The following is a 57,671-nucleotide window of genomic DNA, read 5'->3' as shown; positions in this document are numbered from 1 at the left end:
GGATTAACCGGTTGGATTGGAAAAGGAGAGCGGTGTTAGATCGGGAAGTGGAGTATATGAAAGGACTAATTTCGCTCAGGAAAAATCATGCTGTTTTTAGGTTAAGCACACCCGAGGAAATTGAGGAGCATTTACAATTCATTGATGCTCCGCCAAATGCGGTTGCATTTACTTTGAAACATAATGATTACAAAATTGCAGTGATTCATAATGCAAATTGGGACGGGATAACCATTTCTCTTCCCCACGAAGGTGATTGGTCCGTTTTAGTGGATGGTCAGCGGGCGGGCCTGGAAGAAATAAAAAGGGTTAAAGGGAGTCAGATTACCGTTGCCCCTTTAAGTTCGTTTGTACTGAAAACAAATTCTAACGGATGATAATAAAGTCGAAGTGAGTGAATACTATGTCTCACTTTGACTTTATTTCATTTTCTGATATGAAAATTATTGGTCAAATGAAGTCTTCCATTATTTTCTTTCGCAAGTTTGAGAAAAAATGTGCGGGGGTAGAAAATACTTAATGATGAATTTTATCGTTTTTTAAGAGGGGAGCCGATTATTTTGCCAGAGAAAGTACAGATAAAAATCAATGGTGTAGAGGCCAGCCTGGAAGGTAATCAAACAATTTTACAAATGCTGACGGATAGCTCGATTGAAATCCCGAATGTTTGTTACCATCCTAGCCTGGGTCCTATCGAAACATGTGATACATGTTTAGTGAGCGTTAATGGAGAACTTGTAAGGTCTTGTTCCACCAAGATCAAGGCTGGGGATGTAATCGATACAGTTTCACCAGATGTAAAAGAAGCACAGGTCATGGCGATGGACAAGATATTGTATAACCATGAGCTTTATTGTACGGTTTGCGATTATAATAATGGCACTTGTGAAATCCACAATACGGTTAAGGAAATGAGGGTAAATCATCAAAGTGTTCCTTTTGATCAGAAACCATATGAAGTGGATCGGTCAAATCCATTTTATCGATATGATCCGGATCAATGCATCCTTTGCGGCCGTTGTGTTGAAGCATGTCAAGATGTACAGGTCACTGAAACATTGACCATTGATTGGGAAGCTAAACGTCCACGAGTCATTTGGGACAATAATGTTCCAATCAACGAATCATCATGTGTGTCATGTGGACACTGTTCCACTGTTTGTCCGTGTAATGCAATGATGGAAAAAGGAATGGAAGGGGAAGCTGGATTTTTAACCGGCATCGCTAAACAAACTCTTCGACCTATGATAGAAATCACGAAAAATGTGGAAACGGGATATGGTTCGATTCTAGCGATTTCAGATATGGAATCAGCCATGAGGGATGCAAGGATCAAGAAGACAAAAACGGTTTGTACATACTGCGGGGTAGGATGCAGCTTTGACGTTTGGACCAAAGATCGTAAAATCCTAAAAATCGAACCGCAAGTGGAGGCACCTGCAAATGGAATTTCGACTTGTGTAAAAGGGAAATTCGGATGGGATTTCGTGAATAGTGAAGAAAGACTCACAAAACCTTTAATTAGAGAAGGAGATGCGTTCAAGGAAGTTGAATGGGATGAAGCCCTTGAATTGATTTCCCGTAAATTCACCGAAATCAAAGAGTATCACGGACCGGATTCAATGGCTTTCATAACGTCTTCCAAATGCACCAATGAAGAGTCCTATTTAATGCAAAAGCTGGCAAGGGGAATCATTGGCACCAATAATGTGGATAACTGTTCCCGGTATTGTCAAACGCCGGCTACTTTGGGATTATTCAGAACGGTTGGATATGGCGGGGATACAGGAGGGATAAAAGATATCGAAAAGTCCGAACTTGTATTAATCATAGGCTCCAATACAGCCGAATCCCACCCCGTTTTGGCTACCAGAATCAAACGTTCCCATAAAATAGGTAAACAGAAGCTGATCGTGGCGGACATCAGAAAGCATGAAATGGCTGAACGTTCCGATCTCTTCATCCAGCCTGCTCCGGGGTCGGATATCATTTGGCTGTCCGCCGTGACTAAATATATCGTCGACAAAGGTTGGACTGATAAAAACTTCATCAAAAATCGCGTAAATGGGATGGAGGAATACATCAAGTCTTTAGAACCTTACACAATGGAATATGCGGAAAAAGTAACAGGTGTAGCTAAAGAAGATTTAATTACGCTTGCAGAAGCCATTCATGAAGCGGGAAGTGTTGCATCGCTTTGGGCCATGGGCGTTACCCAGCATGGCGGAGGAAGCGATACGAGTACTGCAATTTCCAATTTATTGCTCATAACAGGCAACTACGGTAAACCTGGAACAGGTACTTATCCTTTACGCGGACATAATAATGTCCAAGGAGCCAGCGACTTTGGCAGTATGCCGGATCGCTTGCCAGGTTACGAAAAAGTAACGGACAAAAACGTTCGCGCGAAATATGAAAACATCTGGGGTGCAAAAATACCAGAAAACCCAGGCCTTAATAATCATGAAATGGTCGAAGGGATTCATGCAGGTACCATCAAAGCAATGTACTTAAAAGGAGAAGATATGGGTCTGGTCGATTCCAATATCAATCATGTTCATGAAGCATTTGAAAAACTGGACTTCTTTGTGGTACAAGATATCTTCTTATCAAGAACGGCAGAATTCGCGGATGTCGTCCTCCCAGCAAGCCCAAGCTTTGAAAAAGAAGGTACCTTCACGAATACCGAACGCCGTATTCAACGTCTATATCAAGTCTTTGAACCGTTGGGTGACTCAAAGCCCGATTGGCAAATCATTATGAATGTAGCTAATTCGTTAGGAGCAGGTTGGAATTATGAGCACCCAAGTGAAATCATGGACGAAGCAGCTAAACTATCTCCATTATATGCTGGAGTAAGTTATGAACGCTTGGAAGGATATAAAAGTCTTCAATGGCCAGTGGCACCAGATGGTAAAGATACGCCGCTTTTATTCACGGAAGCTTTTCCTTTCCCAGATGGAAAAGCAAGGTTATTTCCAGTCGAATGGACCAGACCGATTGACTTTGGGGATGAGTTTGATATCCATGTGAATAATGGCCGATTGTTGGAACATTTCCACGAAGGAAACATGACTTATAAATCAAAAGGCATCACTTACAAAACGCCAAAAGTATTCCTTGAAGTATCCAGGGAATTGGCAAAAGATAGAGGGCTTGAGGATGGCACTCTTGTTCGGCTTACTTCACCTTATGGAAATGCGAAAGTGCAATGCCTGGTTACAGATCGTGTTAAAGGTAAAGAGGTTTATCTGCCAATGAACGATTCAGGTGACGGGGCAATCAACCAATTGACAAGCAGCCATTCAGATAAAGATACTGATACCCCTGCCTATAAGGAAGTTCAGGCAAAAATGGAAGTGCTCAGGGTCAAAGGAGATAATCCATTGCCGAGCTTCAACCATCGTAATGGTAATCCACAACCACAGATAGGTGTACAAGTACAAAAAAAATGGGCCCGCGAAGATTATATATTCCCCGGTGACCTCTTGAAAATCAAAAAGGAGGAGAGGAACCGTGGCTAAAGCGACAAAAGTGATCAATCGAATCACCTTAAGCGATGAAGAAAGAAGAAGAATTGAACTCGAGGATATAGAGCGTACCCTTTTGGAAAATAAAGAAGTGATTAAAGAAACGTTTGAAGTTATGAAAGGCATGCAGGATCGTGGGATATTATCAATGGTTAACAGTTTGTTGAAGGAAGGGGACAAAGTGCTGAACATTCTTGTCAAAACAGCAGACACCCCAGAAACGGCAAATGCGCTAAAAAATCTCCTTCTCATACTTGGCACTTTAGGATCACTTAATGTTCAGCAGCTTGAACCGCTTATCCTTAAAGTCAATTCAGGGATTGCCCGTGTGGCCGAAGCGGGTAAAACTCCTGATAAGCCAAGCTATCTAGCGCTGATGCGTTCCTTGAATGACCAAGAAGTCAAACAAGCCATGACATTTCTGATGACCTTCCTTAAAGGAATGGGGGAAGATACAAGCGGTTTAGAAAGAACCACCCAACTACCAGAGAATCAGCAATTGCATAAAGCAAATGAAACAGCAGACATAGAACGGCCGACCACAAGAAAATCATACGGATCAAGTATACCCAGTAAAGGCGGAAGAGAAAAAAAACGATATACCAGCTGGTTTTGGATCGCTGCAGGAGTTTCACTCGTAACCATTCCGCTAACTTTTTCGAGAAGAAAGAAATAAGGACCTTGTTCGTTTTTCTCCGGAATATTGAAATGTTAGTAAAGGTGACGAATTCTCAATAAAATATTTAAGCCGATGATTCCCTTATACGGAATCATCGGCTTTTTTCGCAAGATAAGTAATAAATTTCTCACTAGCCTTTTATATTTTTATTAGACACAAATAATAAAGTCAATCATCAGTGAAACGAACATATACAGATACTTAATCAAAAAGGGTTGAAAGTGAGAATAGGACTCCTCATTCTTTTTTTAAAGTTTGGTTAATACCGAAGTCGTACCAGTAAGGCTTTTTAGTATACTTGTTATTTTAAATCCTTATCATTATGGAACCTAATGCTTGTAGAAATCCGTTGCGTACCATAAAATGGGGGTATCAAATTGATCAAGGGGTGTATAAATGAAGCTAAAATTAATGACCATCACTTTAGGGATCTGTTCTTCATTAATACTTTCAGGTTGTTCAAGGGAAGAGGAAAGTGTTGTTCAAAAAGAAAACAGTCATGAAGGACATTCAGAGCATTCGGTATCCGGTGACCTTCAGGAGGAGACCAGCAGCAAGGAGATAGCACCGGATTTCTTAGCTGATAAACCTGAGGATATGAAGACAATCTATTTAGCTGTTGCGCAAAACAAAAATTTACTTGAAAAAATACCTTGTTACTGCGGTTGTGGAGAGTCAGCTAACCATAAAAATAATTACGATTGTTTTATCCATGAAAATAAAAAAAATGGTGAAGTCGTTTGGGATGACCACGGGACGAAATGCGGAGTTTGCTTAGAAATAGCTGCACAATCCATATTGGACTTGAATGACGGTATGAGCATCAAAGAGATCCGGAATAAAATCGATGAGAAATATAAAAGTGGATATGCTAAACCAACCCCGACCCCTGAAGTGTAAAAGGAAAGAGAATGAAATCCTAGCGTGAATATGATAGTTGGAAAAATGGTTTTTGCCCGATATTCATTCGGAAAAAGGCCATTTTTTTATTTTGGGAGGGAGGGATGGTTGCTTACATATATAATATTGATTGCAATGGGGAATACTTCCAATAAACATAAAATCGTAAAGGAGCTATCCCCTTGACATTAATCCGCCTTGGTTATGTAGCCATGAGTAATCATGTTCCAAACTGTTCACCATCCCAAACGATGACTTTTGCTCAGTTTTCGAAAATTAAGGACAGAGATGCCGCGATAAGGAAGCTCGAACGTATTTCAATTTCCAATCTTCATAATTGCTGGCGTTTGCTGATTCATAACGAAGCTAATAATATTCAGTTCTTTAGGCTTTCTTCAAAACTAATCCCTTTAGCCAATCATCCAGAAATTCCAGAATGGGATTACATCGATCCGATTTCAGAAGAACTGGCTAAATTAAAAACATTCATTACAAACCACCCAAAAATAAGGATAGATTTTCACCCAGATCATTTCGTTATCTTGAATAGTACAAATATCGATATTCTGAAGACATCTTTAAAAACATTAAGGATGCATCATACGTTATTAAAAAAAATGGGAGTCGATCCCGAGCACCGCTGTGTTCTCCATGTTGGGGGCGGTTATGGGGAGCATGTTCAGGCATTAGAGCAATTCATCCATAATTGGGGTTTGATTCCTGAATCGATTCAAAGAATGGTCATTCTTGAAAATGATGATACTACCTTTACTTTGTCGGAAACCCTTTATTTATGTGAGAAATTAGGAATTCCGATGGTTTTTGATTACCACCATTACCTCGCATATCAGTTACCAAGTGAAGATTGGAAAGAGCATTGGAACCGTATATTAAATACCTGGAGTATTTCGAAGCTACCTCCTAAAATGCATATTTCAAGTCCAAGGTCCGATAAGGAATTTCGAGCACACGCTGACTTTGTGGATATAGGAATGTTCATGGAATTTTTGCACCAAATAAAGGGAAGCTTACCACAGCTGGATTGCATGATTGAAGCAAAACAAAAGGATGGAGCACTTTTCCAATTGATGGATGAGCTAAAAAGTTACAAAGAAATAGAAATCATAGATAATGCCAGTTTTTATATTCATTAATTGGTCGGAGGTATATTTGACAAAGGGAAGTAACTAAGATTCTCTTTATCAAAAATTACTGTTTACATAACATAATTATTGTAAATAAAAATGAATCTAACTACAAATGAGGAAAAGAAATCCCGGGACCGATTTTATTTGTTCTCACAGAAAAAAAATTGTAATGAATGCCAGACATTTCTTAGCAGGGTAAATCGGCTTTTTTAAAATGGCGTTTCCCTTATATTAATATAGAAAAGAGACAATATTAAAAAAAGAAAAACAGTCTTGTTTAATATCGTATATTTTCATAAAAAATTATAATAAAAGTCAAAAAGCGAGCTTCATATTTCTATTTTAAAGCTGTTGTTTTAATTCCTTAGAGTCAAGAGTCGATTGCGGATTAAAAACGCTATATGAGGCTGTAGAAGCGGTTAATGGAGGTTGGTAGATTTCAAGCGATATTCGGGTTCTTTTATAAGAATATTCCGAATGTAACAAAGGACCTCTATTGATACATTCAAAAACGCGTTATATCAAGGTTTATCAGGGTATCAAAATTTATAAAACTTGCCTTTTTTTCACCTGTTCACGTACAATGAAAGAAGGGGAAAGGGGAATGAGCCATTCATGCAAGCAACCTCTCAAAGAATAAAGAATGTCCAGCCGATACGCCGGTTGGATCACATAGAAAAGATGAAAAAGTCATTATTAAAATATTGCAGCTACAGGGATTATATGATGTTTACAATCGGGATAAACATCGGATTACGTATAGGGGATCTTTTACAATTGCGGGTTAAAGATATTCTCGAGGGTACGCATATAGTCATTGTTGAGCAAAAAACTGATAAAATTAAGAGATTCTTGGTCAATCCTCAACTACGGAAGGAAGTAAGGAAATATGTCCGGAAATCGAACCTGAAGAATGAACAGTATTTATTTCCGAGTCGAAAAGGAAATGGACCGATCACTAGGGTACAGGCTTATCGGGTGCTGAACAAAGCAGCTGAAATGGCAGACATTCCGGATGTCGGTACACATACCCTTCGGAAAACTTTCGGCTATTTGCATTATCAAAAATTCAAGGATATTGCTTTACTGCAGCAAATCCTTAATCATTCCAATCCAAAAGATACGATGATTTACATAGGACTCACACAAGATTTAATGGACGAAACATTGATGGATTTCTATTATTAACAGAACGGACGAAGACAACTCTTGTATTTCTCATTATTAATTATTGATATTTCAGTCTTGTAATAGGGAATTATTCCAATGCAACATTATTAAGATAGATCTGTATGCTCAGAGGTAACTGGTATTACTGGTAATTGGATAGGATCTTAACACAATCGAATGATATCAACAAAAAAAGACTAGAATATAGTCTTTTTTTGTTGATATCATCCAGTAGTGATTATGTAAAAAATCCAATTTCTTTTCAAACATTATATTAGAAACATTTAGACTTCTGAAAATCTGTCATACTTTTTTGAATAAGTAATGTTACAAAAGTTATCAAGAATGAAAAGGGGGTCAAACAACAAGTTACTATAATTATATTATGGTAACTAAAATTAGCGGTTTATCCTCCTGTCCAAAAAAGGATTCCACCATATGAACTTCACCCCAATTGTTAGAGAACATGTAATAATCGGGGTGAAGTAGAAAATGCTTGCAAGGAATTTGGGTTATTAGTTTGGTTAAAAGGTACTGTTATTCGTTAAATGATCTAGCTCCAAAGGTAAAAAAGCATACTCCCCGTCCTTAATAATCTCACATTTACGAACGGGAATCGGTTGTTTAAAAATAGGCCCATCTATTACTGTTGTATGAAACTCTCCACCTTCTCCACAGGGGTCAATGCCTCGAGCTTCAAGTTCCTTCACGTATTCATGGGTTAAAGTTCGCCCTAAATCATCTTCTCGCATTCCCAATGATAAATTGACGGTTACAATGATCGTTACGAACCCTAGATTCATGAATTCATCGACAGCTTCACGATGGTTCATTTCCCATAAAGGCATTCCAAGCTTCAACCCGGCATTCTTCGTAACCTTATCATGCCAACAGCCATGAGCGGGCATATCCAAGTCTCCAGTTACTAACACTTCTGCTCCTTGATTTTTAGCATTTTCTAAAAGGCGCATAAATACTTTTTCGTAATCAGTCCAACTGGCAGCTGCTGCATATAAGGGCAATCCTATTGATTCAGCTTGGGCATGTATGAGTTCCTGAGGCATTCCATGGGATCTGGAACGTTTTCCTTCTTCCTCCAGCATGACGATCAGTCCTACAGGCTCACCAATCTTTATTGCTTTATATAGAGCTAAGACACTATCCTTTCCACCGCTAAAAGAAGCTATGAACTTATGCCCGTGAGCACTATTTTTCCAATCTTTTAATTCCGCCATTCATATTTTCCCCTTTATTCTAATGACTTTTTTGCCAATTTCATATTTTATAGATGAATTTTCATAACTATATTTGTTTGATTTTATCACGGTTATAGCTTGCAGATAAAATATTAATGTCGGACGGGACAAGATAAGTCATATTGCTAAAGGAGAATCATCTCAAATCCCTAGTGAACAAAGGTGAAATAAAAAGGCATGAGTCCCTGTGGGTGAAGGGGTTCAGGCCTTTAAGACCAGCTAAATAAAGAATCTACTTTTATTACTCATTTCACATAATAGATGCTTTTATCACTTGTAAATTGCAATATATTTTTCCATTTTTCCAGCAGGATAGTACTTTTCAAAATCCAGACTATATTTCTTTTTCTTCTACCAACTGCCATACCTTTTACCAAGATTCCTCCACGGATTGTTCATCTTGAAAACATTTAAACACCACATATTCCTGATCTGGAATGACCAATTTTTCATTCGATGGTGACTATAGCTAAAGTATGATTGCCACGATAGTTACTTTCGTACTGTTGGTATATCCCATATTTCAAATCATTTTCAATATCATGATCATTTGCTTTGCTCCATAGGGATCCGATTTTATCGAAAATTTCCTTATCCGAGAAATTATTAGTCCTTGTTTCGCCAATTATATAGACTTCTTTACTAAATTAATAACAACTCCCTTTTTTGTATAAATTAGGATTTAGTAACAATGATATCATATTGATATATTTTAGGTTTTGTCATTAGTTCCTTGTTTAGAATTTCTGAAATTTAATGGTCTTGGAACAAATACTAAGTTGTTTAATAAAAAAATATAAACGGGTGCCAGAAATTATAAAAGGTCTGTAGAGGATTGTCTTCTAAAGTTTTGTATCCATTATTTTTATAATTGGATACAATATATTTAATTTTCAGTATTGTAATCGCTTTATATAGTTGTTATAGTTAAAATTGTATCCAATATCGAAAGGTGGACGCTGGATTGGATAATGCTAATTCTGGAAGAGATAAATCAACAATCGTTAAAAATGTAACAAAAAGTCTTAGGAAAGCGATTTTGAATGGGACTTTGAAAAAGGGAGAGCGACTCATCCAAGAGGAGTGGGCAGATCGCCTGGAAGTTAGCAGGATGCCCATCCGTGAGGCCCTAACACAGCTTCAACTGGAAGGGTTGGTGGAAATGGTTCCCCATAAAGGAGCAATCGTCACACCGATTACCCGGGATGATATTGAAGAAATTTATCATACTAGGTCTCTGCTTGAAGGCCTTGCAGTAGAAAAATCACTTCCTTACTTAACAAAGGAGGACAAAGAAAAACTAAAGGGAATTTTGATTGAAATGGAAGGAATTCAATTATCTGATGAAACCAATGAGCATTATATCCTTTTGAATGCGGCTTTTCATGAAACCCTCCGAAAAGGATGCCCATGGCCAAGGGTTCAAAAAATGGTAGAAACGCTGGGGATCTCCCCCATTGCGCCGAATTTGCTGATTGATTATTACCCAGAAACGCAACGGGAACACCGGATGATATATGAAGCGGCACTAAGAGGGGATCCTGCAGAACTAAGGGCAGCAGTAGAATTTCACATCTTACGGACTAAGAACAATTTAATTACGTATATGGAGTTGCTGAATACTAAAAATCATCAATAAAAGGAGTGTTAATTGTGTATGATTTCGCAATTGTTGGCGGAGGAATTGTAGGATTATCGACAGGAATGGCACTTTACCAGCGTTTTCCTAATGCTAAAGTGGTAGTCATTGAAAAAGAGGCTGTTGTTGCAGATCATCAAACGGGACATAACAGCGGCGTCATTCATTCAGGAATTTATTATAAACCGGGCAGTTTCAAGGCACGGTTTGCCCGTAAAGGAAGCAAATCAATGACGGAATTCTGCCGGACGCATGGAATTGAACATGATATTTGCGGAAAGGTCATTGTTGCAACAAAGCCAGAAGAGTTGCCCCTTTTAGATGATTTATATTCCCGCGGTTTGCAAAATGAACTGGCAATACAAAGAATCGGTGTGGATGAGTTAAAGGAAATCGAACCACATGTCAATGGGCTTGGTGCGATTCGCGTCCCGCAAGCCGGCATCGTCAATTATCGTCAGGTAAGTGAAAAGATGGCGGATATTATCCGGGGCAACGGCGGTGAAATTAAGCTGAAAACAAAGGTCGAGAAAATTAACGAGGATTTTGATGATGTCATCATCGATACGAACAACGGTTCAATTAAAGCAAAAATGGTCATTAATTGCGCAGGGTTGCACAGTGATCGCATCGCAGCAGCAGCTGGGTATAAAACTGATATGAAAATTGTCCCGTTTCGCGGTGAGTATTTTAAACTGAAGCCTGAAAAACGCTTCCTTGTCAATCATTTGATTTATCCGGTACCTAACCCGAAGTTTCCATTTTTGGGGGTTCATTTTACTCGGATGATTAGCGGTGAAGTAGATGCCGGTCCAAACGCTGTACTAAGTTTCAAACGGGAAGGTTATAAGAAAACGGACTTCAATGCGAAAGATTTAACTGAAGTTTTAAGATATAAAGGTTTTTGGAAGCTGGCCAGTAAATTCATGAAGGAAGGTATGGAGGAATATGTCCGCTCTTTTAGTAAAAAGCAATTTACGAAAAGCCTGCAGGAGTTGATTCCTGAAATTCAAGAAGATGATTTAATCCCTGCACCTGCTGGAGTACGGGCCCAGGCGTTACAGGATGATGGTAATATGGTGGATGATTTTCATATTATAATGGGGAAACGGACCATCCATGTATGTAATTCACCGTCACCTGCAGCAACAGCCTCGATTGAAATCGGAAAAGAGGTTGTTAACCGCATTCCGGAACAAACACACTTATTGGAAGCTGTATTAACAAAATAAAATTCGTTATAGAGAGAGGAAGGCGCCTCATGTTCAATGGTAAAACAATTTTCATTGCAGGTCATGCACGTTTACCTCAAGGGATGGCAGCGAAAAGTGTCTTTGAAACACTGACCATTACTGCAGAAGTCGATGCTAAATATGGGGTCGTCCTGGAAGCTTCCTGTACACTGGCAACAGAGCATGGCAGGGAATTTATTGGGCGTTTATTAAAAGGGATCAGTTTAAATGATGGTGTTGATGACGCGATAGAATCCATCCAATCTTATTATCGGGGAAAAGCAGCTAACGCACTGATTGCTGCCTTGAAAGACCTCGATCTCCATTTTCAGCAAATTAAAGCAGGAGATAAATCGAAACTACAAAGTTAGCAATATAATTTTTCAGAATAATATGTTAAAAGTGTTGACAATTTTACGAAAAAACGTTTTAATGGAATTAAGCCAATATTATGACATTAACACCTTTGGAAAATACCTTTTCAGAATCGTGTAAAGATCATAATGATTGGAAACAGGAAAAATAAATCATACATAAACTGCATATTCGCTGTGACTCTATTTACATAGAGCAGTGAAGTGAATATAAGCCAGTTGTACAGTTCGATTCCTATTTTATTTGGGGATCATGTGCGACTGGCTTTTTATATTTCCCGTTAACTTTGTCACCTAAATTACAAATAACAGGAGGAATTATTCATGAGCATTGCAGAAAAAAAGAGAGCAAAGTTCGAAAGGAAAACAGAAAAATACGAAGTAAAAGTTCACCCTCAATCCAGCCGTTTATATCATATTGAAATTTCAAAAGAGGCAATTGCCGCTTTTTTAGAAACCGTATCGAAGGATAAACAGTCTGTTCAACATCTGGAATATACACCATATGCACGACTCATCGTTGCTTCCTATTTATTGGATCAAGTGGGTGAAGACTTTGGTGAATTGCTTCGGAACATCGTTCATGATCGGGAATCCGGAGGCTTCACACTAGGCTTGGAGGGTGTTACGGAAAATACGGATGAATACGTCATTTTTGCAACGGCCATTTCATACTTGCTGGGAACGCCAAACCATGATGCCATGTCAGGAAAATATTATGCCCGCTTTAGTGTTCAAGACACGGATAGCAGTGATTCGTATTTGCGTCAGGCTTATCGTTTATTTACCCTTCATACGGACGGCACTTTTGTAGATGAACCGACGGATTGGTTAATAATGATGAAGATGATCGAACAAAATGCACGCGGTGGAGAATCACGTTTATTGCACTTAGACGATTGGAAAGAGCTTGATATGTATGTGAATCATCCATTATCCAGCCACAAATTCATGTATAAAGCTCCAAAAAGCAAAAACATTGATCAGGAGATTGAAAGATTGACTTTCTTCAATCATAATAACAAACCTGGTATATGTTATATCGATCAATTCGTTTATCCTGAATCAATCGAACAAGCCAAATACTTACGAGATTTATCCAATTCATTAGAAAGCGATGAAAGTGTGCTTGAGCTGGAACTGCCTGTTGGAGATTTAGTTGTCGTAAATAACATATTCTGGCTTCACGGACGCGCTGCATTTGAAAAGGATCCGAACCTGAACCGTGAATTACTTCGCCAGCGCGGAAGATTCAATCAATAGTTTCATTTTGTAAACCCAAATTTTTATTCATCCCCAAACACCATTTTAAGATAAATTCTTTTCAACCGAAGGGTTGGAAAGCAATTTATCTTTTTTTTAGCTTCAGTTAAAGAGTAATGTTGTAAATGGAAGGGAAAAAGAGGACCTTAAACATCACGCATCTACCTATTATCTTGAACTAACGCTACCAGCGTGTAAAAATTATTTTAATCTATATTCTCTTTAACGCTTCACAATCCACGGCACATTCCAATACATCCTTTATCAAGCTTTTCTCATCAATTTGGAGAGAAAAAACAACATTTTATAACAACAAGTGTCTAATTAATTCGCAAAAGATAATAGCTTATCCAAATGTCTTCAGGCAGAACACATCATGTGTTCGTAGACGAACCTTCTTTTCTGATATACTGATATGGCCAATAAATCGTAGAAAGAGGGGATGGTTTTTTATGGGAATCGCTAATTTTTCTAATTTTACGCAATTTAAGGATTTAATTAATGCTTTACCTGCTGACTATTCAGATAAAATGATACAGAGCGAACAATTTTTGCTTGAAAGAGATGAAAAGAAAAAACTCGAAATCTATTACGCACCTTTCGAATATGTAAATGAACGGGCCAAAGTGGTGATTGTCGGAATCACTCCTGGTTTACATCAAATGAAAAAATCATATTCTACCGTAATTAATGCAAGAGGGCACTTACATAGCGATGAAGAGATCCTGCACGAAGTAAAAAGGAATTCCAGTTTTGAAGGAACGATGAGAAAAAATTTAGTTCACATGTTAGATGAGCTTGGATTACACACATACTTAAACATTTCGTCCACACAGGATCTTTTTAACGAAGCTAGTCACCTCGTTCATACTACCTCTGTTTTAACCTATCCAGTCTTTTATAACGGGAAAAACTACAGTGGAACGACTCCGAACATTTTAAAGACCGAGTTGCTTAAAAAAAATATAATGGAAGGCTTTGCTACCGAAATAGGTACCATTGAACGCCCGCTTATTATTCCTTTAGGCGTTAACGTTTCCAAGGTCTTAAACTATTTAGCGGGTCAAGATTATTTGGATGCCAACAACATGCTTCTGGGATTTCCTCATCCATCTGGAGGAAATGGGCATCGACATAAGCAATTTGCAGCAAATAAAGAGCAAATGAAAATGATGTTACAGCACTATTTTTCAAAAGAAATGACCATTGGTTAAAGAGAAGGGCTATAGGCTCAATGAAGCTATATATAGGTTTTTAAAGATAGGGGATATTTGGTGATTATTTCGTTCATCTAAAAGTGTTAAAAGTAAAATTAACTATTTACTCGTGATATTTTGGAGATTATAATAAGAACAAATGTTCTTTATTATAGGAGGCATTAACATGGATGAACTAGAGGAATTTTTAAAAACACTTACTATTGAAGAGTTAAAAGTTATTTATGAAGAAGTATGTGGACCTGATATTAATAAATAGATGAAAAATAAATGGATAAATATTTTATACGATTAAAGTAACTGAACCATCAACAGTCATGCATGAGAGAAAAACTGTATGTAATGTTGATGATGGTTAATTGTGGCTTCAACAATTTCCTTTAGAGAAAACCATTTCGTATAAACGATGTTTGCTGCGCAAGCAAATATTGTTCAATGGCACATAGATATTTGAGGAAGTTTTGAATTGATGAATTTGTCAAATTCCCACAAGAATGTCCTGCTCGAAAAATTAAAGAATTTATAAATCAAGGACCAATAAAGGTCCTTGATTTTTTTATGAAAGGACCATTTGAAAAAAACTGATCTGGGTATTTTTCAAATCAGTCGATATTCATCATAAAGCCAATAGGTAATGAATTAGAAGTTATGTAAAAAGCGCACCTCTTACATCATAATTTTCTAAATCGATTTCGATTTTTCTATCAAGTGCGAGGTTTGCCAATAGGGAGCCTAAATATGGGCCCATTGTTAAACCGGAAGCCCCAAGACCATTGGCTACGATTATGCCTTCCCAGTCCGGTAAAGGGCCCATGACCGGAAGGAATCCCGGCGTGAATGGGCGAAAACCGACCCTTGCTTCAACAAACGTACTTTCCGTCAAACCGGGGGCGGTTTGCAAGGCTTTGTTGAAAACTTCCTGCAGCCCTCCTGCGGTCATTCGGTTATCGAATACCTCCGTATTTTCATGTGTCGCCCCCGCAACGATTTTATTATTATCGAAAGCCAAAAGATATTGATCACTCGGAGGCATGACTACTGGCCAGTTATTCGTATTTTCATTTGGCGATTCCAGATGAATGATTTGAGCCTTTTGGAAGGTGACTTGAAAATTAACGCCCAGTGGCTTCAGTAATTCCGGTGCCCAAGCGCCAGCACAAACGATCACTTTATCAGCAGGTATGAATTCATCTCCAAATGTTACACCTGTCACTTGTGAACCGTTATATGAAAGTATAGCCTCACCATACAAAAGTTTTGCACCGCTTTTTTGTGATGCCCGCAATAAGGAATCACGAAGTGCGCGTCCATCGACCCGCGCGGCACCACTCACGTGAACGGCTGCATATTCACTGGAAAGAGGCGGGAATAAGGCACGTGTCTCCTCTGCGGAAAGTAAAGTGATTGCCCCAATTTCCGGTGCATCTTCTTTCCTTTTTGCCGCCCGGTTTTTCATGGCATTCAATTTAGCTTCATCTGTATGTAGACTAATGGCCCCGACTTGGGCATAACCTGTCTCTGTTTCTCCGTCCCGTTCAAGTTCTTCAATTAAACCGGGATAAAAAGCCGCCCCATTTTTGGCAAGGAGATACCAAGCTTGATTGCGCCTTTGCGATATCCACGGGCAAACGATTCCTGCAGCTGCAGATGTTGCCTGGCCGACATCTTGACGATCAATAATGATCACTTCAGCCCCATTTTTAGCCAACTGATAGGCAGTTGAAGCTCCCAAAATTCCAGCACCAACTACAATGATTTTTTGCATATTCAACATCTCATTTCTCTCATATGTATAAACTCTTACCACTACTATATCGAAGACACGAATTGATTGCTACAATCGACATTGTAATTTCTTTCACAAAATTATTTTATCTATAGGGAATATGCTATGATTGAAATTGCAAGAGCTTGAAAAGATACTAGGAGGACAAATCATGTTAAAAAAACAAATGGAATCATACATATCAACATCCGTAACCGAAAAAAAGGTTGAGTTGTTTAAAGAAGAAAAGGATTATGTAGAAAAGCATAAATTAATTGCCGATGATATCGTTATAGTGGAAAAAGAAAATGCTTCTCGTTTTACAGATGCTTATATGGAGCGCAGTAATAAAGAGAGCGAAGAATTAATCTCTGAAGAGAACTCTGCATTTTTAGCACAACCTATCGATTATTTGAAAAAAAACAAAGATGAATTCCTTTACTTTGAATCACAATGGTTCGAATTAATCGGCGTTGAGGCACTTTCGTTAGAAGTCGATGATGTTTTCGGTACATATAACGCGATGTTCGGATTGAAATTCCAGAAAAAAATGGGTGAAGTTTTAAAAACGTATCTAACTAAGGAACTTCAAGGAGGAATTGGCTCGTTCAGTTTAATGTTTAATCAGGGCGACGGGCTATGGGACGTGAATTTTGCCTTGGATAACTTAAAAGGGTTTAGAGAAGACATGTCATTACAAGAAGCTTTTAATTTAATCTATCATTTTCTTTTTATCCTTGTTCAAACAATCGAGGAGGATATGTAAAACGAGGTGCCGCCATTAATTTTAATGACGTCAGTTTGTGGACAAAAGGGTTTCGGAATGCTCTCATTCCGAAACCTTTTTGGTTTTTTATTGGGTTTGAAGCAGTAAAAGAGAATATAAATGGATTCATATCTGGGTGTCCTACCTCTGAATACATATCTTCCACCAAGTCATGCATGTAAGATAAAACAAAGTCCGTCTCCAGTTTACAACCAAATGGTTCGATAGCACCAGTTGATCTATAGTAACCCTTTCAAGTGGATCTCGCTGAAGATAGCAACCTTATCACCTGAAGTTTTAATCCATCTATATTTTTAAAAAGACTGTATGCATGAGTTCTTTCTTTTTGTTGAAACGTAGTTGATTGGAACGGAAGGGGCAGACTCACTCGGAAAGCGAGTGCCTGTAGTGTAAATAAACGGTCATATTTTTACACCCACATTAATTTTAATGGCAGTTTTTTATTTCTTGAGTTAACAAATGCCCTAGGCCATGGGTTCTGGATATTGATTAAAGGAACTTGAAAGAATTCGTCGAATTGATTAATGATATACCTTTATTTAATAAACTTAAATGTTTTGTTTTTTGATTTTTTGTTCATGTAAATAAAATTACATCGGAAGGGGAAGTTATAGGTGCTGAATGAATTGGAAGTTACTCAAGTTACCGTTCCAATGCCTTTTAGATTGGATCATGTCCATTGTTTCTTAGCAGAAGGTAAAAAAGGGTGGACAATCATTGATACGGGTTTAAATAACAAAACGACAAAGGATTTATGGAACCCGATTATCAAAAAACACGATATTACCGATATTATCATCACCCATTATCACCCAGACCATTACGGATATGCAGGGGCATTACAACAATTAACCGGTGCGGATGTTTGGATGACACAAGTGGATGAACATGCGGGAACTACATATTGGGAAATGGATTCGCTGAAACTGCTTAAAGATAATTATAAGGCATGTGGAATGGAAGACGAGGTAGCCGCCGCCTTATCCAGTGACGAAAGTGGATTCATGCCCCAAGTAAAACCCTATCCTACCGTAAATCATCATCTTGAAGAAGGAATGAAGCTGCATTTTGGCAAATATGAGTATGAAGTAATTTCCACGCCGGGGCACTCTGATGGCCTGATATCATTATATAATAAGGAAAAAAGTGTCCTTTTCTCGACAGATCATATATTGCCCAGGGTATCTCCAAATATTTCGTATTGGTTTAAAGGTCTTTGCAACCCATTGGAAGAGTTTTTTACTTCTTTGAAAAAAATACAAAAGCTGGACGTTGAATATGTCATCCCTTCCCATGGGAAACCGTTTCAAAATGCCAATAAAAGAATTGTTGAATTGTTGGACCACCATCAGGACAGGCTGCATGTAATTCATGAAAACATGAAAGAGCCGATTTCTGTAAAAAGTGCTTGCCATATCTTATTTGGAAATCTGCCCATTCACGAAACTAGGTTTGCAGTTGGTGAAACACTGGCTCACCTTGAATACCTTCTTTTGAATGACCAATGCATAAAGTTTATACGTGATGGCAAATGGTATTATCAATCCATTTGAAACATTGAACATTGATTCTAGCTCATGTAATATGAGCTTTTCTGCATTAAAAACGCAAATCACACTGTCTTAAATATACGTTAATGAACAGGTTTAAGCGGTTTTGTTTACTAAAAAGGAAAAAATGTTATGATTATTTTTAGATTCTTATGAATATTGAATAGGCGAGAACGTTTACTGAAGACAGGTTGGGAGTTTTGGGATGAAGAACACGTATATGAAAACAGCATCAGGAGTGTGTTTTTATTCACCGTTTCTTTTCCAAGTACGAATATGTATAATACCGGGGAATGAAATTCATTTCAGAACCGGTATTACGTAAAGAGGGACTTGCTCTCGTGATAATCGGTTTCACATCAACAGGATTATTCACCATTTCACAGAGCAAGCTGTGGGCATGACAATGGCCAGTTCCATCAAATTACTGAGTTAATTATAGTTTAGGGGCGCTCATTTCTGTATTGGTTTTATCCGTATTATTAAAAAAGATCGTCCGGCCAATAACGGTTATCATCGTTTCCATCACGGCATTTTTCATCGGACTTTCCACTGTGGGGGTTTTTCAATTAGCCATTACGATTATGACGGAATTGTTCTGGAGAAAAAAAGGAGCAGTGACCGGGATCGTGGCAACAGCTGCAGGATTGGCTTCTATAGTCATGCCGCTTGTAACGGATTGGATGTCGAAAAGCGGGAATATATCAATCAACTTCATATTTGATGCATTCCTGTCCATAACTGGTTTTATAGCTGCAGTTTATGTTTATTATCGCTATGGAAAGCTGATGGTTAAGGGGAAAGTCCAGACAGGGGACACTCGTTTACATGCCTGATACATTTTGGATCTTCACTTATTGATAAAGTGAAAAACCACCGCCCATCAAACATGGGCGGTGGTTTTTCATTGCCTGGCACCTATTTGTCCCTTTACTTCTTTCATGATATCTTCAAGGGATGTGACAATTCCTATATCATCCTTATAACTAATGTGCTTAGGCTGAAAATGGATAGGTGAATCCAAACCAGCAGCGGCTGAAATTCGATATAATCCTTTTCTAAGGGTAACAAGAAAATTGACCACACGGTATTTCTTTTCATCGATGACAAGTGCCTTTTGCAATTCCGGATCAGTGGTTGCTACCCCGACAGGACAAGCATTTGATTGACATTTCATCGTCTGAATACAACCTATAGCAATCATGAAACCACGTGCTATATTAACAAGGTCAGCTCCCATGGCTAGGGCAATGGCGATTCTATCAGGCGTGAACAATTTACCGGAGGCGATGATTTTAACCCGATCTCGGACGCCGTATTTTTCCAATGTCGATACTAAAATCGGCAATGCGGATTTTAGCGGCAACCCTACGCTATCGATCAATTCCTGATAAGAAGCACCCGTGCCGCCTTCACCGCCATCCAATGTAATGAAATCGGGACCTTGCCCGGTTTCTTTCATATAGCTAGCAAGCTCTTCGACACTGTCATTGCCGCCGATGACCATTTTGATGCCGACCGGAATGCCTGTATGTTCCCTGATTCTTTCAATAAAATCGCACATGGATTTTACGTCATTAAATTGATGAAACCGATTTGGACTATCGATCGCTTTGTATGGTACGACCTTACGGATCTCAGCGATTTCAGGATTCACTTTTTCAGCATCGATATGCCCTCCGCGAGTTTTGGCACCTTGAGCCAATTTGACTTCAAATGCTTTGATTTCCGGTATTTCACTTTTTCTTTTTAATTCATCCCAATCCATTTCGCCCTTACTATCACGGACCCCAAACATGGCCGGTCCGATTTGCATGATTATATCGACACCGCCGGTTAAATGATAAGGAGAAAGTCCGCCTTCCCCTGTATTCATCCATGTGCCTTTTGCTGCAGCTAATCCCTCAGAAAGGGCAGTGATTGCGTTCTTCCCCAAAGAACCATAACTCATGGCGGACATGCCGATAAGACCTTTTAATCGAAAGGGATGCTTAGTGTTTGGGCCGATGATCACAGAATCTTCATCATCCAATAAGAATGCAGAGGACACTTCATCTCCCCATTTTTCTTCTCGCTGTGAGAAAAGCGGGTCTTTCATTAGAATGTATCTTTTAGTCATCACTTTTGTTTCTCGATCGTATTTTTCTTCTTCGGCCAATTTTGGGAACATGCTATTCTTAACAAAGAAGCCTTCTTCATCAAAATCCCGTTTTGAACCAAAACCTATTACATCCCGTAAATATTTTGAACTTTTCACCATATGTTCATAGTCATCCCGGGAAAAGGGTTTTCCTTCGTTATCACTGTTAAACCAATATTGCCGCAATTCAGGCCCGATTTTTTCCAGAAAGTAACGTATTCTCCCGAGCACGGGGTAATTTCTTAAAATTGCATGATGCTTCTGCGTGCGGTCAAAGAAAATCATATAAAGTATTAGGAAAACCAAGACGATGATAACGATGAAAATAACGGTAAATCCAAGGATAATTAAAAGATTTGCGATGCCACTCATTCAAATTCCCTCCTGATATGCAAAAAAATCATGTATTGTTAATCTACTCGGTAATTCGATCAATTATACAAATTTCCAATGCAAGAATTTAATAGGGATAGAATGAGTTAATTTAAATAATCGTCTTGATCTTACTTTATCTTTAGTTTCTCCTTTCCGTCTTAACTAAATGACTACCTGCAAAGTTATGGCATCATGAGATCCTCTGGTTTATGTTAATTTCCTTGATTATTTTAAATCGGTATATAAGGGGATTACGATGGATATACATTCTTTTTGCAAGTACCCGGATATTTTTAAAAATTGTTGCAGTGCCTCGACCGACTTTTCAGATAATCTGCCTAGGATTATTTCCAGAAATTGCCGTTTCGTCCGATCATCCTCCTTTCCAGCAGTGCCTTTTTGCTTCACCTAGTAAAAGTGCTGATTCAGCTTCCCGGAAAGAGTGACATTTATAATACCGTTTCCACAAAAAAGCCCCAACCGTTTCGAAAACAAAATGCTTTTAATTGTTTGATGATTGTATCCAGTCTTTGGTCGATACTATTTTCAGCAAACGCAGTATGGAGAAAGAGAAACCGATTCACATTCAGGAACCCAACAAGGGTATGTTGAGTACCAAAAACAGTTTCCGTCATTTGAATCGGCTCACTCTTATTTAACGGATTTAATTTCGTTTCCATCACCCCCATCAAACAAGCAATGACTTATAATGAAAAAGGGGATGGTCGTTAGCTTAACCCTTTAGCAATCTTATACTTTAGGTAGGTGGGGAAATAACAGAATACATTCTGATATAACAAAAACAAACAACATGTCATACTAATTTTCGTTTAGAATGACCGGTGATCAAAATATTTCAAAAGATTATAATTAAAAAGATATTCAAAGGGGGCCTGAGCATGAAAATTGTTATTGCACCAGATTCCTATAAAGGAAGTTTGTCAGCATTAGAAGCTTCCAAAGCTATCGAACGAGGGGTCAGGAAGGCACTGCCGGATGCGAAGACAGAATTGGTTCCTGTAGCGGATGGCGGGGAAGGTACGATGGATAGCCTTGTTGCAGCTACGAATGGTCGAAAAGTTGAAGTGACCGTTAAAGGACCTTTACTTGAAGACGTTCAGGCAGCATATGGGATCTTGGGTGATCAGGAAACATGCGTGATTGAAATGGCCAGTGCATCCGGACTGTGCCTAGTCGATCCAGATGAGTTGAACCCATTGATCACTACTACATACGGAACAGGGGAGCTTATTCAAAAAGCATTGAATGATGGCTGTCGAAAGTTCATTTTAGCGGTAGGTGGAAGCGCTACCAATGATGCAGGTGTTGGAATGCTCCTGGCTTTGGGAATGAGGGTGCTTGATGAAGATGGTAAACCGCTAGGATTCGGGGGCGCAGAATTATCACGGATATCAGAAATTAATACGGAAGATTTTGATTCCAGAATTGCAGATTCCAAGTTCTTGATTGCCTCGGATGTCCAGAATCCGTTAGTCGGTCCGGATGGGGCATCAAGTGTATTCGGACCTCAAAAAGGTGCCACTCCTGCCATGGTTGAATTGCTTGATAAAGCTTTATCATCATGGGCTGATTTAGTGGAAATCAAGACAGGCATACACTTGCATGATAAAGCGGGTGCGGGTGCTGCAGGTGGAATCGGAGGTGCATTTCAAGCCTTTTTTCCAGCGGAAACAAAAAGGGGCATCGATATTGTGTTGGAGCATACGAAAATGGGTGAAAAATTGTCCGATGCTGATTGTGTCTTTACCGGGGAGGGCCAAATCGATTACCAGACAGCTTCAGGCAAAACACCAATGGGAGTTGCACAAGAAGCCAAAAAGTACGGTATTCCAGTATTTGTTTTAGCTGGATCGATCGGAACGGGTATTGAAGTTTTATATGACCATGGAGTAACTAGTATTCATAGTTTAGTGAACGCTCCTATGCCTTTAAAGGAAGCTATGGATAGAGGAGCTGAATTGTTGGAAATTTCAGCCGAACAAGTAATGCGGACTTTTTTGGGAGCGATTAAAAATAGCAGGGAGGTTAATTGTTTTCTAAAAGAGCTTAAAGATATAAAGAAAGGGAACTAAATGAAGAAGATCTTGAAACGATTAGATACTTTTTGAATGGTTCGAAATAAATGATTAGCTTAAGAGGTCAGTCCTCAAGGTTTATAAGAATTCTTTTTAGTTAACTGTGGCTTTTTATAAAATTGGTGACGATGCCTTTCCTAGTGAACAAACGGGTACGTTAGCTGTAGTTCGGAGCTGTCTTTAAGGCAGCTTTTTCTTTTTGCAACTATCGGGGCAGATTATTTCAAAGAACTGAAAAGGCGTGAAGGTGAATGAGTATAGTAAATGAACTAGCTTTGCTAATCAAATGCTAATTGAATTCCTATTTTAAACACCCTTTCAAAATTCAGTGTAATTGATTTAAGACAGGTACTACCCTATTTATTTAATTACTGACGAACAAAACATACAATACACAATAGTATAGGTGTACATATGAAAATAAGAAGAAGTATGTTAATTATTCAAATTGACAAGCTTGAAAGCTGAGAAAATTCTATTGGGATAAATTATGAATCGATGCTTAAACTAACTCAAAAAAGGAGTGAAACTTATGACCCAAACAAAGTTTGATTCGAAGGTTCTTTCAGTTATAGAAGATAAAATCCGGTTAATTAAAATAGATAAAAAGGCCATTTATTTAGTTGGTCCCATTCGGCTACCAGTTAACTTATATGGGGAGACGGTAGTGTTCAATTGGTATTGTTGGCTAAATTGTGATGAGGTAACAGAAAACTATGAGAGAATTATTGAGAAATTATCTTCTGTTAATTTAGCTGAATTGCAGCAATCAAGTGTGTTAGTATATGGTGACTTTTCATATAGTGATGATGCCATTATCAGGATGCATTCCATTTGTCATACAGGAGACATTTTTGGCAGTAAGCGATGCGACTGCGGTTATCAATTGAAAAAATCCATGAAAATGATAGTAGAGCACGGTACGGGTGCGTTGTTTTATCTAGCCAATCATGAAGGAAGAGGAATTGGCCTCTTTAGTAAGGCACTGGCATATATCCTTCAGGAAAATGGCTATGATACAGTTGATGCTAATAAAAAACTGGGTTTTGTTGATGATTCCAGAAACTATAATGACGCGATATTAGTATTGAAAGCACTAAGATCCAAACCGGTTACACTTATAACCAATAACCCAAAAAAGTTGGAAGCATTGAAAAACGCTGGTTTGGAGGTTGCAGGTAGAAAGCCTTTATGGGGAGATATTTCGGAGTTTAATGAGAATTATCTCCAGACAAAGATAAAACGTTCAGGCCATTTAGAGGAAGAGAGGATTTGTCCAAATGACTAATCTCATCCTGCTACGCCTATAATTGATCTGGGCTTATATCCTAAATCATATAGAAAAAATAATATACTTCATTGACTTTATTAATGTAGATTGTTTTATTTGGAAAGCTAGACATGACCGCTATTTCTGAAGCACTTTTTTGGCAGCTTTTATGTGCTTTATTGTCCGTAAGTATGGGACAGTGCAAATGACTGGTGTATACGGGGGTAACTATAATCTATATCCATTAGGCGCATTTTGGGTAAGGAATATTAATCTTAAAATGGGACAAGCTCCAGTCATTCATTTAATGCCAGAATTGTTTAAAAAAATAACAAATAACGAATTTGACCCAAGGGAAATTATCACACACAAAATGTCCCTTGAAGACGCATGTCATGGTTATCAAATTTTTAATAATCGTGAGGATGATTGTATAAAAGTCGTTCTAAAACCATGATCCTCTGGAAGCATGGAATTACAAAGAGTATGTCTCTGTTATGTATGATAACGCTGTTATGGAAATTTTTTTAATATCATGAAATCAGAACTGTCTTAAGGCAGTTTTTTCTTTAGGAACTAAAGGGGCCGTTTAGTTGAATTAAAAATATTTAAATAGAACAAATGCGATTCTTAGATTGATGGATCGCCTTTTTTGCGTGATAACTTTAAGAATACTGAATGTTATTTATTCTGGACAGGCGTTATATTTTCCAAAGAAAAAAACATTCTGTTGTTTCAAAAATTGGATGGAGTGTACAAAAATAGAATATTTTCATCTTGAATTATTATATTTTTGTTACTATAATAACATGGAAAGTACGCGAATTGAATATTGAATGCGAAATGAATACTTTCTTTGAAAAACATATTGATAGGGGAGTCATTATCTTTGAAAAAATTAATGTTGATTACGACTGGTGGAACAGTAGCTTCACTTGAAGGAGAAAACGGACTTGCGCCTGAACTGCATGCCGATGATTTATTAAGTTACATACCTGAATTAAATGTACGTTGCCGTATTGATACGAGGGAGTTAATGAACATTGATAGCACCAACATGCAACCAGAGTTTTGGATAGACTTGGCGAATGTTATTTACGAACACTACGGTCTGTACGATGGCTTCATTATTACGCATGGCACCGATACAATGGCTTACACCTCAGCTGCACTTTCTTATATGTTACAAGATGCATCAAAACCGATTGTGATTACAGGTTCGCAAATCCCTATTTCGTATAGTAAAACAGATGCAAAACGAAACATTTCAGATGCCATTCGTTTTGCTTGTGAAGAAATAGGTGGGGTATATATTGTATTTGACGGCAAAGTCATTCAAGGGACAAGAGCGATTAAACTTAGAACGAAAAGCTATGATGCCTTTGAAAGTATTAATTATCCGTATGTAGCATCGATACATGATGACCATATTGAATATAATAAATCCATTCAAATCCCTAAAAAGAAACACATTCAATTAGATACGTCACTTTGTACAGATGTGGCGGTTGTGAAATTACATCCTGGGATAAAACCAGAATTTTTTGACTGCCTAAAAGGTTTGTATAAAGGAGTGGTTGTGGAAAGCTATGGAAGTGGTGGTGTTCCTTTTCAAGTGCGCAACATTTTAGCGAAATTAATTGAATTAACAGAGCACGGTGTATCGGTTGTCATTACGACTCAATGTCTAGAAGAAGGAGAAGACATGGGTATATATGAAGTTGGTCGGAAAATTGACCATGATCGTGTAGTACGTTCTAAAAATATGAACACAGAAGCAATCGTACCGAAATTAATGTGGGTGCTAGGAAAAACAACAGATCCCAAAAAGGTAAAAGAAATGATGGAAACAACAATTGCAGCAGATATTTCATTATATTTTTGAAATCCTGCTAATTAGTCTATCAACTCAAATATTTAGGGGCTATAAACTCCTGACTTTGGACAGACTTCATCAGTTGATGAAGTTAATCTTTTTTTACAGTGAAAAAACAAGTACCAGTGAGGGAACTGCAGCAATTGCTTGATATGCTAGTTCCTTGATAATAAGGGTCATACTTGTTTCATATTAATGAAGGAAAACGAGAGGCGTGAAACGCTTCTCGTTTTTATGCTTTAAATATATATATTTTCATTTTTATGGTGTTGTTAGAACTAAAATAGTGTATGATGCATAGTATAAGGTATGGTGTACGTCACATAGTATAGAGAAGAGGTGATTGGATGAGCACTTTACTGAATTCATTAACCACTGAGTTGCGCAGAGGCACTTTGACGTTAGCTGTTCTAAGTCAGCTCAAAACCCCTCAGTATGGGTACTCGCTTGTCCAGCGTTTAGAGAAGTCGGGAATTACCATTGATCAAAGTACTTTATATCCTTTGCTTCGCCGCCTGGAAAAACAAGAATTGGTCACCAGCAGCTGGGATACTTCTGAAAGTAGACCGCGCAAGTACTATTCTTTAAGCGATTATGGGGGAGAAATATTCACTCAGTTAAAGGAAGAATGGGAAAAAACTTCTCAAGAGCTTTATATATTATTAAAAGGAGAGGGAGAAGATGGAGCTGATTGAACTTTATATTCAGGAAGTGACCCGCAGGCTGCCAGAAAAAAGCCGGGAGGATATTGCTCTTGAGCTTCAATCTACAATCGAAGATATGCTTCCGGTGGATCATACGGAGCAAGACGTGAAAGCCGTTCTTTTAAAATTAGGAGATCCTGTTACACTGGCAAGTCGTTATCGCGATCGGCCGATGCATCTGATTGGACCGCGTTATTTTGATGTTTATATCTGTCTGTTGAAAATGATTTTACCAATCGCTGCAGTCATTTCATTGATCGGATTAATAGGGGATAACCCTTTTCGAGATATGGAGAATACGGTTGTGGACGCAATTTTAATAATAATCGGGAAAGGTATTGCGGGTATCATCAGTACGGGTATCCAAGTGTTTTTCTGGTTAACGATTTCATTTGCCATTTTAGAACGCGTGGATAAGTCAAAAGACCAGTCGCCTTTAACAAAAGACTTGAAACCATGGACACCGGAAAACCTAAAAGATATTCCGAACATTTCCAAGAAAAAAGCGGTTCCTATGATCGAGATTTTTGCGAGTTTGTTAGGTCTTTCTGTCTTCGCGGCCCTTTATTTCAATGCAACAAACCTCTTAGGAGTCTATGAAAAAAGAAATGGCAGTCTCATTTTCGTGACACCTTCTTTCAATCAAGAAGTATTGAATTCCTATTGGCTGCTGGTTTCAGGCGTTGTCATCATTGGGGTGATCTTGGCGATTTATAAATTATTTTTAAGGCGATGGACCCTGAAACTAGCTTTATTTCATGCCATATACCAACTGTTATCCACTCTGACTTTCATCATCATCATCAGTAATCCTGATTTATTGAACCCGGAATTCATTACGTACCAAAGAACACTATTTTCAATCGATGAATGGAAAACCTCGATCTACTGGGGTCTCATACTCATCTCCATCTTTTTTGCCGTCTACGATTCCTATCAAGGCTTCCGTAAGGCAAAAATCCGTTAAGGCACAGCATCCAGCTGTGTTTTTTGTTTGAAAGTTCCTTGAAGTGAAAAGTGAGCTTATAACAAGTCTGTAAGATTATTATTTCTCAATTTACAACTGAAAACAGAAAAACACCTCATATGAAATATAGTTTTTAACTAACTATACAGCATATGAGGTGTTACATTTTTTTATTGAACTGCATCGAACTGATTAACTTTCCAAGTGGATCCGGACTTATAAAAGGTAACCGTTCTTTTTACTGAGTCACCGTCGACTGTAGGTACAGTTAAATTGTAGGATCTAACATTAGTTTTTTGATAGATCAATTTAATTTTTGCTTTTCTCCACTCTAACATGCTGTCGCCGTCTCCGATTGGACGGGCTAATTTCCCTTTATGTGTAATATAGCTATATTTGTTCAGCCCTTTTTCAACTGCATTATTAGTAAATGTCTCTGCTAAGTAGGTAGTCAATTTATCTTTTGTATTAAACTCTTGGCAAAGGTATGAATACTCTGTCCCTTTATAATTGAAAGATTTTTGTGAACATGAACGGGCTTTGTAACCATGTAAAGCATTCCAAAAATGTTTGCTGGCATTATCGGCTATTTTTAATGCATTTGCGTCAGACAAATTCTGTGATGTCGTTTTAGCGGTAACCTGACCACTTAATGTGAAAAATAAAATGATAATGGATAATAGCACACCTGAAAATTTTTTCATATTATATCTCCCCAATCCCTAATAGGATACTTATGTAACGAAAGTGTAATTAACATTACAATTGTTACATTTATATTACAACATGATCGGCATAAGTAAAAGAGAAATCTTGTTAATTTTTAAATAAAATTTTTATATATACATAGTTTGTTCACTTTATTCTTTTTGAAATCCCATTTGTAAGGAAAGGACTTGGCTGTTACATACTTATTCCACCAACTGGCCTATTTAAAACCCAGCAGTGAATTTTTTTTCCAATAGCGGGACAAGTTAATCCATTATATTTTCATTAATATCAAGATATGTACAAAGAATCCGAATTTCCCGGGCAGAGCCCGAAAGTAATAAAATATAAAGATTTGACAAACTTTCTAGTCCTACCGTATTATAAATTATATACTTGAATACATTCTCCAAAGGGGAGTAGCTTTTACAACAATGTCGTCATTACGGAGCTTTTTGCTCTCGGTGTTGTTGGCAGCATATTGTTGTTAGCCAGACCTTACCTATTGGTAAAGGTCTATTTATTTTTTTAGTAAACCTTTACCAAAATGGTAAAGGTTTTTTTTGTGCAGGATCATGCAGCCTTTTAGGAAATGTATAAATATATTGGGGATGTAGAATTACAAATAAATATAAAAATGGAGTGTATTCTTTGATACTTAGAAAATCTTTATTACTTTTAGGGATAGGTTCAGCACAAATAGATTTAATCCTTCCGAAAAACACGTATAAATCTGGTGAATGCATAAATGGATATTTCTTGATTAAGGGTGGTACCCTTGCGCAAAGAATAAGGAGGATAGAATGTGATTTAATTATGGATACTCATTCTACCGGAATTGACGAAATCCTTAAAACGAGCACCATTTTGTCTTCAAGAGAGATAAATTCAGGGGAAAGCAATGAAATTCCTTTTAACTTTTGTCTGCCTATATTGAAGGACCCTTATAAGCGAGGGGTTTCTTATCGTCTTAAAACGAGACTGATACTGGATAAAGGGATAATAGGCAAGGATGATGACTGGATTTTCATCGATTCTGAATAAAGTGGAAATGGAGGTGGGAACATGAATATCTTGAAATTTACTGAGCTTGCCATAGATTATTTGGAAGAATTTCTTTTATTGAGGCTTTTTATATTAGCTTTACTGTTATTGGCGGTTTATTATATTTTGAATAAAATGGTTGAATGGTTCTTTAAAAGGTCCAATTTTTTTGATGAGGAAGTCGAAAAAACGATACAGGGGGTTACTCGTTCTTCTCTTAGGTACGGCATTTCCGCGCTTTTCCTTATATATTTGATTGGACAGTTTATAGACCTAAAAGGAATTTTAGCTGGAGCTGGGATTTTAGGGGTCGTAATCGGATTTGCCGCTCAGCAGATGCTTAAGGATATCTTATTGGGGTTCGTAAGGCTTTCAGATAATGAATTTCGAGTGGGGAATTTTGTGACATTCAATGGGACAAGCTCTGGGACGATTGAGGAAATCGGTATCCGGTTCATGCAGATCAGGGAATGGTCAGGAAAACTACTGACAATCCCACATAGTGAAATCAGGACGATTCAAAATTTCAATAAAGGGAGAATGCGTATCATTGAACGCGTTACTGTAAGTTACCAAGAAAATCCTGAAAAGGTAAAACGGCTGTTGGAAGATATATGCCATATCTGTAATGAGAAGTATGGTGAAACACTTCTAAGGCTAGAGGATGGTACACCTGAAGAGGATTTTAGATATATTGGCATTACGGATTTAAATCCGAATCTTAAATATGTTGGTTATGAACTATGCTTAGTGGGACTTGTTAATCCTGAACATTACTTTGAAACAGCGAGAAGTGTGAGGTTTGAAATGATGACTGCTTTATATGAGCATCAAATTATAATGCCTTCTGCCCATTTGCTCGTTCAAGGCAATCCTAATCATGAACGTATTTTGGAGAACTGAAAAGAAGAAGGGATAGGTCATGAAAAATTGGTGGAGAAGATAAACAGAGGGCAGAAGCATTACTAACAGTATTCATTTTAACTTATGGATATTAAAGTGCTTTCTTTTAAAGGAAGTAGATGAAAGTTGATTGGAACGTAGAGAACTTGCTTTCCGTGGGCGGTCCGTCCTCTAAGCATTAACGGCTAGGGGGCTTGGCAGACAGTCGGAGGAAAGGGAGCTGATTTCTGAAAACAAATGGAACTTTTTTTGTTTTAAAAAACGCAGGCAAACTCGCTTATCTTCAAGTTTGTCTACAGTCTGGGCTTTCTTTTAAAGGAAGTCCATTTTTTATACAATACGTCGAAAAACCCTGCCCAAAAAATGGGTTATATTTATGGATTTTACCTTGATTTATCAGATTAAATAGATTATTATGAAATTAACATAAAATGGAAGGGTGACCTTTAAACAATGATCATTTAATCCTATTCTTCAAGAAAAAAATACGTGCTAAATACGAACTTTTTTCTGGATAGGATTAGTCTGTACATTAAAATACAAACAAAGATCATTGTGTTCCGTCCATTAGGGATATTTTGCTCTGTTAATTTTGTATTGTACTGCCTCCTGTCCAGAAATCTCACAGGAGGTTTTTATATTGGGGAAACATACATCCGTAACATTGAGTAATAAAGAGCCTAACATATTTAAAAATCGTGTATTCCGGGCCATTATCTTATCAGGCTTGTTTTTACAAATAGGGATATGGGTACGGAATTTTGCAGTTTTGTTATTCGTCATGGAAAAGACAAACGGGAATGCCTTTGCCATCTCCATGATATCAGTAGCGGAATTCGCGCCCATTTTTATTTTTTCATTTATTGGAGGGACGTTTGCTGACCGCTGGAGTCCAAAAAAAACGATGGTTTGGTGTGATATATTAAGTGCAATATCCGTATTTGCGGTGCTTATCTCGCTTATCTTTGGCAGTTGGAAAATGGTATTCTTCGCAACTTTGATTTCGGCGATACTTTCTCAGTTTTCTCAGCCATCAGGCATGAAGCTATTTAAGATGCATTTGCCAGAAAGTCAAATTCAGACAGGGATGTCTGTTTATCAGACCGTCTTTGCAATATTTATGGTTTTAGGTCCGATTCTCGGTACATTCGCCTTCCAATCATTCGGGATAAACATTTCAATTGCGATTACTGGCCTGGCGTTTTTACTTTCAGCTGGTGCCCTCGCCTTTCTTCCAAAAGATTTTAAACTGGATGAAGAGACCGCAAAAACAACGATATGGCAGGAAATGAAAAGCGGAGTGAGGTATGTGTTGCGAAAAAAGGAACTAAGTTTGCTTGGTTTATGTTTTTTGGCAGCCGGGCTCGGACTTGGTTTCATTCAGCCGCTCTCAATATTTCTTGTTACAGAACAACTGGAACTGCCTAAGGAAAATCTACAATGGTTATTTATGGTAAATGGGTTTGGCATGATTTTAGGTGGAGCCGGGGTGATGATTTTCGCCAAAAAGGTGGCACCTCAAAGATTATTAGCTTTAGGAATGCTTGTGAATGCCATTGGATTAGCGGTAATGGGGCTTTCAACAAATCTTTGGGTTACACTTACAGCCGAGTTCTTTAATGGGCTAATGCTGCCTTGTATTCAAATCGGGATCAATACATTGATATTACAGAGGACCGAAGGCGAGTTCATCGGAAGGGTCAATGGAATCTTAAGCCCGTTATTCACCGGGTCGATGGTGTTGACCATGAGTGCAGCAGGCGTCCTGAAAGAGCAATTTTCACTCGTCGCCATATTTGAAACAGCCGCTTTCTTTTTTATTCTAGGGATGTTTTTCATTTTGCCATTGTACAATCAAAAGACCGAAACAAAACCCCTGGAAATTCAATCGTAATTATCTTGAGTTTGCAAACACCTAAATACAGCTATAGCCATAAGAAAAGCAGCCAATTTTGGCTGCTTTTCTGTATTTTTTCTTCTGCCTGTTATTACATCTGATAAAATCTGGATTTGCAATTATTTTTAGAGTACTGGTAAATGCTAAAAATGGACTTATTAATTTTCAAAAGTCAGGTGAATAAGGAGATTTTATCGATTATTTTGATCAATAGTTTGAGTCTAACGAATGCTTTTAGGGCGTCTTTTCCTCTACAGCCATAGGCGATTCATATGGTGAATATTAACATTGTAACTTACTAGGAATTCAGGTATTATATCAATACAAGCTGTACTGTCCGTATTGATAATAAAGTTTTAACCTTTAAGCTGTAATAGGGAGTTTTATATTGAATCAGGAATGTTATGCCTCGTCACTGACTTGGACAACAGGATTTTTTCTGCAAACACCCACTTTGAGGAGTGGTGGTTTAAAACTTTCTTACTGAATACGGCAATGGCGGCTTATATCTTTAAATGTTCAAACCGGTCTCGTTCTGAGGCCGGTTTTTTGCTGTTTTTCGATTTGTATTGATTATCCTTTCTTTTGAAATTTTCAGTTTGATCAGCCTAAAAAAAACAATGTTGATAACTCTTGCTTATTAAATATTTACTCTTGCTTTGTATACCGGTTGGCATAACTTGAAGCGACGAAAGCGTTGGGTTTGATTTTCGGTTCCACGCCCATGGATTCCATCCTGGCTACCATTTCTTTTACAAATTCACTGGTTTTGTTCCGCTTCCCAATCCCGATATCAATATGCCCTTCCATTGTGAACGTTGCCCCTTGATATACGGCAGGCAGTACAATATCGATTAATTGATTTTTTCTTTCTTCCGTAAACAATGATACGATCTCCTCTGTTAACGACAATTCTTGAGAAATTCGTTCATGCAAATGCAGCATCCTTCTAGGAATCATCACTTTTCTTATACAACCCCAAACACCATTTCCGACCTGCCGTATTACGATGCCCGTAATGAAAACCGTATGCTTTTTATGTACTTGCGAATCTGTACCGACCATTAATCGATAATCACCGGAAGGATTTAATTTCATGAACTCAACAATATGAACAAATACATCTTCAAATGACATGTCTTTTTTCTGAAGGTTTTGAAATGGAATGTTATGAAATGGATATTGCGTCATATTATTGCACCCAACCTTTCCCCGGATATAATCAAATTATTAATTATCTCATGCCGCTCATAACACATCATATGAAGGGGGTCATTGTTTCGTGCGGTGGGAAGTACCCGCACCTATAGACTGCAGTCAACAAAAGTTAATCTCGCTGAATAGCTATCACCTTAAGTTTTAATTGTTCTATTTTAAACAAAAAGACTCTAGGTAAAAAGTGTTCTACCCTAAAGTTAAAACAAAGTTGATTGGAGCGGGTGTACGAAACTCCTGCTAATAAAAGCACGTCCAATGGAGACACCTCGCAGGCACAATGGCTCCGATGGCGGACCGCCTGCTGAAAGCGAAAATTAATGGACAAATTAAACTCTGTAAACAAACTCAACCATAGAAGATGATAGTGTTTATATTGTTTTATAAAAATATAGATGGCCCGCTGCTCTGGATAGTCTCTTAGACTATCCATTTTTTCTTTCCGGAGCTTTGAACTAAATTCCCCTGACGGATTAATTGATAAATATTTCCAAAACAAATATAATTTTCAGTAAAGGAATACCTTTATCAATCGAAGTGAATGTAAACGATTTCAATGATGCACAAATGAATAAAGTTATTGGGGAAGGGTTGGCATTTTTATGAACAAATTATCTGTTGGCGTTTTTACCTTTATGCTGTATTTTGTTCCCTTATCAAGTACTTCACCTGGATCAGCGGAAGTAAAACCAGATTACAAGCTTTATGTAATGGCCCCATTGGGCGAAATAACAAATTGGGAGGAATTTGAGGCACAGTTAACTCAGTTGAAGGAAAATGGAGTTTATGCAATAACGACAGATATTTGGTGGGGATTAGTCGAGAGTAAAAAAGATAATCAGTTTGATTGGTCCTATTATAAAAAATATGCGGAAACTGTGAAAGATTCCGGTTTAAAATGGGTGCCCATTTTGTCTACACATCAATGCGGCGGTAATGTGGGGGATGATTGTAACTATTCCATCCCGAGTTGGCTCTGGAATAAAGACACTCTAGAAAACATGGCATTCAAGAGTGAAAGTGGTTTCTGGAATAAGGAGGTACTTGCTCCTTGGTGGGAAGGTACAGCCGATCAGTACAACGAATTGTATAAATCCTTTGCAGAGAACTTTGCTGATAAAAAGGATTTAATAGCTAAAATATATTTAAGTGCAGGACCAGCTGGGGAACTACGATATCCCTCCTATCAAAATGCTGATGGCTGGGATTATCCTGAAAGGGGACAGCTTCAAGTTTATACAGAAGGAGCGAAACGGGACTTCAGGCTTACCATGAGGGAAAAATATTCAACGATAAAAAAATTAAATGCTGCGTGGGGAAAAACGTATAAAAACTGGAATGAGATACAGCCGCCAGGAAACGGGGATAAATTTTTCACCAGGGGCGGAGCAATCGATACACAATTTGGATACGACTTTATGCAGTGGTATCAAGGAGCACTCGAAAAGCATCTTGCAAAAATCTCTAAATTCGCCCATAAACATTTTGATGAAGTCTTTGGCGTGCCAATTGGAGCTAAAATCTCAGGAGTACATTGGAAAATGAATGATCCAGTACTGCCGCATTCAGCAGAGTATAGTGCAGGGTACTATAACTACTCCCAATTATTGAATCAGTTTAAGAAATCGAATATGGCCCTCACGTTCACCTGTTTGGAAATGGGAGATCAAGACGCACATACTGCACCATCCTATAGCGCACCAAAAACGTTGGTTACCCATATCGCCTCATTGGCCAATGAAAAAGGAATTTCTTTGAATGGGGAAAACGCACTCCCGCTTATCAACAATGAAGGGGGCTTTGACAATATATCAGAAATGGTTTTTAACCATGATTTTGATGGATTTACCTTGCTAAGGATGTCCTATTTATTCGACGATGAAGGAAAACCAACAAATGAGTTCAGGATGATGGCTGATAAATTGAATGGCATGTCGATTCCAGTTACATTCACAGTTGAAAATGTACCTCCCACACATGGAGTTTATTTAATTGGGGATAGAGGCGAAATTGGCAGGTGGAATCCTGAAGATTACGAATATAAACTCACTCAAAGCACTGAAGGCAGCTGGAGTGGAACATTTCGTTTAGCCGCAGATCGGTTTTATGAATTCAAGTTCGTCCTGAAAGATGAAAATGGCCATATTACTTGGCAAGATGGGGAAAATAATAGGTATAAAACTCCTTTGAATGGAGGAGGAAACTATAAAACTTCATGGTAGATGAAGAAATGGTGTCTTTCATTTTGCAAGCCTAACGGTTTCTATCTAAATATTTAAAACCCTCAAAAAAATATTGCAGTTGATTTCAGAAATCCGCTCCCTTCCCGCCGACTGTCAGCTAAGCCTCCTTGCCGCAAAGCGTCTGCGGGGTCTCGGCTAGCCAGTTTTTCGGCAGGAGTGTCGCAACTTTCTTCAATCTATTAAAGGTTTCATCCATTTAAATTAGTAAAAAAACAAGAATGATAACTAAGTTTATCTTTAGAACATGGTTGTGAGAGAATTTTTAATATAAAGTTGATCGGAGCGGGTGTTCGAAACTCCTGCGGGAATATCGTTTACTCCAAGGAAGACTCCACAGGCGAAAGACCGCACTCGGAAAGCAAGTGCCTGAATTTTACAGAATGACTAACTATGTAGGACTTGTGGGAAGAATATAAGGAATGGAAAGTCATCACAAGTTAGGATCATTAGCACTGACCGCAATATTTGAGGGAATATTATTTTAAGTCTTAAATGATCTGTACTTACATTAAATAAAACAAGCGGACAATTTTTGAACCAAACAACAAGAAAGGGAGGAATTGAAATAAATGAAGACAATGATTACATGGACAGGGGAAATGGCCTTTTCTGGCACAACTCCGTCGGGACATGAAATAAAGATGGATGCATCAGAAGATGTAGGAGGAAAAAATAGCGGAGCAAGACCCACTGAGTTACTTTTGCATTCTCTTGCCGGGTGCACAGGCATTGATATTGTAATGATTTTAAAAAAGATGCGATTTGAAACAAAGTCCTTTCAAATAGAAATAGAAGGGGCACGATCAGAAAATCATCCTAAGCGATTTACCGATTTTCATATCCATTATTTATTGGAGGGTGATCTGCCTGAAGATAAAGTGGTCCGTGCCATTCAATTATCCAAAAATACGTACTGTTCAGTATATCATTCATTAAATGCCAACATTAAAATCAGCTATTCGATAAATGGTGTAAAAGGAAAACAAGAATTATAATTTTATACATTTTTCATTTAAAAGTACAGCCTTCATTTCATAAGCAAATGGAGGCTGTTTTCGACTGGTATTGACATCCTTGTTCATGGAATCATCTATACCAAAACGTTCAAAACTCAGAAAATGATCCCTCTACATGTTAATCCTAGGCGTATTCTTAAGAAAAAATCATCTCCAAAATTCCTTTTCCAGGTAATAGTACTCCATTTTTCGGAAGGAGAGGGTTTATTTAGTCAGCAAGTAATCAAAATGTAATGGTTTGTCATTGGAATGCCCTTGATGTTAGGAGTTTATCGATATAAACTTTAGATACTATTGAGGAGTGGATAAGTTGAAAGAGATAACCATTGACAAATTAATTTTTAAAAATCATTTATCGATGATTGAACAATACTCATTGAAAGATTTCATGTTTAAGTGGCTCAACAGCCCTGAAGAAGGATTGGATGATCTTCTTCCGCTTACATACACAGATCAAGTTTTTGCAAAAATGGAAACGACATTGGAGACAAAAATAAAGATCCACGGAGAAGAAACCTTCAGATATGTCACCATTACGGAAGATAACCAAATTGTAATAGGGTGCTTGGACTCTAATCAGGAGTTAAAGTTTAGAATTGTTTCCCTGGAGGAGCGTTTGAAAAGCTACTAAACCTTAGACTTAGCATTGTATACTTTTTAGAGTTGAATCATATGTTCAGATAAATAAATCAAGACCGTTCCTGTTTATTAGGAACGGTCTTTTTAAGGTGTTATTATTTTTTTATCACGTTAAGAACAGCGTCAATACGATATAAGATTGTTCCCGAAAGTAAAATGAAATTCATACCTTTTGCCAGTTGAGCGAGTAATTCTATAAATTCGTAATATTTTTTGGATTAATTTAACAAATTTTAAACGAATATTGATTTGTCTTAGTGTAATATATAGTAATGAAGTCAATTAAAACACTTGGGGGGAATTGAGTTGAGCGAGACGTTGGCAAGTTCATTAAAAATGCTTTTGAAAGAAACGTTTGAAGGACCGGGAAATGGAGGGAGCTATTATACTGAATCGAAACCGAATACCGGGGTTTTTGGTACACTTGATGGTTTAACCGCAGAAGATGCTTCGCGTTCCATAAATGGATCAACCATTGCTGCTCATTCTGACCACATCCGGTATTATTTATGGGTGATCCGAACAATGATCAGTGGTGCAAACTTCGAAAAAGATTGGGACGCAAGCTGGACCATTCATCATGTTGATGAGGTGAAATGGGCGGAAATAAGGGAGGGATTACATAAAGAATATGTAACTCTTCTCGAAGAAATCGACACAATCGATTTAGGAAAATGGCTGACAAATGTAAATGCGACCATTGCCCACTCGGCTTATCATCTTGGAGCGTTACGGCAAATGTTAAAAAGCCTTGAAATAGAAAAATAATTTACAATATTGAGGGTTTGCAAAATGATTGGACCGATTTGCACCTGTGGGGTCTCCTTTGGACGCGCTTTCCCCGAGAGAGTCTCGTACACCCGTTCCAATCAACTTTGTTAAAAAATTAGATGAAATGGTCCCATCCCGAAACATGATTTTGAAACAAGCCTAGGAGTTCTTAATGTTTTTTCCTGTAATCTTTATTGGGTTGTAGAAATTTGCGATACTCCGGTTTCATATACCTGAATGAAGTCGTTATTCCTTCATGTTAATGTCGTACCGCATATCACTCCGTTATTCTTTGCCCCTTCAATTCCTTAAGCCTGTCGTTTGCCTATTTTTTTACGTTCTTGCTCAGCCACATATGAAAACAGAGTTAAAAATTGGTCCACCAATAACTTTTCAGTATCACCCATACCTCTGGATTTCCTACCAACAAAAAGTGCCTCATTTTCAGTACCACAATTTCTGCGTTCAAATCTCAAGTAATGTACTTCCATGCTCGAATGATACCATAGTAATCTATACCCAATCTGTCTATTGAATTAAGGAATAACAAATCGCCTTCGCTAATGTGTTAAAGAACATTTCCTCATAAACTAACTTTTTTACATAAATAAACCAATATTGTTAGCTGCCATTTTTAAAATTGAAAAAGCTCGTTTTTCGGCAAAAAATCAAAATCCAGAACGGCAGCTTATTAACCGGCCTCTATTTCAGGGGCTCTTACTAATGGAGGCAGCTTAGTTGTGAAAGGATTTAATAAGTTTGAAGCTTAATCTATTGAACAATTAATTAAAAAAGGAACCTATACCTTGATGATAGGAGAATAAAACAAATACGGTCCTGTCAATAATAAAATTGACATGACACCAATTAGTGTCATATAATAAAAGACACCAATTGGTGTCCAATTAAAGGGGGGGGGGATTTTGAACGAGAAAAATCAAGATCGTGATATTTATGTAGCCATCGCTGACCCAACAAGACGTAGATTGCTACGTTTGTTGGCGGACGTGGAAGAATTGCCGCTCAATGGGATGACCGTTCATTTTGAAATGGGTCGTACTGCGGTTTCAAAGCATTTGGCAATCCTTAAGGAGGCTGGTCTCGTAATCAGCAGAAAGGTCGGCAGGGAAACGCGTTATCGGCTGAATGCTGCCCCGTTGAAAGAAATTGAGGATTGGGTATCGTTTTACAAGAGATTCTGGAGCGAAAGAATGTTGCTTTTAAACCAAATATTACAGGAGGAACAAAAAATGACTTTAACAGTATCACAAGATTTTAATTTTAAGAGCCCGATCGAGAAGGTATGGCTCGCCTTAACAGATGCAAATACTCTTGCGAAATGGGTAATGGCTAATGATATTAAACCTATAGTTGGCCATAAATTTCAGTTTCGGAATGAACAGTGGAATTTAATTATAGATTCCGAAGTTCTTGAAGTGGAGGAGCCTTATAAGTTATCTTACACTTGGGTAGGTGGTGGGATAAACACTACAGTCACATGGACATTAAAGCACGAGGACGGAACAACTTACTTACATCTTGATCAAGCAGGATTCGAAAAAGAAGATCAAGCGTTCAATGGTGCGAAATATGGTTGGGCGAAAATGGGCGAAGATCTTAAAAAAGTGTTAGGGGAAATGTAAGACCAAACTTTTGAACCTGTTTATTAGTATTTAGCTAACGTATAGGAAAAAGCAAACTGCTCGGAAAGAGGCGTGTTCCGTGATGACAAATAGTAAAAGGAATCCTAAGGTTGATGAATTTTTGAGTAAAGCCAAAAAGTGGCAGGGAGAATATGAGACGTTGAGAAATATCGTTCTCGACTGTGACCTGACCGAAGAATTTAAATGGATGCATCCCTGTTACACGTTTGAGAAAAAAAACATAGTTTTAATCCATGGATTTAAAGAATATTGTGCGCTTCTATTTCACAAAGGTGCTTTGTTACAGGATACCCATGGGATTCTAATCCAACAAACGGAGAATGTACAGGGGGCGCGCCAGATTCGGTTCACCAATGTTCAAGAAATAGTTGCAGCGGAAACCATTCTGAAAGCCTATATCCATGAGGCCATTGAAGTTGAAAAAGCCGGTTTGGAAGTGAAGTTTAAAGATAATACAGAATTCATAGTTCCAGAAGAAATTCAAAATAAATTCGATGAAATCCCTGCTTTGAAAAATGCTTTTGAAGCATTGACCCCGGGACGGCAAAGAGCATACATTCTTCATTTTTCTCAACCCAAACAATCCAAAACTCGAGAATCAAGAGTTGAAAAATGCATGCAGAAAATTCTCAATGGAAAGGGATTAAAAGATTAATATTTCATTGAGAAAATATATTAATCAAGTTTAAGACCTTACCTCACTTTGCGATCAGCAAACCTCTTTTTTGGATCGCAGTAACCACTCAATCAATAATCTAAAAATGGACACCATAATTATTTATGACTACGAAGATTATCCTGAAATCGTTAGTGGTCGCTGTGACAATTGCGGTTAAGCTCAGTTTGAATGTTCGGTTAAGAACTACGTATATATCCGTAAATGCAGAGAGTGTGGGATGAAGAAATTGATTTAACCCTATTAAGAAAGAAGTAAAATTAGTTAAAACACAACAGCTTATAGATTGGATCATCTACATTACCAATATTCCCCCTTTTAGCTAAGAACTTGCTATAAGATACCCCTAAAAAAAGCAATGTATCTCAAGTTCGAGAAATGCATTGCTTTTTTTCCTTTTGCCCGTACCTCTGTGTGATCTGTCTGTTTTCACATCCATGAGTTGACTTTATTGTTGAGGAAGGTTTAGGGCTGTATTTGCTGTATTTATATCAACTTGTAATTGTTCACTTAAATCATGTGGATGATAGTAACCTTTTGAAATCATATAGTTACTTATCTCTCCGTGTCTTTCTACAGCGACACGAAGCTGTTCTCTTAAGGCTGCTTTCAATTCAGGTGTTTTTGTTTCTGTAATGGCAAATGCAATATTTCTAATTCCTGATTTTGCGGATATTAAGAAGTCCGTTGCAATCACCTGATCAGTCATGCCACTCATACCCGCCATATTTTGTAAAAAATTCGTCATTACTGTTCCCCTCGATTCGTCAGGATTTCCTGCAGTTTTTGAATATCTTGTGTCCCAGTGCTCATGTCTTTTAATAGAATATTTTGTAGTTCTGTATCCTGCACTAAGCTGCTCATTGTAGAGGACTTTGTTAGACAAAGACTCTTGAAGGTTAAAATTTCGTGCGCCTCTAAAGTTTCATGCAGTCCTAAATTTTCCGTCATGATTTTTCACTCCGTTTCTTTGAGAATTCACTTATATATCTTTCGTAATACAAAAGTTTTTATACATCATCATTTGCAAAAGTAACGTGTATTTTGCGAAATAAACTACCTATCGGTCAATAATCCGTATAACAAACAGATGAACTGGGAAAAGTATTTTTGTTATATAGATTAGGGAGGTGGACGTATGGAAAATGAAAGCTTGGCATTTCATGAAACCATGGAAACGCATGAAATTTTAAATTTTAAAACAATAGGTTTAATGAGATCAAAATTAATGCAAGGAATTTGCTTTGACAATGACTTAAAAGCATTAATGGAAAAAGACGTACAACAATCTATAGCTGCTATAAACGAGCTAAAGGGTTTTTATACAGAAGCCCGAACAAACTATGAAAAATGAGGTGAAATTTAAATGGAAATGGATTTTTTAGATCCTCAAGGCGCTGAACATATGCCGGAAATGGCTGATTCCTCTTTCGCGCTAGATTTTTTACTCTCTATCAAAAGTGGGATTCATACTTATGGTATTGCATTATCTGAAACAGCGAATCCCGCATTGAGAAAAGCATTGTACCAGCAAATGGAGCAATCTATTGATTTACATGGTGAGTTATCCGATTTAATGATCAGGAAGGGCTGGCTTTATCCGAACGACGTAGGTAAACAGGTGGAATTAGATTTGAAATCAGCCGATATGGCGGTTAGTATCGCTGGGATGAATCTTTTCCCGAATGATACTGACAGACTCGGCATGTTCGCAACGCCGAATAAATAAAGGAGGAAAAGCATCATGAAAGCCGTAACTTACCAGGGCAATAAAAATGTACAAGTTAAAGAAGTTAAAGACCCTAACATCAAAAATTCGGATGACATTATTGTAAAAGTCACTACTTCAGCGATTTGCGGCTCCGATTTGCACTTAATTCATCAATTAATTCCCAATATGCCTACAGATTATGTGATTGGTCATGAGCCGATGGGGGTTGTTGAGGAAGTAGGACCAGGGGTAACTAAGTTAAAGAAGGGAGACCGGGTCATTATCCCTTTTAACGTTAGCTGCGGGAGCTGCTGGTATTGCGACCACGACCTTACAAGTCAGTGCGATAATTCAAATCCTCATGGGGAAATGGGTGGTTTTTTTGGATACTCAGAAACAACTGGTGGGTATGCGGGCGGGCAAGCTGAATATATGCGTGTTCCTTATGGAAACTTTACCCCTTTCAAAATCCCAGAAGACTGCGAGGTAGAAGATGAAAAATTGGTGTTGCTCGCTGATGCAGCATCCACAGCATTCTGGAGTGTAGATCACGCAGGTGTTAAATCTGGCGATACGGTTATCGTTTTAGGCTGTGGTCCTGTAGGTTTACTTACTCAAAAATTCGCTTGGTTAAAAGGGGCGAAAAGAGTGATTGCTGTCGACCATCTCGATTATCGTTTAGAGCATGCAAAAAGGACGAATAAAGTCGAAACCGTAAATTTTGCACAATATGAAAACACTGGCGAATACCTTAAAGAAATCACTAAAGGTGGTGCAGATATCGTTATTGACTGTTCCGGGATGAGTGGCAAAATGACTCCGATGGAATATCTTGCATCGGGTCTTAAATTACATGGGGGAGCCATGGGAGGGATTGTAATTGCGTCCCAAGCTGTGCGTAAGGCAGGAACCATACAAATAACAGGCGTTTATGGCGGCCGTTATAATGGATTCCCCCTAGGAGATATTTTCCAAAGAAACGTGGATATTAAAACCGGACAGGCTCCTGTTATTCCTTATATGCCCTACCTTTATAAACTAATATCAGAAGGAAAAGTAGATCCTGGCGATGTTGTAACCCATGTACTTCCAATTGACCAAGCAAAGCATGGGTATGAAGTATTTGATACAAGGACAGATGGATGTATTAAAGTGGTCCTTAAGCCATAAAGATGGTTATTTTCATTTGGAAAAATAGATTTTACAACTATGGGTATGGACTATGAGTAAGAAGGGAAGGCATCAAACCCTTTTTTTAATTTTTTGGAGTAATTTTTACTTCTGTATGAAATACGCATAGAAGAAGATTTAAGAAAAGTGAACACCCCTGTCTTGAGAGCTACATTTACCTTATTCAAATTAAGCACCAGAAAAGACGATTTTGCCCACGTTAAGGGAAAATCGTTTTTTTTGGTGCTCTAAGCTATCTTTTTTTCAAAGAGGTTTTTTTCATTAAGTAAAACCCACGATTTACAAAAACTATAAGTGGCAAATTAGTTATAGGGTTTTTGTTTTTTTACTTTTTTCGTTTGAATTTATCACATTTACTTTTCTTTTCTTTGGAGATCAAAAGCAGAAAAGGTTATAGCAGTAAGTGAATTCATTCTGCGAATCATTCGGCATATACTCTTTTCTAGTAAAATCCCTAACAATTGTGATAGGGATTTTAGTTCGTTATTTGGATTTTGCAAATGTTTTTTAAAAAAATTCAAATCCAATCGATCCATCATCTTTCAAAACAAGAGAAGCATCAAAAGGCTTCTTTTCTTTTGCCTTTGGTTTCATCCCTATGATCACACTTGTTTTCTTTCTTGGTGCATAAATCTTTCACATGTTTTTCTGTCAATTTTCTTTAAGCATTTGAAATGGGAATGTCTGTTTACACCCACTTGCATATTCCGAGCATCCAAGTAAAATGAAATGTGATCAAAGCGGTTACGATGACTGATATCCGAAGCAGATTATCCTCGATAGCTTCCAAGTATTATCTCTTTGTCCTCTCCAATAAACGATCTATGGAATCCTGTATATGACTGGAGATTGCAATCTCGGCCCTATATACGTCCCTTGTCCGGATAGCCTCAATGATTTCCATATGTTCCGAGGGTGCGTCTTTTTGGTCGATCTCACCTTTGACATGATAAAACCGCCCTATATGAAGATGGCAGTGCATGCCTTTATACGCTTCGTATAAAAACGAGTTTCCTCCAGCTTTCATGATGGCATGGTGAAATTGTTGATCTAAATGAGTGAAATCAAGTATTTTTTTGTTGGAAGCACCTGTGTTTGTGGAAAACATCTCATCTGTAAGCGCGGCCATTTCTTCCGTCACGCTTACATTATTTAAGCGAATCATATTCCGGACCGCATGTGTCTCCAGTAAAATCCGGGCCTCTAACATTTTCGCCATATTTTCCGCATCTAATATGTCACTGACACGATACCCCTTATTCGGTTCCAAAACGACCAAGTTCTCGGAATTAAGACGAGACAATGCTTCTCTGAGAGGTATGGCGCTAATGTTGATTTCCCGGGTTAAATGGCTGATATTGATTTTTTGGCCCGGCGATAAATCCCATTCAAAAATCTTTTCCTTTAATAAATTGTATACATATTCCGTTGTCTCTCCGCGTTCTTTTTCCTTTATCATCGAAATGCCCCTAACTTGAAAAAATTCTATGAGAAAAAGTGTTATTGCATATTGATGTAACAACTTAAATTATAACTGAAGCAACTTACAGAGTGTTTGCCCTATCAATAAGATAAGGCGAATCCATATTGATATCAAGAATAGACAGTTTGGAAGGAGACCGAATAGTCTGTTGGAAAGTTGCAAAAATATATCTTCCTTACCGATAATTATATATGATATTTGATATATTTTGGAGGGATTATATATAAAATTATTAAATAATTATGAAATGTTTAATCTATATTTATTATTTTTTTGTTTAAAATACTGTTATATCAACATTTATAAAAAATACACTGAATATTTTTAATTTTAAATATTTACATAATTGTATATTATGTGATATATTTTCGGAAACGATTACATATGATTTTTGAAATATATGATAAACAGTTTATTAAAGAGCATTGATAGGCAGACAAAATCATGAGATTTAAATGAAAGCGCTTTAAGTGTTTTCCTGATTGAATTTATTCCATCTATTAGCAGAAATAACTGTGAAGTGAAAAAATGTGATTGTAATTTTTCAAAGGAGGAATCTTCAATGAGCATATCGCTTAGTAGAAAAAATGCATTTTATGGCCATTTCATAAATGGGCAATGGATATCCGATCAACATACAATCGCTGTTATGAACAAATATAACAAAGAAGAAATTGCCCAGATTGGCAGGGCATCCCGCGAAATTGTTTCTGAAGCGGTGACCAATGCCTTGGAAACCTTTAATACGAGAAAGCTAGATTCCGATCAACGCTACGAGATTTTAATGCGTGCAGCGGAAATCGCGAAAGAAAGAAAAGAAGAGCTGGCGATGATTCTGGTTAAGGAAGTCGGTAAAGTATTGAAGGACGCCAGAGGGGAAATCGATAGAGGGATTCAAACGATGATTGCATCAGCGGAAGAAGCAAAACGGATTGCCGGTACGGGAGTTCCTTTGGGACAATCTGGAAACGACAATAAGATGGCTTTCACCATCCGAGTTCCTGTTGGAGTTATCGGTGCGATCACCCCGTTTAACTTCCCGTTCAATCTCACCATCCACAAGGTGGCTCCTGCGTTGGCAGCGGGAAATGCAATCGTGTTGAAGCCAGCTGAAATGACGCCGCTCATTGCATGCAAGATAGCAGAAATCTTTTCCGAAGCTGGATTGCCCGCAGGTTTCCTCAATGTGGTCAACGGGTTTGGGCAGGAAACAGGTCAATACCTTTTGGAGGATGAACGAATTGCGATGTTCACTTTTACAGGGAGTCCCGGCGTAGGCCGGCACATTAAGAGCAGTACGGGAATTCGTAAGGTTACCTTGGAATTAGGGAATAACTCCCCAAATATCATTCACAAGGATGTCCCTGATTTAGACAGAGCAGTTGAACTCTGTGTCACGCGGGGGTATGTGAATGCAGGGCAAGCCTGCATCTCTGTGCAGCGCATCTACGTTCATAGAGATATCTGCGATGTGTTTGTGGAGAAGGCAGTCAAGGTGGCACAGGGCTTGAAGGTCGGAAATCCTGCAGATCCTTCCACGGACATTGGTCCCATGATCTCCGAGAAGGAAGCAAGGCGTGCGGAAGAATGGATTCAGGAAGCTGAGTGTCTAGGGGCCAAAGTGGTATATGGAGGAAAAAGGAGGGAATCGATCCTGGAACCTACTATATTAATAGATGTGAAACCGGAAATGAAGGTAGTCTGCCAGGAAGTGTTCGCACCGGTGATCAGCATCATTCCTTTCGATAGCATCGAGGAGGCTTTCTGTCAGGCTAATGATACGAAGTTTGGCTTACAAGTTGGTTTATTTACATCCGATATCACTTTAGCCATGCGGGCAACACAGGAACTTCATTTTGGCGGTGTGATCATCAATGATGTTTCTACATACCGTGCTGACATCATGCCGTATGGCGGCGTGAAGGACAGCGGAATTGGCAAAGAAGGACCGCATTATGCCGTGCAAGAGATGACAGACGAAAAACTTGTCGTCATCAATCTTTAGACTTGGGAGGTAAGGGATATGAGAAACACATGGGATTTTTATTCTACCGAAAGAATCGTATTTGGAAACGGGGCAATCGGGCAATTGGATTCAATCCTGCAAAGGTTAAAGGCGAAAAACATTTTGCTCGTTACTGACCCAGGGATCAAAAATGCAGGAATCGTGGACAGAATTTCATCGTTGTTGGAACAAGCAAATTACGAAACAGTTATCTATGACCAAGTCGTACCGGAGCCGCCTGTAGATTCGGCAATGGACTGCTATAAGTTTGCAGAATCTCAAATGGATATTGATGCAGTAATTGGCCTTGGCGGAGGAAGCAGCATTGATATGGCCAAGATCGTCGCCCTGTTGGTCGCCCATGGCGGACATCCCCTGGACTATTATGGCGGGGAAAACCAGGTTCCTGGACCAATCGCCCCTCTAGTAGCGATTCCGACGACTGCTGGAACCGGTTCAGAAGTGACATCAGTAGCGGTATTGACCGATGTGGAAAATAACCTGAAAGTTGGTATCTCGGATAACTACTTAAGACCAACCGTTGCTCTGCTTGATCCAGAATTAACGTTAGGGCTTCCCGCTTATGTTACAGCTTGTTCCGGAATTGATGCTCTGTCACATGCGATAGAGGCATACACAGCCAAATCTTCTGCATATATCCAGGCAGAAGGAAACATTTTATTCCAAGGTTCAATCCCCATTAGCGATGCACTCGCCTATAGAGCTATCGAATTGATTGCAAAAAACCTGCCGCTTGCTGTACAGCAAGGAAGCAATCTCGAGGCCCGTTCCAATATGCTAATGGGCAGCCTGCTTGCAGGAATGTCCTTTTCAAATGCAGGTACGGCTGCAGCCCATGCATTGGCTTACCCAATCGGAGGGCTTGTGAAGTCACCGCATGGAGAGGTGACCGGGCTCTTGCTCCCATATGTCATGGAATATAATGCAACTGTAGAAACAGAAAAAATGGTGAGGATTTCCCAGGCATTCAATGTGAACTCGGATGGCCTCTCCGATAAGGAAGCCGCTTTGGCTGCTTCAAAAGCTGTGCTTAACCTGCTTGGGGAAATTGGACTGCCTACAAAGCTGGCGGAGATTGGGATCAAAGAAGAGGATATTCCCGAAATTGCTGAGAAGACCCTCCAGATCGATCGCCTGATTCGGAATAACCCAAGAGTGCCAACCCAACACAGTTTAGAAGAATTACTTAGAAAAGCTTTATAGATTGCTTGAAGGAATGGTGTCCCTGGAAGTTTAAGCATCCTAACCATTCATGATGGATCTGCAGACCGGGGCGGAAAGGGTTTCACTATCTAATAGAATATAAATGGAGAGGAAGATGAAAATGTCTCTTATGCCTTTTACATATAGTATGCCGACACGGGTGGAATGCGGTAACGGAATATCTGGAAAAACAGGGGAACTAATTAAGGATTTAGGTGTATCGAGTGTGCTGATCGTAACAGATAAAGGGGTTAGAGGAGCCGGTCTCTTACAAGGCATTGAAAAATCCCTTGCCTCGGCAAATCTTTATTTTGAGATTTACGATGAGGTGGAGCCTAATCCATCAGCTCAAACAATCCAACAGGGTACAGTGTATCTTAAGCAGCAAAAGATGGAGGCGGTTCTGGCTGTAGGCGGAGGAAGCAGCATTGACACTGCCAAGGGCATCGCGGCAATGGCTACTAATCCCGGCCATATCCTGGATTATGAAGGGGTTGGAAAGATTTCCAATCCCCCGCTCCCGATTATAGCAATCCCGACGACGGCTGGAACTGGCAGTGAAGCTACTAATTCGACAGTGGTAACGAATAAGGAAACCTCTTTTAAATTAGGTGTACTTAGTTCACTTCTGTTTCCAAAGCTAGCTATATTGGATCCTGCCCTTACATTGAATTTGCCTCAAGAGATTACTGCAGCTACTGGTATGGATGCTCTTACTCATGCAATTGAATCTTATACCTCCAAATCTGCCAACCCTGTTAGCAAGGCTTTCGCGATGCAGGCCATTAAGATGATCGGTGAAAATTTAACACGATCGTACTTTGTTGGAACGGACATGGAAAGCAGGGAAAACATGCTTGTAGCCTCCCTGTTAGCTGGTGCAGCCTTTTCACAATCCCGACTGGGTAATGTACACGCCATTTCCCATACATTTGGAGGAGTCTTTAATATCCCGCATGGCATCGCAAATGCAGCACTATTGCCATTCGTCATGAGATTCAATCTGCCGGCATGTGAAGATCAGTATAGAGAAATTGCAATAGCTTTAGGAAAGGATGTAAGCGATTTATCCAATGCGCAAGCAGCCGAGAAAGCAATCGAAACCATCGTCGAAATGAATCGGAGCATGAATATTCCTCTAAATATTAAAGAGCTAGGAGTCTCATTGGACGTTTTGCCGAAATTAGTGGAAGATTCCATGCGAAGCGGTAACGTGGTGGTTAATCCAAGGCTGACGAAGGCATCGGATATCCAACTGATTATAGAGAAGGCTTATGAGGGGGATTTTGAAGGTTTTAATAATGATAATCGAAATGCAAGCAGTGTCAAAAGTTCAGAAACGGCGATCGTGAATGTATAAAAACCATTCAATTTGAAAATCACCTGGGATTTCAGGGAATTTCGAATCAGTTTTCCCTTTTTAACTTTTTTCGGACATATGGATTTCCCGCAGCATTTTTCTACCTGAATATAATTATCTAATGAGGTGACGTATGAAAAAGACCAATGGAAGATGGCTTGTAGTGGTACTCCTTTTCGTCGCAACAACAATCAATTATATGGATAGGGCAATTCTTGGGATTGCAGGACCCTCGATGATGAAGGAACTTTCGCTTTCGGCAGTCGAATTCGGGATATTGGGGTCAGCGTTCTTTTGGTCGTATGCCTTAATGCAGATCCCGGTCGGGGTAATCGTTGATAAATTGGGGGCACGCTTAACGTATTCGATTGCCATCGTATGGTGGTCGCTCTGTACGGTGTTTACTGGAATGGGACGCTCACTTGGCGGACTGATTGGTATCCGCGTTTTAATGGGAATCGGAGAGGCGCCAGCGTTTCCGACGAATACGCGCGTTATTTCAGACTGGCTGCCGTCACACGAACGGGGCATTGCAAACGGGATTTTTAATTCTGGTACAGCTATCGGGATTGGGATAACGACACCCATTTTAGCATGGATCATCCAGACTTGGGGATGGCAAGCATCCTTTGTGGTAATTGGATCCATCGGTTTTGTATGGCTGGCATTCTGGTTATTCTTTTTCAAAAACCATCCAGAGCAAAGTAAGATTGCAAACGAGGCCGAAGTAGCCTATATCAAAGGGGAGCAAACTCAAACCGAAGAAGCGACGACATTAAACATCTCGCCATTTAAATTCTTCAAATTCAGAAGTGTTTACCCTATGTTATATGGCTTGTTTGCCCATAACTATCTTACTTATTTAATGATGACCTGGCTTCCCACTTACCTTGTAGTCGAAAGGCAAATGACTCTTTTAAAAGCCGGATTTTTCACGATGCTGCCTTGGATCATGTCCTTTCTGGGAAATATTCTAGGAGGGGTGTTGTCGGATTTCTTGATTAAAAAAGGCTGGAATTCCATCAAAGCTAGAAAAACTGTTTTAACCATAGGCATGCTTTTTCCATTAGCCATAATACCGACGATCTATACAGACAGCGCCATAATGGCACTTACGTATATCTCAATAGCAATCGGCGGTGAAGGATTGGCTGCGGGCATTCTCTGGGCCACTGTTTCGGATGTTGCTCCAAAGGGTGCGGAAGGAAAGCTTGCCGGGCTGCAAAACTTCGTGGGGAACCTCGCTGGCTGGATTGCTCCAGTCGCAACAGGGATCTTAGTAGCGAAGTTCAATAATTTCAATATAGCCCTGATCATACCTGTAGTCATTTGCCTAATTGCTGCTGTGGGGTATACCTTCGTTCTTAAAAATGAAAGGATTTCCATTAACACGGACATTGACGGGGGAACTAAAGTTTCAGGGCTCTAATCTTTTTGTGTAAATAATGAAGCGCTTTGCAAATACAACAAAAAAGGAGAATTATTCATGCTGAAAACTAGTGGATTAATCAATTTATCTGAACTGAAAATGTATGTGAACGGTGAATGGACTGCAGCACATACTGGAGAAACTTTACCAGTAACAAATCCATCAACAGGGAAAATGGTGGCAAGGATTCCAAACGGAGGACGCCAAGAAACGCATGCGGCCATTGCATCTGCTGAGGAAGCGTTTAAATCCTGGTCAAAACTGACGGCACAGGAACGCAGTAAATATCTAAAGAAATTGCATGACCTTATGCATGAATATAAAGATGAATTAGCAGAAATCATGAGTATGGAAATGGGCAAGCCCTTAACGGAAGCCCGGGGCGAAGTGGATTTTGCTGCAAGCTACCTGGAATGGTTTGCTGAAGAAGGCCGCCGGATTTATGGGGAAACGATCCCTGCTTCTGCTGCAAATAAAAGGCTATCGGTGATTCGCCAGCCGATTGGAGTGGTCGCTTCCATTACCCCTTGGAATTTCCCGTTGGCCATGATGACGCGGAAAGTAGGACCTGCGATGGCCGCTGGTTGTACAGTCATTGTCAAGCCTGCAAAACAATCTCCTATTAGTGCGTTAGCGTTTGGGAAATTGGTGGAAATGGCGGGAGTGCCTGCTGGAGTGGTCAGTATCGTAACAGGGAGTGCCGGACCTATCTCGGATGAAATTTTTGAAAACCCGGTAGTAAGGAAAATTTCTTTTACTGGATCTACTGAAGTAGGCAAATTGCTGGTTACCAAGTCAGCCCCGCAACTCAAGAGGCTTTCCCTTGAGCTTGGAGGACACGCACCGTTCATCGTTTTTGAGGATGCTGATTTGGAAGCCGCAGCAGCTGGTGCCGTTGCAAGCAAATTCAGGAACACCGGACAAACGTGCGTATGCGCCAATCGCATTTACGTCCACCGTTCTGTCATCAATGAATTCTCTGCACTTTTTGTTGAAAAGGTACAAGCTCTAAAAGTCGGAAATAGCATCGATCCAACTGTTGAAGTCGGACCTCTTGTAAGCAGTGATGGCCTGGAAAAGGTAGAGGAACATGTACAAGATGCCTTGGCAAAAGGTGCCAGCCTTCTTTGTGGCGGACAAAGAGTTGAAGGGGAATTGGCTGATGGATTATTCTATGAACCGACCGTTCTGGGTGGAGTGAACAAGGATATGCTCATCACACACCAGGAAACATTTGGACCGGTCGCACCAATCATCCCGTTTGATACAGAAGCAGAGGTGATCGAGCTTGCCAACAATACAGAGTACGGGCTGGCCGCTTATTTTTACACACAGAATATAAGCAGGGGAGTCAGGGTATCCGAAGCTCTAGAGTTCGGCATCATCGGCTACAACGACGCCATTCCCACCGTTGCACAAGCCCCATTTGGCGGCATGAAAGAAAGCGGCATGGGGAGGGAAGGCGGCCATCAAGGCCTAGATGAATATTTAGAAGAAAAATATATATCGATGGGTTTTTAAAATAGGGCAAGAAAAGGCTTAAGGTGAAGTCGGATCCTTAAGCCTTTTCTTATTTACCTCATAAAAAGTCTTAATTCAACACACGCTCCCCATTGATTAACAAACATCAGTTACAGAACCTATGGCCAGGTTGTTTTACATCCTAAGACAAATAAAAAATATCCTGAATTTTTGAATTGGTAACATGCAAATTCGCTTATTTTGTTTGGGAAAGTAAATCTTGCGACAGTAACAGGTATTTGGTCTGTCAAACTAGCTCTAGTATTAGTATATACAAGCTATTAATCAATATAATATTCCTCCCGAAGTAATGCACCGTGTCATAGCGGATGGATTCGTTACCTCATAACGGCGCTGTTATTATCTTACTTACGGTTACAGGCTTAACACACAAACAATCATATGGAGATATCTTTGTGATTACAATTTTTAAGTCACTAGCAGCATTTGTAATTATTTTAGTCTACAGCTTAACTGGATTGGTCTAATAATAAAAAGGAATTAGAAGATTATGATAAATTGTTTAAAGTAACGGTACTTTACTTCAATACCAGAAGCTGATTAGAAGCTCTTTTTTGTATGAAAACAAATAAGCCCTCCATAATCAAATTTTTGAATTAGGGATGGAAACGTTACCATCCCTTTATGATTGAGGATGAACTCGCTATTTGTCACCCGCCCACGAATGACATTTCGATTTTATCCTGTTTTTTCACTGTTCCAGCTGACCTCTCATCCGAATAGCAGTCGTCCCTCTGGTTCCAAAGTGAAATTCGGAAGGATTTGGGATTGATTGGTTTCTTTTTTTCTTTTTTCACTACCATATTCACTTTAACTCCAAGACCTGCTTCTTTGGCAGCAGCTATACCTTCTATGACAGGCTTTATCCCCCTCCAAATAACCGGGTTATTATCCTCTGTAAAAAAACCATGCTCGAAATATGCACATGCGAATATGTGGTTGTGGCGTTAAAAAACATATCTCAGACGTCATATTTTACCTAGTTTGGTATTTGTATAAATGACAAGCCAAAGGGGGAAAATAAAATAAGAAATAATGAAATTTGAAAGGGAAAATGAGAAGTCATGAACTCAATAATAGTAGAAATAAATGAGGCTTTTAAAGATGCAGAAGACTTTTTCATAGAACCGTTTAGTTTGGATGGTGAAGCAGTCCTTTTACTTGGTTTACATTCAATAGTTAACCTTATAAAAACAAAAGAAATATTAAAAAAAGATATGGATACCAGTGAAGTGAATCATTCAATAAAAGTAAAAAGAACTTTTTTCAACAGAAAAGGTGTTGAAATAAATAGTGAAGAAGCAATAGAGTCTATTCTTCAGGGTAAACTCATTGTTTACTCAAAAGAAAAAAATATAATGTTGCTATTTGAACCACTTCCCAAAGAATTGAATCGGTCAATTGAACCACCGGCTAATGAAAACGTATTACAAGGTCCTTTAGATTCTTTTATTGAAGACATGTCAACAAATATAGGAATAGTGAGAAAAAAAGTTTCCTCTGCTCAGCTCTCAGTTAAAACCTATACGGTAGGAAGTGATCAAAAAAGGAAATTATCAATAGTTTATTTGGACGACCGAGCAGATAAAGGTGTGATCAAAAAGATCATTTCACATATTGAAATGAATCAACACACAAATATTCTCTATCTTCAGCATCTTTGTCGTTTTATGGGTGTGCGGAAATGGGAGGTTATCCCTCAGTTTAATAACACAGAAATGCCATTGGAAGCAGTAGATGGTTTAAACAAAGGAAGGGTCATTATATTCGTTGACGGTTTTCCCTTTGCGCTTATCTTGCCACATTTATTATGGGATATGTTCGCCCAGGCGAATGACCGTAACTACGCTTACCCAATCATGAGCGCCATCCGATTTTTACGTGTTCTTGGCGCTTTGATTACCCTTATATTTCCAGCTCTCTATGTGGCCCTTGTTGCTGTAAATCCTGAGATATTAAAAATTGAACTGGCTTTATCGATTGCTCAGAGCAGGGAGGGAATACCCTATCCCCCTTTTGTTGAAATTACAATTATGCTCCTTATTTTAGAGTTAATTATTGAAGCGAGTATAAGGCTTCCGCTCAGCATCGGTCCAACGGTAACAATGGTAGGGGGAATTGTCATCGGACAAGCAGTAGTAGACGCAAAGTTGGTTAGCAACCTGTTAATTATCATTGTAGCAGTAACCTCGATAGCGAATTCAAGCGTTGTAGGGTTTCAAAATGCGTTAATCCTGCGCTTACTTAAATATGTAGTTGTTATTTTTGCTTCAATCTATGGCGTGTTGGGCATATTATCCGGTCTGGTATGCATAAGCGCTTACTTTGCAAGTCGAGAGATATTTGGAATTCCATACACTAGTTTAACTAAGGGGAGGGGGGGAATTGGATAAAAGCCTTCAGGTTATATGCATGGGGTTAATGTCTCATTTTGGTCTTATTTTTTTCATTTATCCGGAAAGAATTATTGCCAGCACACAAAAAGGTCACTGGGAACCGATTTTAATTCAATGTGTCATATTCATTCTATTTTTATGGCTTTACCTAAAGGGTCTATCTTATTTTCCAAAACAGGATATTATCGGTATTTTAAAGACCTTCGGTAAAGCTTTTTCTTTCACATTACTTTTTCCTGTTCTTCTTTACTTAATTATAACTACTATTGAACTTGTCAGCGCCTATGCAGAAGTGACCAACATTATCTTTTTAGCGAATACTCCTACATGGGCAATTATTACATTAATGATTCTTATTTCAACTTATATCGCCGTAAAAGGAATCGAAACCATCTTACGTACAGCCTTATTAATATTCTGTATCTTTTTCCCGTTAATCTTACTTATGCTTTCGATTTGCTTTCAAGACGTTGATTGGCATAATGCCTTTCCGATTATGGATACCGGCTTTAATTTTTTTCGAGAACCTCCCTTTTATACAAGTTTTTTTTCTTTCGCCATTGTTTTTTCATTTTTAGGTTTTATTCCAGGAAAAATATCGTATAACTCTAAAAAAATCATGTTTGCAGTCTTTTTGCTTATCCCATTTTTTTTCTTATCCGTTTATTTACCTCTTTTAACCTTTGGAAATGAAACGGCTAGTACGCTGCTTTTTCCCTTTATAACCACATTGGATACAGTTCAGCTTCAATGGCTTATGTTTGACAGGGCAACCTTGTTTTTTGCGTTAAGTCTAGTTACCTTTATCATGTTGCTTACTTCCTTACTTTTATGGCAGTCCTCTATAATAATGAGTCAATATTTCCCGGGATTAAAGCAAAAATATCATATTGTAGCCTTATCTGTTAGCATTCTTATCATTAGCTTATGTATTCCTAGTTGGCATGAGACTGAGAAGTTGCTATGGTGGAATACTTCTTTCCGATTTTATATTTTAATCGTACTCCCTTTAATTATATTCCTAATCGGTGTAAGGAGAAAAAGACTATCATGAGAAGAATTATGATTTGTTTTAAACTAGTACTTAGTCTATGTATATTGATGCCATTAAGTGGTTGCTGGGATATTAAAGACATTAACCATCGAGCCTTTCCTATTGCAATGGGAATTACTAAAGAGGGAGAAAAATTCAAAGTCTTACTTCAAATTCCTATTTCTTCACAGGGTGTTCAAAAACAGGCAATTGTCAAAGGAACTGGGTTAACCATTTTAAAAGCTGTAGAGGATATTAGAACTAATATGGAAAGCAGTGTAGACTTATTGCACATAAGGATAATCATATTTGATCGAAAATTAGTAGAAGAAGGCGGGATGGAAGAACCGATTAACACGTTTATGAGAATTCGTGAAATATCTTCAAAAACATTAATCGCAATATGTGATGATAATATAGATTCTTTTTTCTTAGCACTCAAAAAGAATCTAGAAAAAGGGATAAATCTTTATGACTTTTTTGAGAAATATGCAGGTTGGACCCCACAAATATCTTTAACACGTCTATGGCATGTTTATCGAGCCCTTAATTCCTACACTCAAAATGTAGCAATTCCTATGGTCAAATCAGGGGAAAATACTGCAGTTACTTATACAGGTACTGCAGTGATGAAAAGAGGAAAAATAGTTTCTAAAATGGATCCTAAAGAAACCCTCCTTTTTAATGCCTTTCATGGGAACAGTATGAAGGGAAGGGTAGAAGTAATGGAACATGCAACCATCATGATTGTTGGAAATACAGGTTTTCATAAAGGTGAACTAAGAAATCATATTCCATATATGTTCTCAACGATTCGTTTAAATGTAGTTATTCAAGAGAGAAGGGGAAAAGTTTCCAATGCAATAATTAAAAAAGAGCTGGAAAAGGTAATGGCAAATCGTTTTGATGAAATGCTGGAACGATTTCAAAAGCAAGAAACAGATGTCTTCGGTTTGGGACAATACTATAGAAATAAAATTCCTTATGAGGAATTGAAGGACTGGCGAAAGAAGTATTATCCCAATCTAGAAATGAAGCTTACTATTCATACTACTATACAAAACGAGGGAAATATCAAGACTATAACTGACAAATAGATTTTGGATATCATACAAAAAATGGGTAGGCTTTAATTTTAAAATGATTATTATCAAGAGCCCCATGCATCATAGTGCACTTTGAAGTGGAAATACTACAGTTTATCCATTTTGATTCGTTACGGGGAACCGTATCATAAGTAAATGAGGTTCTTAAATAATCTATATTAAATGAATATCCGCCCACTTTATAGGCTTCTAAAATTCTTACTTATGCTCAGGATGAAAAGGTTACACTAAACTTAAAAATACTCCCCTGTAAAGGAGACAGATTTATTTTCTAACCAGGCTGCTGGACGGGAGCAAATCATAATAGTTTTTATGTTAGTTCTAAAATTGACTGCAAACGTAAATTCAGATGCTCTCATTCCCGGTCCTTGAAGAGCCAGTGGAAGTTTGAATCACTTTATCGAAACTCCCATGTTTCTCCTGGACTAATAAACCCACAGCATCCATCACGATAGAAAAATTTATCAAGAACCAGGC

48 protein-coding genes, 1 other RNA gene and 6 pseudogenes (1 of these 55 only partly in view) are annotated in these 57,671 nt (G+C 38.5%); 43 read left to right on the top strand and 12 right to left on the bottom strand.

The genetic code is table 11. The features are described 5' to 3' along the window. The 6 genes and pseudogenes from pulA to ACQKFG_RS23540 form a co-directional block, all read left to right on the top strand. A pseudogene (gene pulA, locus ACQKFG_RS23565) lies at positions 1–377 on the top strand (type I pullulanase) (its annotated part extends 1,510 nt beyond the left edge of the window); the annotation flags it as partial. Between the two features lie 183 nt (positions 378–560). Next, positions 561–3,524 (top strand): formate dehydrogenase subunit alpha, encoded by a 2,964-nt coding sequence (gene fdhF, locus ACQKFG_RS23560; protein ID WP_427563356.1) that lies wholly within the window; start codon positions 561–563, stop codon positions 3,522–3,524. Continuing rightward, positions 3,517–4,038, top strand: a pseudogene (locus ACQKFG_RS23555) (DUF1641 domain-containing protein); the annotation flags it as partial. The gene fdhF and the pseudogene ACQKFG_RS23555, both read left to right, overlap by 8 nt. Before the next feature lie 567 nt (positions 4,039–4,605). Then, positions 4,606–5,109 carry a PCYCGC motif-containing (lipo)protein gene (locus tag ACQKFG_RS23550; RefSeq protein ID WP_427563354.1) on the top strand — a complete coding sequence of 168 codons (504 nt, stop codon included), beginning with the start codon at positions 4,606–4,608 and terminating at the stop codon, positions 5,107–5,109. Between the two features lie 182 nt (positions 5,110–5,291). Beyond that, complete coding sequence (gene uvsE / locus ACQKFG_RS23545; RefSeq protein ID WP_427563352.1) at positions 5,292–6,263, top strand: UV DNA damage repair endonuclease UvsE; 972 nt, start codon at positions 5,292–5,294, stop codon at positions 6,261–6,263. A 609-nt stretch (positions 6,264–6,872) separates the two neighbouring features. Then, on the top strand, positions 6,873–7,445 hold the full coding sequence (locus tag ACQKFG_RS23540; protein ID WP_228467416.1) for a tyrosine-type recombinase/integrase: 573 nt from the start codon (positions 6,873–6,875) through the stop codon (positions 7,443–7,445). Positions 7,446–7,951: 506 nt separating this feature from the next. Here the strand turns inward: ACQKFG_RS23540 and ACQKFG_RS23535 are convergent. Further along, a complete protein-coding gene (locus tag ACQKFG_RS23535) occupies positions 7,952–8,662 on the bottom strand; it encodes a diphthine--ammonia ligase (RefSeq protein WP_349728425.1) in 711 nt (236 codons plus the stop codon). Between the two features lie 985 nt (positions 8,663–9,647). On the opposite strand from ACQKFG_RS23535, the gene ACQKFG_RS23530 reads away from it, so the two are divergent. The 5 genes from ACQKFG_RS23530 (at position 9,648) to ACQKFG_RS23510 (ending at position 14,405) form a co-directional block, all read left to right on the top strand. Continuing rightward, entirely contained in the window at positions 9,648–10,322 is a 675-nt protein-coding gene (locus tag ACQKFG_RS23530) for a GntR family transcriptional regulator (protein ID WP_141992068.1), read from the top strand. Between the two features lie 14 nt (positions 10,323–10,336). Further along, positions 10,337–11,554 carry an L-2-hydroxyglutarate oxidase gene (gene lhgO / locus ACQKFG_RS23525; protein WP_427563349.1) on the top strand — a complete coding sequence of 406 codons (1,218 nt, stop codon included), beginning with the start codon at positions 10,337–10,339 and terminating at the stop codon, positions 11,552–11,554. Between the two features lie 29 nt (positions 11,555–11,583). Beyond that, positions 11,584–11,925 carry a DUF3870 domain-containing protein gene (locus tag ACQKFG_RS23520; RefSeq protein WP_192204870.1) on the top strand — a complete coding sequence of 114 codons (342 nt, stop codon included), beginning with the start codon at positions 11,584–11,586 and terminating at the stop codon, positions 11,923–11,925. A gap of 327 nt (positions 11,926–12,252) precedes the next feature. Beyond that, a complete protein-coding gene (gene glaH / locus ACQKFG_RS23515) occupies positions 12,253–13,191 on the top strand; it encodes a glutarate dioxygenase GlaH (protein ID WP_427563346.1) in 939 nt (312 codons plus the stop codon). A 452-nt stretch (positions 13,192–13,643) separates the two neighbouring features. Then, positions 13,644–14,405 carry a uracil-DNA glycosylase family protein gene (locus ACQKFG_RS23510; RefSeq protein ID WP_427563344.1) on the top strand — a complete coding sequence of 254 codons (762 nt, stop codon included), beginning with the start codon at positions 13,644–13,646 and terminating at the stop codon, positions 14,403–14,405. A gap of 649 nt (positions 14,406–15,054) precedes the next feature. Here the strand turns inward: ACQKFG_RS23510 and ACQKFG_RS23505 are convergent. Continuing rightward, on the bottom strand, positions 15,055–16,173 hold the full coding sequence (locus ACQKFG_RS23505; protein WP_427563342.1) for an NAD(P)/FAD-dependent oxidoreductase: 1,119 nt from the start codon (positions 16,171–16,173) through the stop codon (positions 15,055–15,057). 172 nt (positions 16,174–16,345) lie between these two features. Between ACQKFG_RS23505 and ACQKFG_RS23500 the strand changes: the two genes are divergently transcribed. From ACQKFG_RS23500 to ACQKFG_RS23490, 3 genes and pseudogenes are all read left to right on the top strand, one after another. Then, the gene (locus ACQKFG_RS23500; RefSeq protein ID WP_427563340.1) at positions 16,346–16,939 is read left to right on the top strand and encodes a branched-chain amino acid aminotransferase; all 594 of its coding nucleotides are present in this window, start codon (positions 16,346–16,348) and stop codon (positions 16,937–16,939) included. A gap of 635 nt (positions 16,940–17,574) precedes the next feature. Next, positions 17,575–18,513: an MBL fold metallo-hydrolase gene (locus tag ACQKFG_RS23495; RefSeq protein WP_427563338.1), complete on the top strand. Its 939-nt coding sequence runs from the start codon at positions 17,575–17,577 to the stop codon at positions 18,511–18,513. Positions 18,514–18,818: 305 nt separating this feature from the next. After that, positions 18,819–19,346: pseudogene (locus ACQKFG_RS23490) on the top strand (MFS transporter); the annotation flags it as partial. 68 nt (positions 19,347–19,414) lie between these two features. Here ACQKFG_RS23490 and ACQKFG_RS23485 read toward each other — a convergent pair. Together ACQKFG_RS23485 and ACQKFG_RS23480 are read right to left on the bottom strand one after the other, a co-directional pair. Further along, positions 19,415–21,022 (bottom strand): FMN-binding glutamate synthase family protein, encoded by a 1,608-nt coding sequence (locus tag ACQKFG_RS23485; protein ID WP_427563336.1) that lies wholly within the window; start codon positions 21,020–21,022, stop codon positions 19,415–19,417. A 452-nt stretch (positions 21,023–21,474) separates the two neighbouring features. Further along, on the bottom strand, positions 21,475–21,705 hold the full coding sequence (locus ACQKFG_RS23480) for a hypothetical protein (protein WP_427563334.1): 231 nt from the start codon (positions 21,703–21,705) through the stop codon (positions 21,475–21,477). A 219-nt stretch (positions 21,706–21,924) separates the two neighbouring features. Between ACQKFG_RS23480 and ACQKFG_RS23475 the strand changes: the two genes are divergently transcribed. The 6 genes and pseudogenes from ACQKFG_RS23475 to ACQKFG_RS23450 all read left to right on the top strand — a co-directional run bounded on the left by ACQKFG_RS23475 (position 21,925) and on the right by ACQKFG_RS23450 (position 27,938). Further along, entirely contained in the window at positions 21,925–23,118 is a 1,194-nt protein-coding gene (locus ACQKFG_RS23475; RefSeq protein ID WP_427563332.1) for a glycerate kinase, read from the top strand. A 535-nt stretch (positions 23,119–23,653) separates the two neighbouring features. Further along, positions 23,654–24,409, top strand: a complete 756-nt coding sequence (locus ACQKFG_RS23470) for a GTP cyclohydrolase II (RefSeq protein ID WP_387598694.1) — start codon at positions 23,654–23,656, stop codon at positions 24,407–24,409. A 163-nt stretch (positions 24,410–24,572) separates the two neighbouring features. Further along, a pseudogene (locus tag ACQKFG_RS23465) lies at positions 24,573–24,848 on the top strand (glutathione-dependent formaldehyde dehydrogenase); the annotation flags it as partial. A gap of 432 nt (positions 24,849–25,280) precedes the next feature. After that, positions 25,281–26,276, top strand: a complete 996-nt coding sequence (locus ACQKFG_RS23460; RefSeq protein WP_427563330.1) for an asparaginase — start codon at positions 25,281–25,283, stop codon at positions 26,274–26,276. A gap of 338 nt (positions 26,277–26,614) precedes the next feature. After that, positions 26,615–26,962: a PadR family transcriptional regulator gene (locus ACQKFG_RS23455; RefSeq protein WP_034306796.1), complete on the top strand. Its 348-nt coding sequence runs from the start codon at positions 26,615–26,617 to the stop codon at positions 26,960–26,962. Further along, complete coding sequence (locus ACQKFG_RS23450) at positions 26,949–27,938, top strand: HAAS signaling domain-containing protein (RefSeq protein ID WP_427563328.1); 990 nt, start codon at positions 26,949–26,951, stop codon at positions 27,936–27,938. The genes ACQKFG_RS23455 and ACQKFG_RS23450 overlap by 14 nt, the downstream gene beginning before the upstream one ends. 170 nt (positions 27,939–28,108) lie before the next feature. Here ACQKFG_RS23450 and ACQKFG_RS23445 read toward each other — a convergent pair whose 3' ends face one another. Then, complete coding sequence (locus ACQKFG_RS23445) at positions 28,109–28,642, bottom strand: IseA DL-endopeptidase inhibitor family protein (protein ID WP_427563326.1); 534 nt, start codon at positions 28,640–28,642, stop codon at positions 28,109–28,111. Positions 28,643–29,297: 655 nt separating this feature from the next. On the opposite strand from ACQKFG_RS23445, the gene ACQKFG_RS23440 reads away from it, so the two are divergent. The 4 genes from ACQKFG_RS23440 to ssrS all read left to right on the top strand — a co-directional run bounded on the left by ACQKFG_RS23440 (position 29,298) and on the right by ssrS (position 32,999). Next, entirely contained in the window at positions 29,298–29,690 is a 393-nt protein-coding gene (locus tag ACQKFG_RS23440) for a sporulation protein (protein WP_349728446.1), read from the top strand. Between the two features lie 21 nt (positions 29,691–29,711). After that, positions 29,712–30,593, top strand: a complete 882-nt coding sequence (locus ACQKFG_RS23435) for a mechanosensitive ion channel family protein (protein ID WP_349728447.1) — start codon at positions 29,712–29,714, stop codon at positions 30,591–30,593. Positions 30,594–31,233: 640 nt separating this feature from the next. Beyond that, positions 31,234–32,487, top strand: coding sequence for an MFS transporter (locus ACQKFG_RS23430; RefSeq protein ID WP_427563323.1), 1,254 nt, complete (start codon positions 31,234–31,236; stop codon positions 32,485–32,487). Between the two features lie 325 nt (positions 32,488–32,812). Continuing rightward, positions 32,813–32,999: non-coding RNA, 6S RNA (gene ssrS / locus ACQKFG_RS23425), on the top strand. 139 nt (positions 33,000–33,138) lie between these two features. Here the strand turns inward: ssrS and ACQKFG_RS23420 are convergent. Continuing rightward, positions 33,139–33,681, bottom strand: a complete 543-nt coding sequence (locus ACQKFG_RS23420) for a ribonuclease H-like YkuK family protein (protein ID WP_192204854.1) — start codon at positions 33,679–33,681, stop codon at positions 33,139–33,141. A 626-nt stretch (positions 33,682–34,307) separates the two neighbouring features. Here ACQKFG_RS23420 and ACQKFG_RS23415 point away from each other — a divergent pair. The 4 genes from ACQKFG_RS23415 (at position 34,308) to ACQKFG_RS23400 (ending at position 38,371) form a co-directional block, all read left to right on the top strand. Beyond that, the gene (locus ACQKFG_RS23415) at positions 34,308–35,927 is read left to right on the top strand and encodes a family 14 glycosylhydrolase (protein WP_427563321.1); all 1,620 of its coding nucleotides are present in this window, start codon (positions 34,308–34,310) and stop codon (positions 35,925–35,927) included. 590 nt (positions 35,928–36,517) lie between these two features. Beyond that, on the top strand, positions 36,518–36,943 hold the full coding sequence (locus ACQKFG_RS23410; protein WP_349728452.1) for an OsmC family protein: 426 nt from the start codon (positions 36,518–36,520) through the stop codon (positions 36,941–36,943). A 331-nt stretch (positions 36,944–37,274) separates the two neighbouring features. After that, positions 37,275–37,595: a hypothetical protein gene (locus tag ACQKFG_RS23405; protein WP_342615765.1), complete on the top strand. Its 321-nt coding sequence runs from the start codon at positions 37,275–37,277 to the stop codon at positions 37,593–37,595. 314 nt (positions 37,596–37,909) lie between these two features. Beyond that, positions 37,910–38,371 (top strand): hypothetical protein, encoded by a 462-nt coding sequence (locus tag ACQKFG_RS23400; RefSeq protein ID WP_427563318.1) that lies wholly within the window; start codon positions 37,910–37,912, stop codon positions 38,369–38,371. Positions 38,372–38,682: 311 nt separating this feature from the next. On the opposite strand, the gene ACQKFG_RS23395 is transcribed toward ACQKFG_RS23400, so the two are convergent. Continuing rightward, the gene (locus ACQKFG_RS23395; protein WP_427563316.1) at positions 38,683–38,850 is read right to left on the bottom strand and encodes a hypothetical protein; all 168 of its coding nucleotides are present in this window, start codon (positions 38,848–38,850) and stop codon (positions 38,683–38,685) included. A 447-nt stretch (positions 38,851–39,297) separates the two neighbouring features. Here ACQKFG_RS23395 and ACQKFG_RS23390 point away from each other — a divergent pair. The 3 genes and pseudogenes from ACQKFG_RS23390 to ACQKFG_RS23380 form a co-directional block, all read left to right on the top strand. After that, positions 39,298–39,531 (top strand): annotated as a pseudogene (locus ACQKFG_RS23390) (metalloregulator ArsR/SmtB family transcription factor); the annotation flags it as partial. Positions 39,532–39,624: 93 nt separating this feature from the next. After that, positions 39,625–40,017, top strand: coding sequence for an SRPBCC family protein (locus tag ACQKFG_RS23385; protein WP_228467692.1), 393 nt, complete (start codon positions 39,625–39,627; stop codon positions 40,015–40,017). Positions 40,018–40,099: 82 nt separating this feature from the next. Next, positions 40,100–40,693 (top strand): YdeI/OmpD-associated family protein, encoded by a 594-nt coding sequence (locus tag ACQKFG_RS23380; RefSeq protein WP_427563314.1) that lies wholly within the window; start codon positions 40,100–40,102, stop codon positions 40,691–40,693. A 469-nt stretch (positions 40,694–41,162) separates the two neighbouring features. Here the strand turns inward: ACQKFG_RS23380 and ACQKFG_RS23375 are convergent, their stop codons facing one another. Together ACQKFG_RS23375 and ACQKFG_RS23370 are read right to left on the bottom strand one after the other, a co-directional pair. Further along, a complete protein-coding gene (locus tag ACQKFG_RS23375; RefSeq protein WP_342615764.1) occupies positions 41,163–41,462 on the bottom strand; it encodes a spore coat protein in 300 nt (99 codons plus the stop codon). After that, positions 41,462–41,665, bottom strand: a complete 204-nt coding sequence (locus ACQKFG_RS23370; protein ID WP_192204848.1) for a hypothetical protein — start codon at positions 41,663–41,665, stop codon at positions 41,462–41,464. The genes ACQKFG_RS23375 and ACQKFG_RS23370 overlap by 1 nt, the downstream gene beginning before the upstream one ends. Before the next feature lie 187 nt (positions 41,666–41,852). Here ACQKFG_RS23370 and ACQKFG_RS23365 point away from each other — a divergent pair, with 187 nt between their 5' ends. From ACQKFG_RS23365 to ACQKFG_RS23355, 3 genes are read left to right on the top strand one after another with little or no spacing between them, the layout of a single operon-like run. Beyond that, on the top strand, positions 41,853–42,068 hold the full coding sequence (locus ACQKFG_RS23365; RefSeq protein ID WP_056519692.1) for a hypothetical protein: 216 nt from the start codon (positions 41,853–41,855) through the stop codon (positions 42,066–42,068). 12 nt (positions 42,069–42,080) lie between these two features. After that, positions 42,081–42,443: a spore coat protein gene (locus ACQKFG_RS23360; protein WP_048682441.1), complete on the top strand. Its 363-nt coding sequence runs from the start codon at positions 42,081–42,083 to the stop codon at positions 42,441–42,443. Between the two features lie 15 nt (positions 42,444–42,458). Further along, positions 42,459–43,595 carry a zinc-dependent alcohol dehydrogenase gene (locus ACQKFG_RS23355; RefSeq protein ID WP_057215463.1) on the top strand — a complete coding sequence of 379 codons (1,137 nt, stop codon included), beginning with the start codon at positions 42,459–42,461 and terminating at the stop codon, positions 43,593–43,595. 528 nt (positions 43,596–44,123) lie between these two features. On the opposite strand, the gene ACQKFG_RS23350 is transcribed toward ACQKFG_RS23355, so the two are convergent. Then, the gene (locus tag ACQKFG_RS23350) at positions 44,124–44,222 is read right to left on the bottom strand and encodes a hypothetical protein (RefSeq protein ID WP_427563311.1); all 99 of its coding nucleotides are present in this window, start codon (positions 44,220–44,222) and stop codon (positions 44,124–44,126) included. Positions 44,223–44,409: 187 nt separating this feature from the next. Continuing rightward, a complete protein-coding gene (locus ACQKFG_RS23345; RefSeq protein ID WP_192204844.1) occupies positions 44,410–45,075 on the bottom strand; it encodes a GntR family transcriptional regulator in 666 nt (221 codons plus the stop codon). 586 nt (positions 45,076–45,661) lie between these two features. Here ACQKFG_RS23345 and ACQKFG_RS23340 point away from each other — a divergent pair. From ACQKFG_RS23340 to ACQKFG_RS23315, 6 genes and pseudogenes are all read left to right on the top strand, one after another. Further along, positions 45,662–47,104, top strand: coding sequence for an aldehyde dehydrogenase family protein (locus ACQKFG_RS23340; protein WP_427563308.1), 1,443 nt, complete (start codon positions 45,662–45,664; stop codon positions 47,102–47,104). Positions 47,105–47,122: 18 nt separating this feature from the next. Then, positions 47,123–48,328, top strand: a complete 1,206-nt coding sequence (locus ACQKFG_RS23335; RefSeq protein WP_427563306.1) for a hydroxyacid-oxoacid transhydrogenase — start codon at positions 47,123–47,125, stop codon at positions 48,326–48,328. A 115-nt stretch (positions 48,329–48,443) separates the two neighbouring features. After that, entirely contained in the window at positions 48,444–49,688 is a 1,245-nt protein-coding gene (locus tag ACQKFG_RS23330; protein WP_427563304.1) for an iron-containing alcohol dehydrogenase, read from the top strand. Positions 49,689–49,821: 133 nt separating this feature from the next. Continuing rightward, positions 49,822–51,117, top strand: a complete 1,296-nt coding sequence (locus ACQKFG_RS23325) for an MFS transporter (protein ID WP_192204841.1) — start codon at positions 49,822–49,824, stop codon at positions 51,115–51,117. Positions 51,118–51,174: 57 nt separating this feature from the next. Beyond that, positions 51,175–52,638, top strand: coding sequence for an NAD-dependent succinate-semialdehyde dehydrogenase (locus tag ACQKFG_RS23320; protein WP_427563302.1), 1,464 nt, complete (start codon positions 51,175–51,177; stop codon positions 52,636–52,638). A gap of 268 nt (positions 52,639–52,906) precedes the next feature. Beyond that, positions 52,907–53,126 (top strand): annotated as a pseudogene (locus ACQKFG_RS23315) (GntP family permease); the annotation flags it as partial. A 183-nt stretch (positions 53,127–53,309) separates the two neighbouring features. Here the strand turns inward: ACQKFG_RS23315 and ACQKFG_RS23310 are convergent. Next, complete coding sequence (locus tag ACQKFG_RS23310; protein ID WP_427563300.1) at positions 53,310–53,462, bottom strand: hypothetical protein; 153 nt, start codon at positions 53,460–53,462, stop codon at positions 53,310–53,312. A gap of 261 nt (positions 53,463–53,723) precedes the next feature. On the opposite strand from ACQKFG_RS23310, the gene ACQKFG_RS23305 reads away from it, so the two are divergent. Genes ACQKFG_RS23305 through ACQKFG_RS23295 form a run of 3 tightly spaced genes read left to right on the top strand, consistent with a single transcriptional unit; the run spans position 53,724 to position 57,185 of the window. Beyond that, positions 53,724–55,052, top strand: coding sequence for a spore germination protein (locus ACQKFG_RS23305; RefSeq protein ID WP_427563298.1), 1,329 nt, complete (start codon positions 53,724–53,726; stop codon positions 55,050–55,052). Then, entirely contained in the window at positions 55,045–56,109 is a 1,065-nt protein-coding gene (locus tag ACQKFG_RS23300) for a GerAB/ArcD/ProY family transporter (RefSeq protein WP_427563296.1), read from the top strand. Before ACQKFG_RS23305 ends, ACQKFG_RS23300 begins: the two co-directional genes overlap by 8 nt. Further along, complete coding sequence (locus ACQKFG_RS23295; RefSeq protein WP_427563294.1) at positions 56,106–57,185, top strand: Ger(x)C family spore germination protein; 1,080 nt, start codon at positions 56,106–56,108, stop codon at positions 57,183–57,185. The genes ACQKFG_RS23300 and ACQKFG_RS23295 overlap by 4 nt, the downstream gene beginning before the upstream one ends. Positions 57,186–57,671: the final 486 nt, after the last annotated feature.

The organism is Peribacillus sp. NPDC076916 (assembly GCF_050269675.1).
Lineage (GTDB): Bacteria > Bacillota > Bacilli > Bacillales > DSM-1321 > Peribacillus > Peribacillus aracenensis.
This window is presented reverse-complemented; position numbering and strand designations above follow the sequence as displayed.

What these genes read in the sequence shown, in the direction of transcription:
- ACQKFG_RS23325 (WP_192204841.1), top strand. Translation starts at nt 49,822, where the DNA reads ATGAAAAAGACCAATGGAAGATGGCTTGTAGTGGTACTCCTTTTCGTC.
- ACQKFG_RS23445 (WP_427563326.1), bottom strand. Translation starts at nt 28,642, where the DNA reads ATGAAAAAATTTTCAGGTGTGCTATTATCCATTATCATTTTATTTTTC.
- ACQKFG_RS23305 (WP_427563298.1), top strand. Translation starts at nt 53,724, where the DNA reads ATGAACTCAATAATAGTAGAAATAAATGAGGCTTTTAAAGATGCAGAA.
- ACQKFG_RS23420 (WP_192204854.1), bottom strand. Translation starts at nt 33,681, where the DNA reads ATGACGCAATATCCATTTCATAACATTCCATTTCAAAACCTTCAGAAA.
- ACQKFG_RS23415 (WP_427563321.1), top strand. Translation starts at nt 34,308, where the DNA reads ATGAACAAATTATCTGTTGGCGTTTTTACCTTTATGCTGTATTTTGTT.
- ACQKFG_RS23435 (WP_349728447.1), top strand. Translation starts at nt 29,712, where the DNA reads ATGAATATCTTGAAATTTACTGAGCTTGCCATAGATTATTTGGAAGAA.
- ACQKFG_RS23310 (WP_427563300.1), bottom strand. Translation starts at nt 53,462, where the DNA reads ATGGTAGTGAAAAAAGAAAAAAAGAAACCAATCAATCCCAAATCCTTC.
- ACQKFG_RS23340 (WP_427563308.1), top strand. Translation starts at nt 45,662, where the DNA reads ATGAGCATATCGCTTAGTAGAAAAAATGCATTTTATGGCCATTTCATA.
- ACQKFG_RS23320 (WP_427563302.1), top strand. Translation starts at nt 51,175, where the DNA reads ATGCTGAAAACTAGTGGATTAATCAATTTATCTGAACTGAAAATGTAT.
- ACQKFG_RS23365 (WP_056519692.1), top strand. Translation starts at nt 41,853, where the DNA reads ATGGAAAATGAAAGCTTGGCATTTCATGAAACCATGGAAACGCATGAA.
- glaH (WP_427563346.1), top strand. Translation starts at nt 12,253, where the DNA reads ATGAGCATTGCAGAAAAAAAGAGAGCAAAGTTCGAAAGGAAAACAGAA.
- ACQKFG_RS23550 (WP_427563354.1), top strand. Translation starts at nt 4,606, where the DNA reads ATGAAGCTAAAATTAATGACCATCACTTTAGGGATCTGTTCTTCATTA.
- ACQKFG_RS23475 (WP_427563332.1), top strand. Translation starts at nt 21,925, where the DNA reads ATGAAAATTGTTATTGCACCAGATTCCTATAAAGGAAGTTTGTCAGCA.
- ACQKFG_RS23485 (WP_427563336.1), bottom strand. Translation starts at nt 21,022, where the DNA reads ATGAGTGGCATCGCAAATCTTTTAATTATCCTTGGATTTACCGTTATT.
- ACQKFG_RS23500 (WP_427563340.1), top strand. Translation starts at nt 16,346, where the DNA reads ATGTTAAAAAAACAAATGGAATCATACATATCAACATCCGTAACCGAA.
- ACQKFG_RS23470 (WP_387598694.1), top strand. Translation starts at nt 23,654, where the DNA reads ATGACCCAAACAAAGTTTGATTCGAAGGTTCTTTCAGTTATAGAAGAT.
- ACQKFG_RS23385 (WP_228467692.1), top strand. Translation starts at nt 39,625, where the DNA reads ATGACTTTAACAGTATCACAAGATTTTAATTTTAAGAGCCCGATCGAG.
- ACQKFG_RS23455 (WP_034306796.1), top strand. Translation starts at nt 26,615, where the DNA reads ATGAGCACTTTACTGAATTCATTAACCACTGAGTTGCGCAGAGGCACT.
- ACQKFG_RS23505 (WP_427563342.1), bottom strand. Translation starts at nt 16,173, where the DNA reads ATGCAAAAAATCATTGTAGTTGGTGCTGGAATTTTGGGAGCTTCAACT.
- ACQKFG_RS23450 (WP_427563328.1), top strand. Translation starts at nt 26,949, where the DNA reads ATGGAGCTGATTGAACTTTATATTCAGGAAGTGACCCGCAGGCTGCCA.
- ACQKFG_RS23510 (WP_427563344.1), top strand. Translation starts at nt 13,644, where the DNA reads ATGGGAATCGCTAATTTTTCTAATTTTACGCAATTTAAGGATTTAATT.
- ACQKFG_RS23540 (WP_228467416.1), top strand. Translation starts at nt 6,873, where the DNA reads ATGCAAGCAACCTCTCAAAGAATAAAGAATGTCCAGCCGATACGCCGG.
- ACQKFG_RS23535 (WP_349728425.1), bottom strand. Translation starts at nt 8,662, where the DNA reads ATGGCGGAATTAAAAGATTGGAAAAATAGTGCTCACGGGCATAAGTTC.
- ACQKFG_RS23345 (WP_192204844.1), bottom strand. Translation starts at nt 45,075, where the DNA reads ATGATAAAGGAAAAAGAACGCGGAGAGACAACGGAATATGTATACAAT.
- ACQKFG_RS23410 (WP_349728452.1), top strand. Translation starts at nt 36,518, where the DNA reads ATGAAGACAATGATTACATGGACAGGGGAAATGGCCTTTTCTGGCACA.
- ACQKFG_RS23520 (WP_192204870.1), top strand. Translation starts at nt 11,584, where the DNA reads ATGTTCAATGGTAAAACAATTTTCATTGCAGGTCATGCACGTTTACCT.
- ACQKFG_RS23480 (WP_427563334.1), bottom strand. Translation starts at nt 21,705, where the DNA reads ATGGAAACGAAATTAAATCCGTTAAATAAGAGTGAGCCGATTCAAATG.
- ACQKFG_RS23370 (WP_192204848.1), bottom strand. Translation starts at nt 41,665, where the DNA reads ATGACGGAAAATTTAGGACTGCATGAAACTTTAGAGGCGCACGAAATT.
- ACQKFG_RS23295 (WP_427563294.1), top strand. Translation starts at nt 56,106, where the DNA reads ATGAGAAGAATTATGATTTGTTTTAAACTAGTACTTAGTCTATGTATA.
- ACQKFG_RS23380 (WP_427563314.1), top strand. Translation starts at nt 40,100, where the DNA reads ATGACAAATAGTAAAAGGAATCCTAAGGTTGATGAATTTTTGAGTAAA.
- ACQKFG_RS23360 (WP_048682441.1), top strand. Translation starts at nt 42,081, where the DNA reads ATGGAAATGGATTTTTTAGATCCTCAAGGCGCTGAACATATGCCGGAA.
- ACQKFG_RS23375 (WP_342615764.1), bottom strand. Translation starts at nt 41,462, where the DNA reads ATGACGAATTTTTTACAAAATATGGCGGGTATGAGTGGCATGACTGAT.
- ACQKFG_RS23355 (WP_057215463.1), top strand. Translation starts at nt 42,459, where the DNA reads ATGAAAGCCGTAACTTACCAGGGCAATAAAAATGTACAAGTTAAAGAA.
- ACQKFG_RS23330 (WP_427563304.1), top strand. Translation starts at nt 48,444, where the DNA reads ATGAAAATGTCTCTTATGCCTTTTACATATAGTATGCCGACACGGGTG.
- ACQKFG_RS23335 (WP_427563306.1), top strand. Translation starts at nt 47,123, where the DNA reads ATGAGAAACACATGGGATTTTTATTCTACCGAAAGAATCGTATTTGGA.